The sequence below is a fragment of the Rathayibacter sp. SD072 genome, assembly GCF_017355185.1.
Classification (GTDB): Bacteria; Actinomycetota; Actinomycetes; order Actinomycetales; family Microbacteriaceae; genus Rathayibacter.
On sequence record NZ_JADILJ010000008.1, the window covers coordinates 1 to 55,820 of the forward strand.

Sequence of the window (55,820 nt, forward strand, 5' to 3'; positions counted from 1 at the left end):
GCGCCGGGGCCTCCTGCGCCTCGGAGCAGCCGCCGGCGGATCGGCCGCCCTCGCGTCCCTCCTCGCCGCCTGCTCGACCCAGGGCCCGCAGGCCGCCCTCGAGTCCGGCGCCGTCGACCTCTCGTTCTGGACGCACGACGACGGCTACGTCTCGTTCTTCACGGAGGCGCTCCCCCTCGCCGCGCAGCGCGGCGCGTTCGAGTACTCGCTCGACGTCACCAAGATCGGCGCGACCGACATCGTGACCAAGCTGATCGCTCAGGCCGTCGCCGGCACCGGCACTCCGGACGTCGTCGGCCTCGAGGTCGCGAACTTCGCCCGCACGCTGCGCGGCTCCATCGCTCCCGAGCTGCTCGTCGATCTGACCGAGGCGACCGCGCCCTACCGCGACGACCTGATCGCCGCGCGGGTCGACGCGTTCAGCAAGGACGGCAGCCTCTACGCGCTCGACTCCGACACCCCGCTGGCCGTCTACTACTACCGCGCCGACGAGTTCGAGCGCCTGGGGGTGCCCGTCGACGTCGAGACCTGGGAGGAGTTCGCCCGGGTCGGCGGCGAGATCAGCGCCCGCGAGGGCGTCTCGTTCGGTGCACTCTCGGTCGGCAGCGACCTGCCGCAGGTCGTGCAGGGCTACCAGCTGCTGCTGATGCAGCGCGGCGGGCAGCTCTTCGACCGCGACGGCCGGCTCGACCTCGAGACCCCCGAGGCGGAGGAGGCGCTGCGATTCGCGGTCGACGGCCTCGCCTCCGGGTTCCTCACGACCGTCGCCGACTACTACGGCCCGAGCATGCAGAGCGGGCTCAAGGACGGCACGATCCTCGGCGTCGACATGCCCACCTGGTACTCGAGCTACGGCATCAAGCCCAACGTGCCCGAGCAGGCGGGGCTCTGGCGCGTGAAGGCGCTGCCGCGCTTCGCGAACGGAGGCGGCCGCACGGCCGTCGGAGGCGGCACCGGCTTCGCGGCGGTCACCGGCAAGGCGAACAGCGACGCGGCGGTCGAGCTGATCCTCGCGGCGTACCTCGACCCGGCGCAGCAGGTGAAGCGCTACCGCGATCTCGGCTACCTCCCGACCCTCCGCTCGGTCTTCGACGACCCGGAGCTGGCCGTGATCACCGACGAGTACTTCGGCGGCCAGGCGCTGTTCGACGTCTACGGCGAGATCATCGACGAGGTCCCGTCGCTGTACCAGAGCCAGGACCAGCAGATCCTCACGACCGTGCTGTCGGGCTACCTCCTCCAGGCCTACAAGGGCACCCTCTCCCCGGCGCAGGCGCTCCGCGCGACAGCCGAGGACTTCCGCGGCCAGGCCCGCAGCTAAGGATCGATGATGTCGACTCTCACCACGGCCGGGGCGCCCGCCTCCGCCCAGGACGGCCGCGGCGGCTCCCCGCTCGAGGCGCGCGGATCGAAGCGCAAGCGCCTGAACACGACGGGCGGGAACGCTCCGTACGTCTTCATCGCGCCGTTCTACGTGCTCTACGCACTGTTCATGATCGTGCCGGTCGGCGCGGCGATCTGGCTCAGCCTCACCGAGTGGGTGGGCCTGGGATCGCCGGAGTTCATCGGGCTGGGCAACTACGCCGACCTGCTCGGCGACACCAGCTTCGGCGTCGCCCTCGTCAACACGCTGATCTACACGCTCATCGCGGTGTTCGTGATCGTGCCGTGCTCGCTGATGATCGCGCAGGGCCTGAACGCCCGCGGGCTCAAGGCGCGCGACCTGTTCCGGCTCACCTTCTTCATCCCGATGGTGCTCTCGCCGATCGTGATCGCGCTGATCTACAGCCTGATCTTCGACCGCAGCTACGGACTGCTGAACTCGCTCCTGCGGGCCCTCTTCGGCCTGGGCGACATCGACTGGCTCGGCGACCCCTCGCTCGCGAAGGTCGCGATCGGCTTCGTGCTGCTCTGGCGCACGGTCGGCTACCTCACGATCTTCTTCCTCGCCGCTCTGCAGGCGGTGCCGAAGGAGCTGTACGAGGCCGCCGAGCTGGACGGCGCCGGAGTCCTCGCCAAGTTCCGCACCGTCACCCTGCCCGCGATCCGACCGGTGACGGCGTTCGTCGTCGTCACCTCGTTCATCAGCGCGGCCCAGCTCTTCGACGAGCCGTACCTGCTGACCCGAGGCGGACCCGGAGAGGCGACGCTCTCGGTCTCGATGTTCATCTACCGCGCCGCATTCGAGCGCCAGCAGTTCGGCTACGCCGCCGCTGCCGGAGTCGTGCTCTTCGTGCTCGTCTTCGCCGTCAGCCAGATCCTCAATCGCGCCCTCGCCATCGGGAGAACCTCATGACCGCCACCACGGGAATCGTCACCGCCCGCTCCGGACGCACCCCCGGTCCTCGGCAGCGGAAGGCGTCCGGCGGCGAGCGCGCCCGCCGCGGGCTGCTCTACGTCACCCTCTCGGCACTGCTGCTGGTGTTCGTCCTGCCCCTGGTCTGGGCGCTCAGCGGCTCGTTCAAGGACCGCGGTGACATCTTCTCGACGCCGCCGTCGCTCCTCCCGAACCCCGCGACAACCGAGAACTACACGAATCTGCTCACCACCCAGCCGTTCTGGAACTGGTTCGGGATGAGCATCGGCACCTCGCTGATCGCGACCGCCGTCTCGGTGTTCGTCTGCGCGATGGCCGGCTACGGCTTCGCGAAGTTCGCCTTCCGCGGCAAGCGGGTGCTGTTCACGATCATGTTCTCGTCGCTGTCGGTGCCGTTCGTCGTGATCCTCGTGCCGCTGTTCATCCTGGTCGTGAAGGCGGGACTCTCGAACCCGTGGTTCGCGCTGATCGTGCCCTGGGTGGCTCCCGCGTTCGGGATCTTCATGATGCAGCAGTTCATCGTGCAGTCGATCCCGGACGAGATCATCGAGGCGGCCCGCATCGACGGCAACTCGGAGTTCGGGATCTTCTGGCGGGTGGTGCTGCCGCTGCTGCGCCCCTCGCTCGGCGCGCTGGGAGTCTGGGGGTTCCTGCAGAGCTACAACAGCTTCCTCTGGCCGCTCGTGCTGCTCTCGGACTCGTCGCAGTACACGATCCCGCTGGGGCTCAACATCCTCTTCGCCTCCGAGAACCGCTCGTACGATCTCGTCCTCGCCGGCGCGGTGCTGGCCTCGGTACCGACCATCCTGGTCTTCTTCCTCCTGCGCAGGCAGCTGCTCGACGGTCTGACCGCGGGCGCCGTCAAGGGCTGACGCCCACCACCTCCCCACCACTGAAAGGCGACCATGCAGCACCTCACCGATCGCATCCTGTTCGGCGCGGCCTACTACCACGAGTACCAGCCCACCTCGCGGCTCGGCAGCCGCGACCTGGCCGAGGACCTCCGGCTCATGAAGGCCGCCGGGTTCACCGTGATCCGCGTGGGCGAGTCCGTCTGGTCGACCTGGGAGCCCGAGAACGGCGTCTTCGACCTCGACTGGCTGCAGCCGGTGCTCGACGGGGCGCACGAGCACGGCATCTCGGTCGTGCTGGGCACGCCGACCTACGCGGTGCCGATGTGGCTCGCGCGGCTGTACCCCGAGATCAACGCGCACCGCGCGACCGGGCAGCCGATCGGCTGGGGCGCCCGCCAGGAGATCGACTACACGCACCCCGCGTTCCTCTTCCACGCCGAGCGCGTGATCCGCCGCATCGTCGAGCGCTACGCCGCGCACCCCGCGGTCATCGGTTTCCAGGTCGACAACGAGCCGGGCAACGAGATCTTCCACAACCGGCAGGTCTTCGAGCGCTTCGTCGACCACCTGCGCGCCACGTACGGCACGGTCGAGGCGCTCAACGACGAATGGGGGCTGACCTACTGGTCGCACCGGCTCTCGACCTGGTCCGACCTGTGGACCCCGGATGCGAACGCGCAGCCGCAGTACGACCTCGCGTGGCGCCGCTTCCAGGCCGCGCTGACGACGGACTTCATCGGCTGGCAGGCCGACCTGGTGCGCGGCATCACCGAGCGGATCGGGCGCGACGACCAGTTCGTCACCACCTGCATCTCGTACGAGCGGACGACCGTGCAGGACGAGGAGCTGGTGCGCCGCCTCGACGTGACCGCCGGCAACCCGTACTACCGGATGCAGGACGGCCTCGAACTGCCTGACGCGCGTCCGTTCGACCAGCACTGGACCACCTCCGGCACCTGGGCGCTCTACGCGACCGCCGACCGGATGTACGGCTCGAAGCAGGCGCCGTTCCTCGTCACCGAGACCGACGCGCAGGCGATCGGCATGTCGTGGTCGAACGAGCCCGCCTACGACGGCCAGTGGCGCCAGGCGGCCTGGGCGCTGGTCTCGCGCGGCGCGACGATGATCGAGTACTGGCACTGGCACACGCTCCACCACGGCGCGGAGACGTACTGGGGCGGGGTGCTGCCGCACTCGCAGGAGCCCGGCCGCGCCTACGAGCAGATCGCCGCGCTGGGCGCCGACTTCGCCGCGGCGGGCGACCGGGTGACCGAGCTGGTGCCCGACTCCGACGTCGCGATCCTGTTCTCGAACGAGAGCAAGTGGGCGCTGGAGGAGCACCCCGCCTTCAGCGACTCCGCCCTCGGTGCCGACGCGGCGAGCGGCATGCCGGTGCCGGACCGCCGAAGCTTCCAGACGGCCCGCGACGCCTTCGCGCGCGGTGCCTTCGACGCGGGGCTGCAGGCCTCGACCGTGCACCCGTCGCAGCTGACCGCCGTGTCGGCCGCAGAGTACGCGGCCGCGCATCCGGTCCTCGTCGCCGCGGCGTTCACGATCGCGGACGACGCGCAGCTGCAGTGGCTCGAGGCCTACGCGGCAGCGGGCGGCCACCTCGTCGTGGGCGTCCGCACCGGCTACGAGGACGAGGAGGGCCGGGCCCGCCTGCAGCGCAAGCCCGCGTTCCTCGACGCGGCCGCCGGCGTGCACTACGACGAGTTCGCGAACCTCGCGGTGCCCCTGCCGGTGGAGGCGGAGTCGGGCTTCCCGCTGCCCGACGGCGCCCGCGCGACGGTCTGGGCCGACGGGGTGCAGGTCGACGACGCGACCGTGCTCGTGCGCTACCGGCACCCGCACTACGGGCGCTTCGCGGCGGTCACGACCCGCTCGCACGGAGCCGGACGCGTGACCTACGTGGGCACGGTGCCCGACCTCGCGCTCGCGAAGGCGCTGATGGAGTGGGCGGTGTCGGAGTCGTCCGCGGCGACGACCCCGTGGCGTGCGGCCTCGCCGACGCAGACCGTGACGAGCGCGACCAACCGGCACGGCGAGCGCGTGCGCTTCGTGCACAACTGGTCGTGGGAGCCGTCGACGTTCGCGCTGCCCGAGGCGGTCGAGGACGTGCTCTCGGGTGAGGCGTCTGCGGCCGGGGACGTGCTGGAGCTCGGACCCTGGGACGTGCGGGTGCTGGTCTCGCGCGACTGACGGTCTCTGCGAGGTCCGCTCGCGGTCGTCTCGAGCGGTGGAACCCCCTCGCGTCTCGGTGGTGAGGGAGGAGTCGGCTGCCCGCAGCCGATCCGATCACCGCACACACGACGTGACTTCTCCTGAGAGACCCCCGCGCCCTCGCTGGTCGAGTAGCGGCCGCAGGCCGCGTATCGAGACCCCGTGCCCGGGTGGTGCAGATCTCGATACGGCCGCTGCGCGGCCTACTCGATCAGCGGGGCCGGGGGAGTCGCTCGTCCCGCGAGTCGACGCGAGCCGGGCCTGGCGCATGCGTCGGACCCCGCTTCGCGGCGACCGGGGGTCCCGGCATGCCGCGACTGGACCCGCGTCGGGGCCTGCACCCACGGCGGACCCCGCTTCGCGGCCACTCGATGCACCCTGGCGCCCTCGCGGGTCGAGTATCAACGGCGAAGCCACTCCGCGTCTCGGTGGCGGAACGCCCACTGGTCGACTAGTCCCGCGGGGGGGCGTATCGAGACCGGCCGCAGCCAGCAGATCGCGCCTCCGACCGGGCCTTCTGGTAGTGGTGGATCTCGATGCGCCCGCAAGGCGGGCTACTCGATCAGCACGGTGGAGGGGGCCGTACGAGGGAGGCGGCTTCTCCAGGAGAGCGCATCTCGCAGGGCGCGTCAGCAGTCGGGATGGAGCTCGGGCGCGTCAGAGCAGGCGCCGCGCCGACGCCCAGGCCGTGAGCTCGTACCGCGACGAGAGCTGGAGCTTCCGCAGTACCGCGGACACGTGGGACTCGACGGTCTTGACCGAGATGAAGAGCTCGGCGGCCGCCTCCTTGTAGGCGTAGCCGCGGGCGATCAGGCGCATCACCTCGCGCTCGCGGGCCGAGAGCCGGTCGAGCTCGTCGACCGACTCGGCCTGCTCGCCCGCGAGAGCGCCGAACGCATCGAGGACGAACCCGGCGAGACGCGGGGAGAACACGGCGTCGCCGCCCGCGACCGCCTCGACCGCGCGGCTCACCTCGGCGCCGGAGCTCGTCTTGGTGATGTAGCCGCGGGCCCCCGCGCGGATCACGCCCACCACGTCCTCGGCCGCGTCCGAGACGCTGAGCGCGAGGAACCGCACCGAGTCGAGGAGCGCGGCGCTGCGCCGGAGGACCTCGGCGCCGCCCCCGCCCGCACCGCCCGGCAGGTGCACGTCGAGCAGCACCACCTCGGGCCGCGTCTCGGCGACCAGGCGCACGGCCGAGTCGACGTCGGCCGCCTCGCCGACGACCTCGAGATCCGGCGCCAGATCGGCGCGCAGCCCCGACCGGAAGATGGAGTGGTCGTCGACCAGCACGACGCGCGTCACGACGCGGCCCCCAGCCGCAGGTGCACCTCGGTGCCCGAGCCGCCGACCCCCGGGCGCACGACGGCGCTGCCGCCGGCGCGGGTCATCCGGCCGATGATCGACTCGCGGATGCCGAGCCGGTCGCCGGGCAGCGCGCCCAGATCGACGCCCGGGCCCCGGTCGCGCACGAAGACGTCGACGCCGTCGACGGCCGACTCGACGTAGACCGAGATCTCGCCGCCCGCGTGGCGTGCCGCGTTGAGCACGGCCTCGCGGGTCGCGGCGAGCAGCGGAGCGGCGCCCGGCACCGAGACCCCGACCGCCACGACCTCGATGGTGGCGGGGTAGTCGAGCTCGACGGCGGACGCGATGGCGCGGATCTCGGCGGCGAGATCGTTGGCGACCGGCACGTCGCGCTCGAACAGCCAGTCGCGCAGCTCGCGCTCCTGGGCGCGGGCGATGCGGGCGACCTCGCTCGAGGCTCCGGCGCGGTTCTGGATGAGGGCGAGGGTCTGCAGCACGGAGTCGTGCAGGTGCGCGGCGATCTCGGCGCGCTGCTCCTCGCGCACCCGGGCCGCCCGCTCGCCCATCAGCTCGGTCCAGAGCCGGACGACGCCCGGTGCGGCGAGGACGCCCGCGACGGCGATCAGCAGGCCCACCGCGAGGACCGCGTTGACGGCGCTCGGCCGGGCGACGAGCACCGCGACTCCGGCGACGAGCAGGGCGGCGCAGGAGGCGAGGCGCACCTGCAGCGAGGCGCGGGCCGTCGCGGACGGATCGTCGCGGCCCGGCCCGAGCGCCCAGGCGACCGCCGATCCGGCGAGCGCCGCGACCGCCGCCAGCGCGCGCGTCACCGCGACGTCGTCGCGCGCCTCGAGCGCGAGGAGCACGGCTCCGGCCGCCACGACGGCGGCGACCGACAGCAGCCCGGCGACGGGGACGACGCGGCGGACGGCCCGGTCGGACTCGCCCTCGGACGGGGCGAGCGGCACGAGGGCCCACAGCCACAGGTAGAGGAGCACGCCGCCCCCGCCCAGCAGAGCGGCGACGATCGTGAAGAACCGGGTGGAGGAGAGGGTCCAGCCGAGGTGCTCGGCGAGCGCGGCGCAGACACCGCCGAGGACGACCCTCCTGGGGCGTCGCAACGGCGGTCTGACCGCGGTGCTCGAGATGCTCACACGTGCATCCAAACAGGTCGTCGGGGTCGCCGGGGAGGAAACGAGGGTCGAGTCAGGGGTTCCCCCGATGGTCGCCGCCTGGGGAGGAGCGGGACACTCTCACCATGACAGCAGCGAGCACTCCCCCGCCGATCGGCGGCGCGGACGGACCGGGCGGCGACGACTCCGCCCGCACCACGACGGCTCCCGACTCCGAGGAGCAGGAGCGCTCCGGAGCGGCGCCCGACCCCGCGGCCGGCGACGGCACCGAGCCCTGCACGGACAACCGCTTCCTCCTCTGGCTGCGCGGCCTCGGCCTCACCCGCCGCCCCGGCTGGATCGGCGGCGTCTGCGCCGGCATCTCGGAGCGCCTCGGCATCGACCCCCTGATCGTCCGCGGGATCTTCGCCGTCGTGGCGGTCCTCGGCGGCCCCGCGCTCCTCTTCTACGCCGCCGCCTGGCTCCTGCTCCCCGACGAGGACGACGTGCTGCCGATCGAGCGGCTGCTCCGCGGCCGGATCGACCGCGTCCACGCGGGCATCGGAGCGATGGTCCTCGCGTCGATGCTCCCCCTCGCGCAGGGGTTCTGGTCGCTCGGCGGCGCCTACACCGGCGCCTCCCCCTGGTCCCCCGCCGCCGGCCGCACGATCTGGACGCTCGTGGTCATCGGGCTCGTCATCGCCCTCGTCGTCTGGGTGGCGCGCAACTCCGGCCGCTCCGCCCGCGGCGCCGGCCCGGAGGAGGCGCCCGCGACCACCGACGACCGTCCCGGCTCCGTCCCCCTCTTCCCGCCGCCTCGTCCCACCGATGTGCGCCCCGAGTCGCCCGAGGACGTCGCCGCCTGGCGCGCCCGGCAGGACGCCTGGAAGACCGAGCGCGAGGCGTTCCGCGCCCAGCAGTCGGCGTCGGCGCGCGAGACGGCCCGTCAGCGCGCGGAGGAGGCGCGGGCTCGGTCCCGCGCGGTCGCCGCGGTGCGCGACGAGCGCCGCCGGGTGCGCCGGGCGCAGAACCCGCGCCTGCGGGCGAGCGTCACCCTCGTCGTGCTGGGCGCCGCGGCGGTGGTCGGAGCGATCGTCTCGCTCACCGCGACGGGCACCACCGCGGTGGCGTCCGGCTTCGCCGCCGCCGCGCTCGTGCTCGCCGCGGCGATCGTGCTGGCTGGCCTCGTGCGCAGGAGGGCGGTCCTCCTGGTCGCCGCATCGGTGCTCGCGCTGGCGACGGCCCTGATCGCGGCGATGCTGCCTCCGGATCGCGAGATCCTGCCCCTGAGCGGGACGTACGGCCTCTCGAACCAGCGCTCCGGGGACTACGCGATGCTCTCCGGTCTCCTCGACGTGACGGTCGTCCCCGGTGCGGGCGAGGACGGTGCGGTCATCGACGTCTGGCAGGGCGCCGGCGAGGTCTCGGTCTGGCCGCTGGCCGGGACGACCGTCCGGGTCGAGGCCGTCTCCGCGAGCGGGCAGCTCCAGATCGTCTCGGCGGACGGCCGTAACGTGACGGCGCCCGAGGACGTCCCGATCGTCGACGGCCGCTCCCGCTGGACGCAGACCTTCGGTGATCCGACCGCCGAGCCGACCGTCGTCCGGATCGAGCAGGGCGCCGGGACGATCACCGTGCACGACCAGACCACCGACGCCGAGCCCGCCGACGAGAGCACTGCCGACGACAGCACCACCGACGACAGCACCACCGGCACCGGCGAGGCCGGCATCCCGCAGACCACGACGGAGGACCCGCGATGAGCAGCACCGAGACCACTCCCCTTCCCGGCGCGCTGACGCCGAAGCGCCCGCGGATCCGCCTCGGCGCGATCGTCTGGGGTCTGTTCGCCGGCGCGGTCGCCGTCGGGCTCCTGATGACCACGGGCGACGAGCGGCTGCGATCCGAGCTGGTCGACGCCGCCCTGACTCTCTCGCCGGGGGCCGTCACCGCCGTCGTCGTCGCCGCCCTCGGCGGGCTGGCGCTGCTGATCGGCCTCGAGCGGGTGCTCGACCGGCGGTAGCCCGCAACCCCCTGGTCGGCGGCGGGTGCCGGGCGCAGACTCGACGACGGTCCCCGACGCCCGCCCCTCCCGGGCACGGCGCGGGACGACCGGAGACGAGACCGATGCCCGACCACCGCCCGCCCCGCGCCCGCCGGAGCGATCCCCGATGATGCTCGGGATCGCGGGGATCGTGGCCGTGGCGGTCCTGGTCTCGGTCGCCGTGTTCGCGCGGCGGCTGGGCGTCGCCGCTCCGATCGTCCTCGTGCTCGCCGGAGTCGCCCTCTCGTACCTCCCCGGCGTGCCGGAGGTCGTGGTCCCGCACGAGTGGGTGCTCGACGGAGTGCTGCCGCCGCTGCTCTACGCCGCCGCGATCAGCGTCCCGTTCATCGACTTCCGCCGGAACCTGACCACCATCACCGGCCTCTCGGTCGTGCTGGTCGTCATCTCGGCCGCCGGCGTCGGCGCTCTGCTGTACGTCCTCCTGCCCGAGCTGGGCCTCCCGCTCGCGATCGCCGTCGGAGCCGTCATCAGCCCGCCCGACGCCGTGGCCGCCACCTCGGTCGGCCGGCGCCTGGGCCTCCCGCCGCGACTGCTCACCCTGCTCGAGGGCGAGGGCCTGATCAACGACGCGACCGCGCTGGTGCTGCTGCGCTCGGCCCTCGCCGCGGCCGCCGGCACGCTCGCCACCCCCTGGGCCGCGATCGGCGACTTCCTCTACGCGGTCGTCGTCGCGGTCGTCGTCGGCCTCGTGGCGAGCATCCTCACCGTCTTCGTGCGCTCGCGCCTCGAGGACCCGGTGCTCAACACCGTCGTCTCCTTCACCGTGCCGTTCGTGGCGTTCATCCCGGCCGAAGGCCTGGGCGCCTCGGGCGTGCTGGCGGTGGTCGTCGCGGGGCTGCACACGGGCCACGCGTCCTCCCGCTCCTTCACGGCCCAGTCGCGGGTGAACGACCGCGTCAACTGGCGCACCGTGCAGTTCCTCCTCGAGAACGGCGTGTTCCTCCTGATCGGGCTCGAGATCCGCGGTCTGATCCAGGATGCGGACGACGCCGCACTCACGGTCCCCGCCGCGGTCGGCATCGGCCTCATCGCCACGGTCGGGCTCATCGTGGTCCGTTTCCTCTGGGTCGGGCCGGTGCTGGTCGGCGAGCGCTGGCAGACCCGTCGAGCGGAGCGTCGGGCCCGTGAGCAGAAGGAGGTGCTCGACTCGTCCGCCGAGCTCCCCCGGGAGGAGCGGACGAAAGCGCGCCGCCGCTACCAGCTGCGCCGCGCCGACTACCGCCACTTCAGCACCAGCGGCCTCGGCTGGCGCGGCGGGCTCGTGCTGGGCTGGTCGGGGATGCGCGGAGTGGTGACCCTCGCGGCCGCGCAGTCCCTGCCCGAGGACATCCCGTACCGCAATCAGCTCGTGCTGATCGCCTTCACGGTCGCGGTCGCGACGCTCCTGATCCAGGGCAGCACCCTGCCGCTGCTCATCAAGGCGACGGGGATCCGCGGCGTCGACGAGCCGGAGGACCAGCGCTACCTGGCGGGGCTGCTCGACGAGATCACCGAGAAGGGGCTCTCGATCCTCGAGCACCCGGCCGACGTCGTGGAGGGCGCGACGGACGTCGATCCGGACGTCCTCGAGCGGGTGCGGCAGACCTCGTTCCTCCGCTCCGAGGCCGCCTGGGAGCGGGCGCGCGGAGCGGAGCGCGACGTCGTCGACACTCCGCACCGCCTCTACCGAGCTCTGCGGCTCGCCGTCGTCACCGCCGAGCGGGAGGCCCTGCTCGACGCGCGCTCGCGCCGCGCCTACCCGCAGCGGATCCTGACCCAGGCGCAGTCGCTGCTCGACCTCGAGGAGACGCGGCTGCGGCTGCGCAGGGGCACCACGTCCTAGCGGCCGCGCCACCAGCGTCGGCGCGGCCGCTCGGGCTCCGGTGCCGGAGTCGCACGGGCGGTGCGCCGCTCGGCCCAGCGGGCGATCTCGACGTCGATGTCGCGCAGCGGCGTCACGACCGGGGGCCCGCCCAGCAGCTGCCGACGCGCCTCGACGACGCGCGTGTTGAACTCCTCGAGGTGCGCTCGCACCTCCGACTCGCGGTGCAGTCGGTCGAGGCGCTCGTCGAGCTGACGGTCCTCGGCACGGAGGAGGAACGCGGCCGGTCCGATGCCGGTGAGGTTCTCGCGCTCGATCTTGCGGCGGATCCACCAGTCGGGGTCGTGGCCGCCGTTCAGCCCCTCCAGCGGCTTGCCCGCGCCGGGCAGGTCGTCGAAGTCCCCGCGACGGATGGCCTGCTGGATCGTCGTCTCGATGAAGGCGGCGCGCTCGGCGGGATCCTCCGGGATCGTCGCCTCGTTCTCCTCGGAGGTGTCGGGCGACGACTCGCCCTCCGCCCGCTTCGCGAGGTAGCGGGCGGCGTGGTTCCTGGCCTCGGACATCGGTCACCTCCGTCCCTCCAGGCTAGATCGGGCTCGCGCAGCGGGTCGATCCCACTCGGCAGCGCTCAGCGATCACTCGGGGACAGTTCGGGAGGAAGTCCCACTCGGATCACTCCCGGACGGGGGACCGACAAGGGGTCCGGCGGGGAGGCACCCGGATCTACTCTCGGCGCATGCACCTCCGCAGCGTCGCGATCGTCCACTCCGCAGCTCCGCGCTCCTCCGCCGTCCGCGCCCGCCAGCGCGCCGCAGCGGAGGTCCTGGCGCACCTCGTGGTGGCCCTGGTCATGGGATCGCTGCTGCTGCTCGCGGTGTCCGCGAGCCTCGCCGGCCTGCTGCCCGTCCCCGCGCCGGTGCCCGCGTTCGAGGCGTGGTCGCTGATGCGCACGTCGTCGACCCTGCAGATCGGAGTCGCGGTGCTCGCCACCGGCCTCGCCGCCCTCGCGCGGGCCGGCGGTTGCGGCACGCGCGCCGACCGCTGGTGCGTCCTCGCGGCGATCAGCGCGGCCGCCGGTGCGCTGCTCCTGGTGGCCCCTCCGGTCTGATCCGGCAGGCCCGTTCGCGCGGCGGGTCCCGACGTCCGACCGGATCGGCCTCTGCAGAACCTCTGCCGAGAGCGAGCGCCGGCCACGATCGCGGCTGAGGGAGGGTCTCAGCCGAGGTTCTGCATCACCGCCAGGCGAGAGCCGACCGCTCGGCCCAGTACTGCTCGGGATCCTGCGGCTCCAGACCCTCCGGCAGCGCCGCCGGACGTGCGCGCAGGTTCTCGAGGAGCTGCGCCGGGGTCGCCGCACCGCTGAGCACCCGGTCGGCCCACGGCTGGGCGAGTGCGGCGCCGAGCGCCCGGTCCTCGGGCGCGTCGACCAGTCGGCGCACCGACTCGGGAGCGCGCTCGCCCACCAGCCGACCGTTGGCGAGCGCCTCCTTCACCACCACGAGCCACCCGGCGTCGTGCGCGTCGGCGAGCGCCGCCTCCGCCGACCGCTCGAGCAGGTTCCAGGTGGTCTGCACAGCGCTGAAGGGCGTCTCCGGGATCGCGAGCGCGAGCGCGATCGTCCTGCCCTGCCCGGGTCCGCTGGTCGAGAGGCCCACCCGGACCCCTGACGCCGCGAGGACCCGCAGCCGGTCGAGGAGCGCCCGGTCGGTCAGCGCCGGGCTCTCGGGCGTGATCGAGTGCACGAGGTAGCAGTCGGGGGCCGAGCCCAGCGCCTCGAGCGTCGACGACCACTGCCGCTCGAACATCGCCACCGAGTGCTCCTTGCGCTCGTGCACCGGCGCGTCCATCGCCCAGTCGCCGACGTACTCGTAGCCCCACTTCGACTCGACGGTCAGCCCGGCTCGACGCTCGGGATGCGCGGCGAGCCAGCTCCCGAGGAACTCCTCCGCACGGCCGTACGAGCGGGCGACGTCGACGAACCGCACGCCCTCGCTCCAGGCCGTGTCGAGCAGCTCGTGCGTGCGGGCGCGGAGGGCGTCGACGCTGCGCAGGCCGGGCGGGCCCAGGTCGCCGTCGCGACCCGCGGTGATGTAGGCCGGCCGGCCGACGGCCGCCAGGCCGAGTCCGATGCTCGCGGTGCTGGGTGCCATGGTGCTCGTTCCGTCCGGGAGGGGTGCCCCCACCGTAGACGCGGCGGGACGCGGCGCGCGCTGCAGTCCGGCCCGCCAGGCCTCCACCGTCACCGCGTACTCGACCGAGGCGTCGCCCTCCGCCTGCTCGCGACGCCGCAGCCCCAGCAGCTCCATCGCTCTCACCGAGCCGCGATTGCGCGGGTCGGCCCGTCCGACGACCCGCCGGGAGCCGAGGGTCTCGAAGACCAGGCGGAGCAGCGCGCGTCCGGCCTCGAGCGAGTAGCCCAGACCCGCGGTGTCCGGATGCAGGAACATCCCGAGCTCGCACTCGTCCGTCCGCCGCACGACGACCGCGTCTCCGACGAGCCGTCCGGTCGCGAGCTCCTCGATGCCGAGGACGCGCCGGTGCCCCGGCTGCGCGAGCTCCCACTCCGCCGAGCGCTCGGCGAACCACGCGGGGTAGCCGCCGGGTGCCAGCGGCGGGTGGCGGAGGAACCGCGCGGCGCGCGCATCCCCCCGGTAGGCCGTCACGGCCGACTCGTCGTCGAGGCGGAGGGGACGCAGCAGCAGGCGCACCGTCCGGTGCTCGTGCTCGGGGCCGCTCATCCGCTCACAGTACGAGGCGCCGGTGCTCGCACGGGAGAATCGACCCGTGAGCGGTGGCGGACAGACCCTGGTCGCCGCCCTCGAGCGGCACCAGATCGCGCTGTACCTGCTGGCCCTCGCGGTCGCCCTCGGCGTGGGAGCGCTGGTGCCGGCGGCCGAGGAGCTCGACGCGGCCGTGACTCCGGTGCTCGCCCTGCTGCTGTTCGCGACGTTCCTCGGCGTGCCGTTCGGCTCGGTGCTGCGGGCGTTGCGCGACCGCCGCTTCCTCGCCTCGGTGCTCGTGCTGAACTTCGGCGTCGTGCCCGCGGTCGTCTTCGTGCTCACCCGGCCGATCGCGGGCGAGCCCGCCCTGCTGATCGGGGTGCTGCTCGTGCTGCTGACGCCCTGCATCGACTACGTGATCGTGTTCAGCGCTCTGGCGGGAGGGGCGTCGGCCCGGCTGCTCGCCGCCGCGCCGCTCCTGATGCTCGTGCAGATCCTCCTGCTGCCCCTGCTCCTGCTGCTCTTCCTCGGGCCGACCGGAGCGGCCGCGGTCGAGATCAGGCCGTTCGCCGAGGCCTTCGTGCTGCTGATCGTGCTGCCGCTGGCCGCGGCGGCGGGGCTGCAGCTGCTCGCCACCCGGTCGGCGCTCGGGCGGCGCCTCCGGGACGCGGTGCTGGGCTCGATGGTGCCGCTGATGGTCGCGACCCTGTTCACGGTGGTCGCGTCCCAGGCCGGAGCCGTCGCCGACGCCCTGCCGCGGCTCGGGCTGCTCGCGCTGCTGTACGCGGCCTTCGTCGTGATCATGACCGCGCTCGGTGCGGGGGCGGGTCGGGTCGCCCGTCTGGACGTGCCCGCGCGTCGCGCCCTGCTGTTCAGCGGAGTCACCCGCAACTCGCTGGTGGTGCTGCCGCTCGCGCTGGCGCTGCCTCCTGCGCTGTCGGTGGCGCCGGTCGTCGTGGTCACGCAGACGCTCGTGGAGCTGATCGCGATGGTGCTGCTGGTGCGGATCGTGCCGCGTGTGATCCCGGAGCGCTGACTGCGGAGCGCCGACCCCGCGCGGACCCGCGCGCCGGCCGCGGAGGCCCGCGCGCCCGCGGAGGATCCCGCGCCGTGCGGCGGCCTGTCAACCTCCGTCCCTTCCGCGACGTCCCGCCCTACCGTCGAAGGCGAGGACGCCCCTACGTCCTCGCGCCGGTTCCCGCATGCTCCGGCGCGAGCAGCCAGCATCGGAGGATCCCCGTGGCCCAGACCAGCACCGAGCGCGAGCGCACCGCGCCCGACCCCGACGACACCCGCAAGCCCGACGACCCCACCGACGTCACCAAGCGCTCCTGGGGCTACGTCCTCAAGAAGACGCTGCGCGAGTTCGGGGCCGATCAGTGCACCGACCTCGCCGCGGCACTCACCTACTACGCGGTCCTCGCGCTGTTCCCGGGCCTGCTGGCCGTGGTGTCGATCCTGGGCCTCTTCGGCCAGGCCGAGACGACCACCGACACGGTCCTCGACATCCTCGGCGGATTCGCGTCGCCCGAGGTGCTCGACACGATCCGCGGCCCGGTGCAGGAGCTGACCTCCTCCCCGGCCGCCGGTGTCGCGTTCGTGACCGGTCTGCTGGGCGCCCTGTGGTCCGCCTCCGGCTACGTCGGCGCGTTCGGCCGCGCCATGAACCGCGTCTACGAGATCGACGAGGGCCGGCCGGTCTGGAAGCTGCGCCCGACGATGCTCGGCATCACCCTCTTCACCGTCGCGCTGCTCGTGATCGCGGGGCTGCTCCTGGTGCTCAGCGGCCCGGTCGCGGAGACGATCGGCGAGGCGATCGGCCTCGGCGAGGTCGCGCTCACCGTGTGGAGCATCGTGAAATGGCCCGTGCTCATCGCGCTGATGATCGTCATCATCGCGGTGCTCTACCACTGGTCGCCCAACGTGAAGCAGCCGAAGTTCCGCTGGACCAGCCTGGGTTCGATCCTCGCGCTCGTGGTGTGGGCGCTCGCGTCCGCCGGCTTCGCGTTCTACGTCGCCAACTTCGGCAACTACAACAAGACCTACGGCGCCCTCGGTGGCGTGATCGTCTTCCTCCTGTGGATCTGGATCACGAACCTCGCACTGCTCTTCGGGGCCGAGTTCGACGCCGAGCTCGAGCGCGGCCGCCAGCTGCAGGCGGGCATCGAGGCGGAGGAGCACATCCAGCTCCCGCCGCGCGACACCCGCTCCAGCGACAAGAAGGCCGAGAAGCACGCCGAGGACGTCGCCGACGGCCGCAAGCTCCGCGAGACCGCGGGGCGCGAGGGCGGCTGACTCCGGATCGGGCGGGAGCGCCGCCGACGCCGCTCGCGTAGCGTCGGACGGTGACCTCGCCCGATCGCCGCACCCTGGACCGCAGGATCCTGCGGCTCGCCGTGCCCGCGCTCGGCTCCCTCGTCGCCGAGCCGCTGTTCCTCCTCACCGACTCGGCGCTGGTCGGGCACCTCGGCGCGGTGCCGCTGGCGGGCCTCGCACTCGGCGCGGCGGTGCTGCAGACGGTCGTCGGGCTGATGGTGTTCCTCGCCTACAGCACGACTCCCCGGGTCGGCCGAGCCCTCGGCGAGGGCGACGAGCGCCGAGCGGTCGCGGCCGGGATCGACGGCGGCTGGCTCGCGCTGGCGCTCGGAGCCGTGCTCGCGGTGGCCGGCGCGGTGAGCGCCCCGGCCGTCATCGGCCTCTTCGGAGGCGAGCCCGCCGTCACGGAGGCGGGCGTGCGCTACCTCGCCGTCAGCATGGCCGGGATCCCCGCGATGCTCGGCGTCTTCGCGCTCACGGGCCTGCTCCGGGGCTTCCAGGACACCCGCACTCCGCTCGTCATCGCGGTGGCCGGATTCGCGCTCAACGCGGGCCTGAACGCCGTGCTGATCTACCCGGCGGGCCTGGGGATAACCGGGTCCGCTCTGGGGACGGTCATCGCCCAGTGGGCCATGTTCGCCGCCTACGCGCTGATCGCGGCGCGGCTCGCGCGGCGGGTCGGCGCACCGCTGCGTCCCCACCTCGGGGGCGTTCTCGGCTCCGCGGGGTCGGGCGGGTGGATGCTGCTGCGCACCGCGAGCCTCCGGGCCGCGATCCTGCTCGCCGTGGCCGTCGCCGGCTCCCTCGGGGCGGAGGAGCTCGGCGCGTTCCAGGTGGCGATGACGCTCTTCAGCGCGGTCGCGTTCGCCCTCGACGCCGTCGCGATCGCCGCGCAGGCGCTGCTCGGACGGCTGCTCGGAGCGGGCGATCGCGCACAGGCCCGCGCGGTCACGAAACGCTGTGTGACCTGGGGAATCGGCGCCGGTCTCGTGCTGGGCGCGGTGGTCGCGGGACTGAGCGGAGTGCTGCCGTTCGCCTTCTCGAGCGACCCGGAGGTGCTGCGGCTGCTGCCCGCGCTGATCGCGGTGGTCGGCGTCACCGCTCCGCTGGGGGGCTACGTGTTCGTACTCGACGGGGTCCTGATCGGCGCCGGGGACGGCCGCTACCTCGCCCTCAGCGGGCTCGTGAACCTGGCCGTGTTCGTGCCGCTGGCCGCCCTGGCGTCCTCGGCGCCGGCGGACGGGCGCCTGCTGGCGCTCTGGATCGCCTTCGCCGTGGGCTACCTGGGGGCCCGTGCGCTGACCCTCGGACTGCGCGTCCGGGGCGAGGCGTGGCTCCGCTGAGCGCTCGAACGAAGTTTCGAACAGGCTGTGGAGAACCCTGTGGACAACTCCGGCGGGGAGGCCCGGATCAGCGCGGCGCCGCGCTCGTGTTCCCGCGGTGGAAGACCGCGTGGAAGCACACCGGAGCCGCCTCGTCGCCCGCGAGCAGCGCCAGCGCCGCTCGTCCCGCCGCCCGTCCCTTCTCGACCGCCGGCTGCACCATGGTCGTGAGGTCGTAGCCCGCCGCGAGCCCCGGCACCTGCACTCCGTCGAAGCCGACGACCGACACGTCCTCCGGCACCCGCAGCCCCAGCTGCTCGGCGGCCAGGATCACGCCCGCCGCCAGCAGATCGCTCTGGGCGAGGACCGCGGTCGGCGGCTCCGGCACATCGAGCAGCACCCGCCCGGCGGCCACCCCCTCGTCGACCGTGCTGGCCGACGCCGCCACGGCCTCGAGCCCGTCGAACACGTCGCGCGCCCCGAGCAGCCGCTCGACGGCCGTGATGCTCGAGCTCGAGCGCCAGTCGTCCGGCACGGGCCCGCGGCGGCGGTCCTTCGAGAACGGGAGCGTCACCGTCGCCGGGCGCTCGTGCCCGAGGTCGCGGAGGTGCTCGGCCAGGGCACGCGTGGCGTCGCGGTTGTCGAGGGTGACGATCGCCGAGCCGAACTCGGACACCCCCTCCACCACCACGACCGGGACACGACGGCGCTGCAGCAGCGCCACCGACTCGTCGACGGTCGGGCTGCAGCCGATCAGGATCATGGCGTCGACGGGCGCCGTCGCCATCAGCCCCGACCCGTCGCCGGTCTCGGTGAGCAGCAGGATCCCGGCGTCCGCGCCGCCCAGCACGTCGGCGATGCCGTCGAGCATCGCGATCTTGATCGGATCGCGGAACGCGTGCAGCACGCGCTCGTCGACGACGACGCCGACGATGCCCGAGCGGCCGCGGCGGAGCGACTGCGCGCGCGGATCCGGACCGGCGTAGTCGAGGTCGGCCGCCGCCTTCAGCACCCGCTCGCGGGTCGAGGCCGAGACGGGGCCGGCGCCGCTGAACACGAGCGAGGCGGTCGAGGCCGAGACTCCGGCGAGGCTCGCCACCCGGGCCAGCGTCGGACGTCCGGGGCGCTCCTCGGCGCGGGGCTTCTGCGACTCCACGATCCTCCTCGACTCCACCGCCGCGACCGTGTCCTTGACCGTCCCGCAGGTTCTGGATAGCTTAGTCCGGCCCGGCTCGAATCGATTCGACAGGGCCCACGTCCCGCTTCGCGGGCCCGAGACGCCGCAGCGGGCACTCGGGCCGCGCCCGCTCCAGGAACACGATCATGACCAGCACCTCCGACCTCACCCGCCGACAGCTCGTCGCGTGGCGCAACGCCGTCTTCACGATCTTCGTGCTGAGCGGTCTCGCCGTCGCGACCTGGGTGTCGCGCACCCCCGCGATCCGCGACGCGCTGGGCCTCAGCACCGCCGACGTCGGCGTGCTGATCCTGGCGATGTCGATCGGCGCGATCGTCGGCCTGGCGCTCTCGACGGCGATCATGTCGATGCTCGGCGCCCGACGCGGCATGGTCGCGGGCCTCACCGTGTGCGCCTCGGGAGTCGCGATCCTCGGCGTCGCCGCCGACTCGCTCGGCACCCTCCCCCTCGCCTTCGCGGGCATGGCGCTGCTCGGCTTCGGCAACGGCGCGGTCGACGTGATGATGAACGTGGAGGGAGCCGCGAACGAGAAGGCCTTCGGCACGACCCTCCTCCCGCTCTTCCACGCCTTCTTCAGCCTCGGCACCGTCGCGGGCGCGCTGATCGGCGCCGCGGCCTCCGCCCTCGGCATCCCCGTGGCCGCGCACCTCGTCGGCGTCGCCGTGGTCATCGTCGCGACCGTCCTCGTCGCGATCCGCTCCGTGCCCGTGCGCACCGATCTCGACACGCAGGGCGTCGCCACCGCGAAGGCGCCGGTGCGCGAGCGCGTGGCCGCCTCGCTCGGCGTCTGGCGCGATCCGCGCCTGGTCTTCATCGGCCTGATCATGCTCGGCATGGCCTTCGCCGAGGGGTCGGCGAACGACTGGATGACGCTGGCGATGGTCGACGGCCACGGCACCGACCAGACCACGGCCGCCGTCGTCTTCGGGGTCTTCGTGGCCGCGATGACGGTCGGCCGCGTGATCGGCGGGCCCGTGCTCGACCGCTTCGGCCGCGTGCCGGTGCTGCGCGCCTCCGCGCTGCTGGCCGTGGTGGGCATCCTGCTCTTCATCCTCGCTCCCGTCGACGCGCTGGTGATCGCCGGAGCCGTCGCCTGGGGCCTGGGCTGCTCGCTCGGCTTCCCCGTGGGCATGTCGGCCGCCGCGGAGGGCGCCCACTCGGCCGCCCGGGTCAGCGCGGTCGCGATGCTCGGCTACGTCGCCTTCCTCGTGGGACCGCCCGCGATCGGCTTCCTCGGCGAGCACTTCGGCCTCCTGAACGCCCTCTTCCTGGTGCTGACGCTCGTGGTCGTCGCCGGCCTCGCCTCCCCCGCGGCTCGTCCCGCGCGCGTGACGGAGTCCGCATGACCACCCCGAGCCCCGAGCCCTGCCGGGTCGCCCTGGTCACCGGGGCGAACCACGGCATCGGAGCCGCGATCGCCGAGCGCCTCGCGGCCGACGGCCTCGCCGTGCTGGTCGCGTTCCTCGCCGAGGACCTGCCCGAGTACGAGCCCGAGCGCCAGCGCCGCGCCCACGCGAGCGACGGCGAGAGGGTAGCCGAGCGGATCCGCGCCGCGGGCGGGCGGGCGATCGCCGTCTCGGCCGACCTGCGCGACGCCGCCTCGGCCGCCGCGCTGTTCGACGCCGCGGAGCAGGCGCTCGGCCCGGTCGACGTGCTCGTCAACAACGCGACCGGATCGGTCATCGACACCTTCCGCGCCCGCGAGAGCGACTGGATGGGGCGCCCGCAGCGCCGGGTCGACGCCGCGAGCATCGACGCCGTCCTCTCGGTCGACGCCCGCGCCGCCGCCCTGCTGATCTCGGAGCTCGCCGCGCGGCTCGAGGCCCGCGGCGGCCACGGCGGCCGCATCGTCTCGCTCACCTCCGGCGGCGAGCGGGGCTTCCCCGGCGAGGTCTCCTACGGAGCCGCCAAGGCCGCCCTCGTGAACTACACGATCTCGGCGTCGCTCGAGCTGAGCCCCCTGGGCATCACGGCCAACGCCGTCCACCCGCCCGTCACCGACACGGGCTGGGTGACCGACGACGTCCGCGAGGCCGTCGCCGCGAACGACTCGTTCTTCGACGTCGCCGAGCCGGAGGAGGTCGGCGACCTCGTCTCGTACCTCGTGTCCCCGGCCGGCCGGCGCGTCACCGGCAACGTCGTCCGCATGGCCTGAACCCCGAGCGGCCGCCCGCGCCCGCGTCTATCCTCGACGGGTGCGTCTCGTCATCGCGCGCTGCTCCGTCGACTACACCGGCCGTCTCAGCGCCCACCTCCCCCTCGCCACCCGACTGCTGCTGGTCAAGGCCGACGGCAGCGTGCTCGTCCACTCCGACGGCGGCTCCTACAAGCCGCTGAACTGGATGAGCCCGCCGTGCACGCTGATCTCCACGGAGCCGGACGAGACCGCCCGGGAGTCGGGCGTCGTCGAGCAGTGGACGGTCGCGCACAAGAAGACAGGAGACGCCCTCGTCGTCTCGATCCACGAGGTGCTGCACGACTCCGCCCACGAACTGGGCGTGGATCCGGGTCTGGTGAAGGACGGAGTGGAGGCGCACCTGCAGCGCCTGCTCGCCGAGCAGATCGATCTCCTCGGCGACGGTCACACCCTCGTCCGCCGCGAGTACATGACCGCTATCGGCCCCGTCGACATCCTCGCGAGGGATTCCCGCGGAGCGAGTGTGGCGGTCGAGATCAAGCGCCGCGGAGACATCGACGGAGTCGAGCAGCTCACCCGCTATCTCGAGCTGATGAATCGCGATCCCCATCTCGCGCCCGTCACCGGAGTGTTCGCCGCGCAGGAGATCAAGCCGCAGGCGCGGACTCTGGCGCAGGACCGCGGTATCCGCTGCGTCGTCCTCGATTACGAGTCCATGCGCGGCGTGGACGATTCGCACACCCGATTGTTCTAGCGTTCACGGGAAAGGCCCCCGCGGGATTCCGCGGGGGCCTTCACCGTTCGAGCGGGACGCTCTACTTGTTGGCGGCGGCGTACGCCGCCTGGACCTCGGCCGGGATGCGGCCACGGTCGGACACCTGGTGCCCGTTGGCGTTCGCCCACTCGCGGATCGCCTTGAGCTGCTTGGGGTCGCTCTTGGACGCCGAGGCGACGGAGGAGGCGGCCGCGGGGCGGGAGCCGACCCGACGGGCGCTGGAGACGAACTTCTCGAGAGCGGAGTGCAGAGCCTCGATGTTGTCGGGGCCGAGATCGATCTCGTAGTTGGCACCGTCGATGCTGAAGCGGACGGTTCCGCCTTCTCCGGAATCGATGGGCGTTCCGTCGATGTCGTCGACGAGAGTGATCTTCTGAGCCACTTTTCCTCCTGTTAAGTACTGGACGAGAGAAGACATTACCCCCTTTCTCCCGAGCAGAGATCATTCTCGGTGATGATTCGAGCCCGTCGCGCTCTTTATCCGGTCCCTTGTCGCGAAGAATCGCCGCAATAGCGTACTCCCACGACTTGCACAGCAATCGTCGGACACTGCATTCGTCGGTGACGGCATTCCTCTCAGAGGACGACTTCACGACGGGGGATTCATGCGGGAAAGGCGCCGATCAGAACCGATCCGCCGATTCGGAGTGCGAAGCGATCCCGGATAGCGTGAGAGGCATGGCACGGAGAGTCGGACCCCCCGCCCGCCCGGCACGGCCCGGGCCCTACCGCAACGCCCCGGCGCGCGAGGCTCTGGAGGCACTGGTCGCCGCTCCGTCCACGGAGGCCGTCGATCGCCTCCTCACCGCCTGCCTCGAGGGCTCGCTCGTGGTCGACGTCACGGGCTCGCAGCCCGGAGGCGTGCCGCACGTGCGGACGGTCGCGACGACGACCGGCGAGCAGGTGCTCCCGCTCTTCACCTCGACCGACGAGGTCCGCACCGCGATCCCGCGCCAGCAGCACCCCCGCGTGCAGATGCTGGTGCTGCCCGGGCGCGAGGCGTTCGCGCTCATCCGCACCGCCGACTTCGTCGCCGTGCAGCTCGACGCCGGCTCGATCGCCCAGGTCGTGACCCGCTCGTTCATCGAGAACGCACTCGAGAGCACCGAGCGCCCGTAGAGTGTTCTCCCCCGACGGGGCAGCGTCGGCGTCCCCCGCGTCACCCGAGGTCAGGAGCCCCGCCATGTCCGACACGACACTCGCCCCGACCGGCCTCGGCGAACGCGCCGGAACCTGGACCTGCATCCTCTTCGACCTCGACGGCACGATCACCGACTCGGCGCCCGGCATCACCGGGACGCTCGTCGACACCTTCGTCGAGCTGGGCCGCCCCGTCCCCACCCCCGTCGAGCTCCTGGCCTACGTCGGCCCGCCCCTGCTCGACGCGTTCCGCGCGCTCGGCGGGATGAGCGCCGAGGAGGCGCAGGCCGCCCTCGCCGTGTACCGCCGCCGCTACAACGCCGGCGGTCTCTTCGACTCCTCCGTCTACCCCGGCGTCCCCGACGTCCTCGCCCGCATCGCCGAGGCGGGCGTGCCCCTGTCGCTGGCGACGTCGAAGCCGGAGTCGGCCGCGCGCCGGGTCCTCGAGCACTACGGTCTCGCGCAGTACTTCACGGTCATCTGCGGCGCCTCGGAGGACGAGGTTCGCAGCGCCAAGGCCGACGTCGTCGAGGAGGCGCTCCGCCGCCTCCGCGAGCTCGACGTCGACCTCTCGGCGCCGGTCATGGTCGGCGACCGCGAGCACGACGTGCACGGCGCCGCGGCGCACGGGATCCCGACGATCATGGTCGAGTGGGGCTACGGGTCCCCCGCCGAGGCGGCCGGCACGGTGGCCGTGGTGTCCGAGGCGGAGGAGCTCGCGACCCTCCTGCTCCCGTGAGCCCGGTACGATGAGGGAATGACTGGTCTGGGCGTCGTCCTCGCGTTCGCGCTGTTCCTCGGCGGGATCCTCGCCCTCGGGAACGCCTTCCTGTTCCCCGAGCTGGCCGGGTTCATCTTCTTCGGCGGCATCGCGGCGATCTCGCTGTCGCTGGCCGTCGCGTTCCACATCCTGCCGAAATCGCAGTAGCGGACCGGTCGGCTCAGCCGGTCCGTCCGTACCGGTCGCCTCTGCCCCCTCGGCCGGTCAGCCGAGCGTGCTCGCGTCGAGGTTGATCACGCGCCCGATGTAGACGGCCTCGCCGGCCCCCGCCACCTCCGTGTTCATCCGGAGCAGCTGCTGCACGGGGATCCCGAAGCGCTGCGCGATGTCGAAGAACGTGTCGCCCGCCACGACCGTGTAGCCGACGATCGCGCCCGCGCCGTTCGTGGTCGGCGTGCCGGTCGCTCCCGGAGCCGAGCCGAAGTCGGTCGCGAAGGCGGTCTCGGGGATCTCGGGAACGGGATTCGGAGTGATGGTCACGGTGACCTCCGGCTGCGGCACGAACACGGTGGCCGTGGCCTGTGGCAGCGCGGCGGTCACGGTGGGGTCGGGAGTCGGAGTCGCCTCCGCGAAGACCGTGACGGTGACCGTCGGGGTCGGGCTCGGCGCCGAGCAGCCGGTGAGCGCGAGGGCCGCGGCGAGCGCCAGCAGCGCGCCCCCGCTCCGTACCGCGTGGCTCCGTACCGCGTGGCTCCGTGCCGCGTGGCTCCGTGCCGATCCCGCCCGTGCTGCCCGCATGTGTCCCCGCCCCTCGTCGAGCCCCCGCCCCGGGCACTCGGGTCCACCCTAGGAGACGGGCGCCGGCGTCGGACGCGCCGCGTCCGGCTCAGGCGTGCGGCTCGGGCAGCATGCGCAGGCCGCCTCCGCCGTTCGCCGCGTCCATGAGCAGCTCGACCCAGGCCGGGTTGATCGTCGGCTGGCGGCTGCCCGCGAAGTGGAACTGCAGAGCGATGTTGGGGTTCATCCAGAAGGAGTGGCGGCCGCGGGCACCCTCGGGCATGGCGTCGAGGGTGAGCGGGAAGCGCTCGTCGCGGCGGAACTTGGCGTAGATCACGATCTGGAGATGAGCCAGGGTCCGGTCCTCGATCTCGATGACGGCCGGCGGCGTGCCGTAGAGGAATTGACCCATGGCCTCAGCCTATCTCTAGACAGACTTTCTACTAGAGAATCTAGCTAACTCTCGGAATGCGGCTGATCGGCGTCCTCATCCTCGATCTCGGCGTCGATCTCGTCGACCGCGGAGCTCATCCGGCGGAGGAAGTTGACGACGACCTCGGCCTCGCCGGCCTCGAGGCCCTCGGCGATCTCGAGCATGCGCCGGTGCATGTGCTCGAGCGTCTCGCGCACCTCGCGGTCGCTGTCCACGGTGGCCTCGACGACGATGCCGCGCCGGTCGGTGGGGTGCGGCTTCCGCACGAGGTGGCCGCTGCGGACGAGCCGGTCGATCAGCACGGTGGTCGAGGCGGAGGAGATGGAGAGGTGCGCAGCGAGGTCCTTCGCGCTCACGATCTCGTCGCTCCGCTGGCGCCGCAGGAGGTACTGGATGGCGATCAGATCGGTCTCGCCCATCGCCATCTTCTCGCGGGTGCGGCGGCGCATCGCCACCTCCGAGACGCGGTAGGTGCGCATCGCGCTGAGCACCTCGACGGCGCGCCGGGTGGAGGACTCGTCGGGATACCAGTACCCGGCGCCGCTCCTCTGGGTCGTCTCGCTCATCCGGCCATCCTAGACGCGCGTGCTATCAGAGCCTCTAGCGATCCGGACCGACCTCCCGGCGCCGCCTACGCTGGACCGGTGACCGCCACCCTCGTCGCCAAGGGCCTCTCCGGAGGCTATGCGCACCGCACCCTGTTCGACGGACTCGACCTCACGGTCGCCCCCGGGGACGTGGTCGGCGTCGTGGGAGCGAACGGAGCCGGCAAGTCCACCCTGCTGCGCATCCTCGCGGGCGAGACCGCTCCGCTGGACGGCCGGGTCGTGCTGGCCCCGGGCGACGCGTTCGTCGGCTGGCTGCCCCAGGAGCACGAGCGGCGCGAGGGCGAGACCGTCTCGGCGTACCTGGCCCGCCGCACGGGCTGCGCCGAGGCGTCGGCCGAGCTGGACGCGGCCGCCTCCGCTCTCGCCGACCCCGATCCGGACGGCAGCATCGCCGACCGCTACGCCCTCGCGCTCGACCGCTGGCTCGCGAGCGGCGCGGCCGACCTCGACGAGCGGACCCCCGTGGTCCTCGCCGACCTCGGCCTCGCACTGGGGCAGGGCGGAGTGGCGGCCTCCTCCCTCATGACCTCCCTGTCGGGCGGGCAGGCGGCGCGCGTGGGACTCGCAGCGCTCCTCCTGTCGCGGTTCGACGTCGTGCTGCTGGACGAGCCGACGAACGACCTCGACCTCGACGGGCTCGAGCGCCTCGAGGCGTTCGTCCGCGGCCTGCGCGGAGGGGTCGTGCTGGTCAGCCACGACCGGGAGTTCCTGCGCCGCAGCGTCACGCGCGTGCTCGAGCTCGATCTCGCGCAGGGCACCACGACCGTGTTCGGCGGCGGCTACGAGTCGTACCTCGAGGAGCGCGAGACCGCGCGCCGCCAGCGCCGCGAGAAGTACGAGGACTTCGCGGAGCAGAAGTCCGACCTGGTCTCGCGGGCCCGCACGCAGCGCGAGTGGTCGAGTCAGGGCGTCCGGAACGCGATGAAGAAGGCGCCCGACAACGACAAGATCCGGCGCAAGGCGTCGTCGGAGTCGAGCGAGAAGCAGGCGCAGAAGGTGCGCCAGATGGAGAGCCGCATCGCGCGCCTCGAGGAGGTCGAGGAGCCGCGCAAGGAGTGGCAGCTGGCCTTCACGATCGGCACGGCGCCGCGCTCGAGCTCGGTCGTGTCGACGCTGAGCGGAGCGGTCGCGCGCCGCGGCTCCTTCACGCTCGGCCCCGTCTCGCTGCAGGTCGACGCGGGGGACCGGATCGGGATCACCGGACCCAACGGCGCCGGCAAGTCGACCCTCCTGTCGCTGCTGCTCGGCCGCGCCGCGCCCGAGGACGGGTCGGCCTCGCTCGGCACCAGCGTCGCGATCGGCGAGATCGACCAGGCGAGGGCGATGCTCGCCTCCGACGCACCGCTCGCCGACGCCTTCGAGGCGCTCGTTCCGGAGTACCCGACCGCCGAGGTGCGCACACTGCTGGCGAAGTTCGGGCTGAAGGCGGACCACGTGGGACGGCCGGTGGGCGAGCTGTCGCCCGGCGAGCGCACCCGCGCGGCGCTGGCGCTGCTCCAGGCGCGCGGCACGAACCTGCTGGTGCTCGACGAGCCGACGAACCACCTCGACCTGCCGGCGATCGAGCAGCTCGAGCAGGCCCTGGAGTCGTACGAGGGCACGCTGCTGCTGGTCACCCACGACCGGCGCATGCTCGAGACGGTGCAGCTGAACCGGCAGTGGCGGGTCGAGGGCGGCGTGGTGACGGAGGCGTAGCCCCGCCCCGCCCCGCTCCACACCACTCCTCGAAAGTCGTCGTACTCGAGCTCGAGTACGACGACTCTTGGACACTGGTTTCCGGCCGAAGAAGCGAGTCCTCAAAAGTTGTCGTACTCGGCACTCGAGTACGACAACTTTTGAGGAGTGGAACTGGACCCGGTTCGCGGGGCGGGCAGGTGCGGCATCACAGCGACGCCGCTCGCGCCTCCAGCAGCGCGCGCGTACGGTCGTTGCCGGCCAGGGCGGCGGCCGTCGCGAACTCCGAGCGCGCCTCCTCCCTCCGGTCCAGGCGCGCGAGCAGCTCCCCCCGCACGCTCGGCAGCAGGTGCGATCCCCGCAGCGCCCCCTCCGACGCCAGACGGTCGACGATCAGCAGGGCCGACGCGGGACCCGTCGCCATCGACACCGCCACCGCGCGGTTGAGCTCCACGACGGGGCTCGGAGCGATGCGCCCCAGCACCTCGTAGAGCAGCGCGATCCGCTCCCATTCGGTCGCGGCGACGCTCGGGGCGACGGCGTGGCACTCGGCGATCGCCGCCTGCAGCGCGTAGGAGCCGCGGCCGCGGCCCAGCCGATCCGAGCGGAGCAGCGCCTCGCGGCCCCGAGTGATCTGCGCGCGGTCCCAGCGCGTGCGGTCCTGGTCCTCGAGCAGCACCGGAGTGCCGTCGGCCGCGGTGCGCGCGGCGAGGCGCGACGCCTGCAGCTCCATCAGGGCGAGCAGCCCCAGCACCTCCGGCTCGCGCGGCAGCAGGCCGGCGAGGACGCGGCCCAGCCGCAGCGCCTCCTGCGCCACCTCGCTCCGCACCCAGCGGTCGCCGGAGGTGGCGGCGTACCCCTCGGTGAAGATCAGGTAGACCACGCCGAGCACGGCGGAGAGCCGCCCCTTCCACTCCGCCGGCTCGGGAGTCTCGAACGGCACGTCGGCCGCGGCCAGCGACTTCTTCGCCCGGACGATGCGCTGCTGCACCGTCGCGACGGGTACGAGGAACAGCCGCGCGATCGCCTCGGCACTGAGGCCCCCGACCAGTCGCAGGGTCAGCGCGATGCTCGCCTCGCGCGAGAGCACCGGGTGGCACGCGACGAAGACGAGGCGGAGGACGTCGTCGCCGATCGGCTCCCACTCGTCCTCCGCGCCCTCCTGCAGGTCGTGGGCCAGCGCGCGGTACCGCTCGTCGAGCCGCTCGCGCCGCCGCCAGCCGTCGACCGCCCGGCGCTTCGCGACCGCGGTCAGCCACGCGCCCGGGTTCCGCGGCACCCCCGACTCCGGCCACTGCTTCAGCGCTTCGACGAGGGCCTCCTGGGCGAGGTCCTCGGCGAGGCCGACGTCGCCGGTCGTCCGCACGAGCGTCGCGACGATCCTGGCGCTCTCGATGCGCCAGACCGCGTCGACGGCCGCCCTGCTCGCGTCCATCGTCAGCGGGCCTGCCCGAGCTCGTCGCGCCAGCCCTCCTCCTTCTGGAGGAATTCGTTGTCGGCGAAGTCCGCGAAGTCGCTCTCGTCGGTGACGCGGCGCACCTCGAGCTTGTTGCCGGGGACGAGCGGGCAGCGCAGCGCCCACTCCTTCGCCTCCTCCTTGGACGAGACCTGGATCATCCAGAAGCCGTTGAACAGCTCGTGGGTCTCGCCGTACGGGCCGTCGGTGACGGCGGGCGGCTCGGACGAGAAGTCGACGACGAAGCCCGTCGTGTCGACGTCGTCCGCGAGGCCCTCTCCGGCGAGCAGGACGCCAGCGGTCATCAGGGCCTCGTTGTACTGGCCCATCCGGGTGATGATCTCGTCGAACGGGATCGACTCGTAGGCCTTCTTGGCCTCGTCGGTCGCGCGCATGATGAGCATGTACTTCACGGTTCTCTCCTTCGTGTCCGGGGCGCCGGATGCGTCCTCCTACTGTGGCGTCGAACGGCGAGGACGGATATCGACATCTCCGGAGGAATTCCCGTCACGGGATCGCCGGAGTGCTCCGCAGGTGCTCGTAGACCACCGAGGTGCGCACGTCCGCGACCTCGCGCCGCTGGGTCAGCCGATCGATGACGAACGCGTACAGAGCCTCGTTGTCGGGCACGGCGACGTGGATCACGAAGTCGTCGGTGCCCGCGGTGACGAACAGGCCGATCGTCTCGGGCAGCGCCGACACCCAGTCGCGGAACGCCTCGATCGCGACGCGCGACGGCGGGCGGATGCGGACCGCGATCAGGGCCTGGACGGGACGGCCGATCGCTCCGAGATCGACGTCGAGCACCGCCCCGCGGATCACCCCGCGGGCCCGGAGCGCCCGCGTGCGATCCAGCGCCGTGGTGGGCGAGACCCCGACGGCGGCCGCGACGTCGCGGTTCGACTTCCGTGCATCCGACTGCAGTTCGCGGAGGATCGCCGCATCGAGTTCGTCCATGGGGGCGATTCTAGGGTCGCCTCCGTACTTCGTACGGTCATCGCGCAGCTGCTCCGCACATCCCCCTAGCATCGACCCCGCACACCGCTCAGGAGGAGACCACCATGCCCATCGGATTCGCGCCCGACGAGATCGACACCGCCGCATCCACCCGCTCCGCCCGACTGAAGTGGGTGATCGTCGTCGACGGGTCGCTGCCCGCGGGCCGCGCGGTCAACGCGGCCGTCTGCGCGGCGGCGGCCACGTCGTCCGGAGTCGCGGGCCTGCTCGGTCCGGATGCTCCCGACGCCGACGGCTCGGTGCACGTCGGACTGCCCTGGGCGGGCTGCTCGATCCTGGTCGCCGACGCGGCGGCGCTCGCCTCCCTCCGCACGAAGGCCGAGGCGCACCCCGACGTGTTCGTCGCGGACGTGCCGGTCGCCGCGCAGGCGACGCGGGTGTACGACGAGTTCCTCGCCTCGGTCGCGGGCAGCGGGTCGGACGTGGTCGAGTACCTGGCCGTGAGCCTGGTCGGCCCGCGGAACCGCGTCGACAAGATCGTGGGGCGGCTGCCGCTGATGCCGTAGGCGCGCCCGATCCGCGTCGAGTCGCAACCCGCGCCGGCAGCAGGACGTCGGCGCCGAGGGTGCACCCGGCGGCGGGCCCGCGGCAACCCCTGGGGGACGCCCCCTCAGCGCGCGCAGACTGGCCTGGACCCGCCGACCGGCGGGCGCTCTCCGATGGAAGGAACGACCATGGACCTCGGCGGACTCGGCGACAAGGCCAAGGACTTCGCGAACAGCGACAAGGGCGAGAAGATGACCGATCAGGGTCTGGACAAGGCGGGCGACGCCGCGGGCAAGGCCTCCGGCGGGAAGTTCGACGGCCAGATCGACGGTGCCGAGAAGGCCGCCGACCAGCGCATCGGCGACGAGTAGCGCCTCCGTCGACTCGACGCGAACGGGGCCCTGCGCACGGCGCGGGCCCCGTTCCGAGTCCACCCGGTCCTGACCGCTCGACCGAGTCGGCGCGGAACGGGGCCTGCAGTTCACGCAGACCCCGGAGGGGGTCGACTCGCGAGCGGTGGCCGTCTCAGGCCGCGCGCAGCGCCCGCAGCAGTGCCAGCACGACGACCGCCGAGCGGTCCGCCGCGTCGTCGACGTGCGCCTCGAACTGCCCCGGAGCGCAGAGGTCCGAGATCCCGCGCACCGACACGAACGGCACGCCGTGCACGTGCGCCGTCTGCGCGAGCGACACCGACTCCATGTCGGTCGCGAGCGCCGCGGGGAACGCGCCGCGCACCCGCTCGACGTGGTCGCCCGAGACGAAGACGTCCCCCGACACGATCAACCCGCGACGCACCGGGACGGCACCGTTCGGCACCTCCGCGACCAGCTCGGCCGCGAGGGCGGGGGCGTGCCCGGAGTAGCGCGCCGGCATGCCGGGGACCTGCCCCAGCTCGTAGCCGAAGGCCCGGGCGTCGGCGTCCGTCTGCACGTACTCGTCGCCGACGACCACATCGCCGACCCGCACCTCCGCGCCCAGCCCGCCGGCCGAGCCGGCGCTGATCACCAGCGGCGACGGATCCTGGAGGACCGCGGCCGTCAGTCCGCCCGCCGCGTTCACGAGGCCCACGCCCGTGCGCACGAGCAGCACGGTGCCGCCGTCGATCTCGAGGTCGTACTGCAGAGCGTTGCCGACGGTCCGCGGCTCGGAGGCGCGCTCGGCCTTCTCGAGGAACGGCTGCGCCTCCTCGTCCATCGCCACCAGGACGATCGCGTCGCTCACGCGGTCACCGTCTCCCACTCGGAGCGCTGCGCGAGGAACGCGCGCGCCGCCTCCTGAGCGCCCTCGAGCGAGTGGTTGGCCCCCCAGCCGCACTGCGTCTCGTTGGCGGCGGGGACCTCGTCGGCCTCGGTGATGTCGCGGAGGGTGTCCTCGACGAGCGAGAGCACCTCGGGCAGCTCGGGCTCGCCCGAGAGGATCAGGTAGAAGCCGGTCTGGCAGCCCATCGGCGAGAAGTCGACGACGCGGTCGGAGTGGTTGCGCGACTTCTCGGCGAACAGGTGCTCGAGGGAGTGCACGGTCGGCATCTCGAGGTGGGCGCGGTTGGGCTGGGTGAAGCGCACGTCGTACTTCACGAGGTGGTCGCCGCCCGGCAGCGTCTTGGCGTCGGCGAGGCGCACGTACGGCGCGGCGACGGTGCGGTGATCGAGGTTGAACGACTCGACGTTCATGCGCGGCTGATCCACGGGTTCTCCTTCGCTGGGGGTCCTCCCATTCTCCTCCGCCCGCACCGGGGGAACCCCGAACCGTCGAGACATCCCGCAACAGCCGGTTCCCTCGACGGTCCGGGGTTCCCTCACGGCGCACACCGCAACCCCTGTTGTCGCGGGCCCCGGCGGAGTGCGCTGGGGGCATGCGCGAAATGAAGTTCGTCAAGCTCGTCAGCCGCCTCGAGAACGCCGCCGCCCTCGACCCGCTCGTCGGGCGCGTGAAGAACGTCGTGAACGCGGTCGTCCGCCCTCAGCCGGTACGCGACGTTCTGCACGGCGTCCCGGTCGGGCACCCCGTGCATCCGCTGCTCGTCCTCGTCCCTACCGGCGCCTGGGTGTCGGCCGCGGTCCTCGACCTCCTGCCCGGCAACGACCGCGCCGCCCGCGCCCTGGTCGGGCTGGGAGTGGTCAGCGTCCTGCCGACCGCCGCGACGGGCTGGACGGACTGGTCGGAGCTGCACGAGCAGCAGACCCGCGTCGGACTCGTCCACGCCACCGCCAACATCGTCGCGACGGCCCTCTACGCGGCCTCCTTCGTCGAGCGCGGGCGCGGCCACCGCACGAGCGGGAAGGTCCTGGGCATGCTGGGCCTGGCCGTCGTCTCGGGCGGCGGGTACCTCGGCGGGCACCTCAGCTACCGGCAGGCGTCCGGAGCGAACCACACCGAGGACGTGCCGCACCGCTTCCCCGCCGGCTGGCAGGAGCTCGGCCCGCTGAGCGAGCTGCCCGAGAAGGAGCTCGTGAAGAAGGTCGTCGCCGGCACTCCGCTGCTCGCCTTCCGCCACGGCGGGAAGGTGAACGTGCTGTCGAACGTCTGCAGCCACCTCTCCGGCCCTCTCGACGAGGGCGAGCTGCAGGAGGCGAAGGACGGCGAGGCCTGCGTCTCGTGCCCCTGGCACGGCAGCTCCTTCTCCCTGGAGTCGGGCGAGGTGCTCCGCGGCCCCGCCACGTCGCCCCAGCCGAGGTTCGAGACCCGCGTCACCGACGGCGTCGTGGAAGTGCTGCTCCCGCACGCCGGCTGACGCCTGTACCGGGGCGGGTGGATCTCGATGCGCGGGCTACTCGATCACCGGAGAACCGCATGTCGAGCACCGTCGGCGCTGGTCGATCAGGCCGAAGGGGCGTATCGAGACCCCCCTCAGACCCCCGGAACGAACCGGTACCCCATCCCCGCCTCCGTCAGCAGGTACCGCGGATGCGACGGATCCGGCTCGAGCTTCTTCCTCAGCTGCGCGAGGTACAGCCGCAGGTAGCCCGTGTCGGTGACGTGCGCGGGCCCCCAGATCTCGTCCAGGAGCGAGCGTCGCGTCACCAGCTTCCCCGCGTTCCTCACCAGGATCTCGAGCACCTGCCACTCCGTCGGAGTGAGCCGCACCCCCGCGCCCGCCCGCGTCGCGCTCTTGGCGACAAGGTCGATCGTCACGTCGCCGATCACCACGAGCGGCTCGCCGTCGGCCGGCTGCACACGCCGCGACAGGGCCCGGATGCGCGCGAGCACCTCGTCCATCGAGAACGGCTTGGTCACGTAGTCGTCCGCTCCGGCGTCGAGCGCGTCGACCTTGTCGGCCGCCCCCGTCCGCCCCGACACCACGAGGATCGGCGCACTCGTCCAGCCGCGCAGCGCGTGGATCACCTCCACGCCGTCGAGCCGCGGCATGCCCAGATCGATCATGTAGAGGTCCGGATGCTCGTCCACCGCCCGGTTGACCGCCTCCGTGCCGTCGCCCGCGGTGACGACCTCGTAGCCGCGCGCCATGAGGGTGATGCGCAGCGCCCGCAGGATCTGCGGGTCGTCGTCGGCGATCAGGATCTTCACGCGTCCTCCTCAGGAGCGATGGGAGCAGGAGCGGCCGGAGCCAGCGGCAGCGTCACCACCATCGTCAGCCCGCCCCCCGGAGTGTCCTCGGTCTCGAGCGTGCCGCCCATCCCCTCCGTGAACCCCTTCGACAGCGCGAGCCCCAGCCCCAGCCCGGTCAGGTTGTCGTCGTCGCCCAGGCGCTGGAACGGCACGAAGATCTCCTCCCGGCGCTCCGGAGCCACACCAGGACCGTGGTCGACGATGCGGATCTGCCCCGAGCGGCCGAAGGCGCTGGTCGCGATGCGCACGCGGGTCCCGGGAGGCGCGTAGCGCGAGGCGTTCGCCAGCAGGTTCACGATCACGCGCTGCAGCAGCCCCGCGTCGGCGAGCAGCTCCGGCGCGTCGAAGTCCAGGTCGAGATCGACCTCGCCGGGTCCGAGCCCCAGCTCGTCCAGCGCCGGCAGCACCACGTCGGCCGCGTCCAGCGGAGCGAGCGCCACGGCGAGCGCCCCCGCCTCGAGACGCGTGACGTCGAGCAGATCGGTGACGAGGGCCGCCAGCACGGTCAGGCTCTCGTCGGCGGTGGCGAGCAGCTCCTGCCGGTCGCGGTCGCTCCACGCGATATCGGGCGAGCGCAGCCCGCTGACCGCGGCGGTCGCGGCGGCGAGCGGACGGCGCAGGTCGTGGCTGACCGCCGACAGCAGGGCGCTGCGCACCCGGTCGGTCTCGGCCAGCGGAGCGAGCTCGCTCGCCGTCTCGGTCAGGGCCGCGTTCTCGAGGACGGAGTCGAGCTGCGCCGCGATCACCTGCAGCAGCCTCCGCTCGCTCGCCTCGAGCTCGCGGCCGTGCAGCTCGAGCACGGCGCTGCGTCCGACCGGCACCGACACCGGCTCCTCCTGCGGCTCCCCGTCCACGGCCACGGTCGCTCCGTCGCGCACGAGCCGCACGCCCGTCAGCCCGAAGGCCTCGCGCGCGCGCTCGAGGATCGCCTGCACCGCTCCCTGGCCGCGGATGACCCCGCCGGCGATCGTCGCGAGCAGCTCCGACTCCGCCCCCGAGCGCTTCGCCGCCCGCGAGCGCCGTGCCGCCACGTCGACCACCGAGCTCACCAGCACCGCGTTGACCACGTAGAGGACCAGCGCGAGCGCGTGCAGCGGCTCGTCGACGGTGATCGTGTAGAGCGGATCGACGAAGAAGAAGTCGAGCGTCAATCCCGAGAGCACGGCCGCGAACAGCGCGGGCCAGATGCCGCCGACGAGCGCGACGAGCACCACGAGCAGCTGGTACGAGAGCACGTCGCTCGTGATCGACTCGTCGTTCCTCAGCATCGACAGGAGCCACGTGAGCAGCGGTCCGCCGACGAGGGCGAGGCCCGCCCCGGCCAGCCGGCGCCGCAGCGTCAGCGCGCCCGCGCGCCGGGGGAGCAGTGCGCTGCGCCCCGCGGCCGAGTGGCTGACGATGTGCACGTCGATGTTGCCGGACTCCCGGATGACCGTCGCGCCGATGCCCGGAGTGAGGGCCGCCGCGAGTCGGCTGCGGCGGCTGACTCCCAGCACCAGCTGGGTCGCGTTGACCGAGCGGGCGAACTCGACGAGCGCGCGCGGCACGTCCTCGCCGACGACCTGGTGGTAGCTGCCACCGAGCGACTCGACCAGCGCGCGCTGCGCCTCGAGCAGGTCCGGCCGAGGGGTGCGCAGTCCGTCCGGCGTCACCACGTGCACGGCCAGCAGGTCGCCCCCGGAGGAGCGCGCCGCGATCCGCGCCCCGCGCCGCAGCAGCGTCTCGCCCTCCGGCCCTCCGGTGAGCGTCACGACCACGCGCTCGCGCGCCTCCCAGGTGCTGTCGATGCCGTTCTCGACGCGGTAGTCGCGCAGCGCGCTGTCGACCTCGTCCGCGAGCCAGAGCAGGGCGAGCTCGCGCAGCGCGGTGAGGTTGCCGAGGCGGAAGTAGTTCGAGAGCGCCGCGTCGATGCGCTCCGGCGGGTAGACGCGGCCGTCGGCGAGCCGATCGCGCAGGGCCTGCGGCGCCAAGTCGACGACCTCGATCTGGTCGGCGGAGCGGAGCACCGCATCCGGGATCGTCTCTCGCTGCGGTGCCCCGGTGATCGCGTGGACCACGTCGTTGAGCGACTCGATGTGCTGGATGTTGACCGTCGAGAACACGGTGATGCCGGCCTCGAGCAGGGTGCGGACGTCCTCCCAGCGCTTGGTGTTCCGCGAACCGGGGGCGTTGGTGTGCGCGAGCTCGTCGACCAGCGCGATGTCCGGGCGGCGCTCGAGCACCGCCTCCAGATCCATCTCCTCGAGCGCGACTCCGCGGTGCTCGAGGCGGCGGCGCGGCACCACCTCGAGGCCCTCGAGCACGGCGGCGGTGGCCGAGCGGCCGTGCGTCTCGACCACGGCGACCACGACGTCGCGGCCCTCGTCGGCGAGCCGGCGGCCCTCCTCGAGCATCGTGTAGGTCTTGCCGACGCCGGGCGCCGCCCCGAGCAGCACGCGCAGGCGGCCCTTCGTCATGCTCCAGGCCTCACCTTCGGCTCGCCGGACCGGCCCCGGCTCGCGGGAACCAGCGGGCCGGTCGCGAGTCTACGAGCCGTGGCGCGGCGCGTCACAGCCGGGCCAGCGCGAGGTTCAGCTCGAGCACGTTCACGGTGGGCTCGCCCAGGTAGCCGAGCGCACGCGGCTGCACCGAGCTCTCGACGAGCTCGCGGACGTCGTCGACGGCGAGTCCGCGCGCCTGGGCGACCCGCGGTGCCTGCAGCAGGGCGTACTCGGGGCTGATGTCGGGGTCGAGGCCCGAGGCGGAGGCGGTCAGCGCGGAGGCGGGCACCTCGGCCGGGTCGACACCCTCGACCGCGGCGATCGAGGCGCGGCGCTCCTGGATCGCGGCGACCAGGTCGGCGTTCTCGGGGCCGAGGTTGCTGCCGCTGGAGGCGCCCGCGTCGTAGCCGTCGCCGGCGGCGGACGGCCGCGACTGGAACCACTCCGGCAGCGGAGCGCCGTCGGCGTCCATGAACGACTGGCCGATCAGCGACGAGCCGACGACCCGCCCGTCGGCGGACACGAGCGAGCCGTTCGCCTGAGCGGGCAGGGCGAGCTGACCGACGCCGAGGACGACCAGGGGGTACCCGAGCCCGAGGACCGCGGTCATCACGATCATCGCGCGCAGGGCGACGGAGTAGGGGCGGAGTGTCATGGTCTCTCTTCTTCCGGAAGCAGTGGGTGGGCCCCGCGAGATGCCACTCCAGTGAGCGACACCCCGGTGAGGGCGGACGCGAGTGGCATCTCGCGGGAAGGAACGGGTGTCAGAACCCGGGGATCGTCGCGACCACGAGGTCGATGAGCTTGATCCCGACGAACGGGGCGACGACGCCGCCGAGCCCGTAGACGAGCAGGTTGCGGCCGAGCACCTTCGAGGCCGACAGCGGCCGGTAGGCGACACCCCGCAGCGCCAGAGGGATGAGGGCCACGATCACGAGGGCGTTGAACACGATCGCCGAGAGGATCGCCGAGGCGGGCGAGTGCAGCTGCATCACGTTGAGCACCGCGAGACCCGGGAACACCCCCGCGAACATCGCCGGGATGATCGCGAAGTACTTCGCCACGTCGTTCGCGATGGAGAACGTGGTGAGCGCCCCGCGCGTGATCAGCAGCTGCTTGCCGATCCGCACGATGTCGATGAGCTTGGTCGGGTCGGAGTCGAGGTCGACCATGTTGCCGGCCTCCTTCGCCGCCGAGGTGCCCGTGTTCATCGCCACGCCCACGTCGGCCTGCGCGAGCGCGGGCGCGTCGTTCGTGCCGTCGCCGGTCATCGCGACGAGGCTCCCGCCCTCCTGCTCGCGCCTGATCAGGGCGAGCTTGTCCTCGGGAGTCGCCTCGGCGAGGAAATCGTCGACCCCCGCCTCGGCCGCGATCGCCCGCGCGGTCAGCGGGTTGTCGCCCGTGATCATCACGGTGCGGATGCCCATCTCGCGCAGCTCCGCGAAACGCTCCGCGAGACCGTCCTTGACGACGTCCTTGAGGTGCACGACGCCCAGCACCCGGGCGCCCGAGGCGTCCTTCACGGCGACGACGAGCGGAGTGCCTCCGCTGCCCGAGACCGCGTCGACCGTCTGCGCGAGCTGCTCGGCCAGGGGCGCGGCGAGCGGCCCCTCCTGCTCCACCCAGGCGCGGACCGCCGAGGCGGCGCCCTTGCGGATCGCGGTCCCGTCGAGCAGGTCGAGCCCGCTCATCCGGGTCTGCGCCGTGAACGGCACGACGACCGCGCGCTCGGGCTCGAGGACGACACGACCGGAGGCGATCGCCAGGTCCACGATCGACCGGCCCTCCGGAGTCGGATCGCTGAGCGAGGACGACGCCGCGGCGTCCGCGAGCGCGGCCTGCGCCACTCCCGCCACCGGGAGGAACTCGGTGGCCCGACGGTTGCCGTACGTGATGGTGCCGGTCTTGTCGAGCAGCAGCGTCGTCACGTCGCCCGCCGCCTCGACCGCGCGGCCCGACATCGCGAGCACGTTGCGCTGCACGAGGCGGTCCATCCCGGCGATGCCGATCGCCGAGAGCAGCGCTCCGATGGTGGTCGGGATGAGGCAGACGAGCAGCGCCACGAGCACGGGAACACTGACCGGCGCCGCCGCGTACGACGCGATCGGATTCAGGGTCAGCACGACGATCAGGAACACGATCGACAGGCTCGCCAGCAGGATGTCGAGCGCGATCTCGTTCGGCGTCTTCTGCCGGGAGGCGCCTTCGACGAGTCCGATCATGCGGTCGACGAAGGTCTCGCCAGGCTTCGAGGTGATGCGCACGACGATGCGGTCCGAGAGCACCCGGGTACCGCCGGTGACCGCGCTGCGGTCCCCACCGCTCTCGCGGACGACCGTAGCCGACTCTCCCGTGATCGCGGATTCGTCCAGGGAGGCGATGCCCCAGACGATGTCGCCGTCGCCGGGCACGAGGTCGCCGGCCTCCGCCACGACCACGTCGCCGAGCTGCAGCGACGAGGACGGCACCTCGCGCAGCTCCGCCGACGCCGCCGACGGATCGGCCGGGTCGTAGTCCAGGACGCGGCGAGCCGGAGTGCTGGTGCGCGTCCTCCGCAGGCTCTCGGCCTGCGCCTTGCCGCGGCCCTCGGTCACCGACTCCGCGAGGTTCGCGAAGACCACGGTGAGCCAGAGCCACAGGGCGATGCCCGCGGTGAAGGTGACGGGCACGGCCGAGCCGCCGGACGGCTCCGGCCCGCCGAGGAACGGCTCGGCGATCGCGAGCAGGGTGAGCAGCACCGCGCCGACCTCGACGAGGAGCATCACCGGGTTGTGCCGCATCAGGCGCGGATCGAGCTTGCGGACGGCACCGGGGAGTGCCGCGGCGAGCTGGCGCGGGCCGAACGCGGCACGCGCCGATCGGGGAGCCGGGGCCGGCTCGACAGGCGGTGCGGTGAGAGTGGACGACATGATCAGAGCCCTTCCGCCAGGGGTCCCAGCGCGAGTACGGGGAAGTAGGTGAGAGCGGTGACGACGACCGTCACGCCTACGAGGAGGCCGACGAACTGCGGCCGTGCGGTCGGCAGGGTGCCCGCACTCGCGGGCACCGCCTTCTGCGCGGCGAGCGATCCGGCGAGCGCGAGGACCAGCACCATCGGCAGGAACCGGCCGAGCAGCATCGCGACTCCGAGCGCCGTGTTCAGCCACGGGGTGTTCGCGGTGAGCCCCGCGAACGCCGAGCCGTTGTTGTTCGCGGCCGACGTGAACGCGTAGAGCACCTCCGACAGCCCGTGCAGTCCGGGGTTCCAGATCGACGTGCTCTCGACGTCCTCGCGCACTCCGGGGATCGCGAAGCTCAGCGCCGTTCCGGCGAGCACGAGGGTCGGAGTGACGAGGATGTACAGGCTCGCGAGGGTGATCTCGCGCGGACCGAGCTTCTTGCCGAGGTACTCGGGCGTGCGGCCGACGAGCAGCCCGCCGACGAACACGGCGAGGATCGCGAGCACGAGCATCCCGTAGAGCCCCGAGCCGACCCCGCCCGGCGCGACCTCTCCGAGCATCATGTTCAGCATCGGCATCATGCCGCCCAGCGGAGTCGCGGAGTCGTGCATCGCGTTCACCGCACCGGTCGAGGTGAGCGTGCTCGCGCTGCCGAACAGCGTCGAGCCGACGATGCCGAAGCGCGTCTCCTTGCCCTCCATCGCGGCTCCTGCGGCCTGCGCCGCGGATCCGCCGCCGGCCAGCTCGAGCGCGGTGAAGGCGCCGAGCGACACGGTGAAGACCACGGCCATCGCGGCGAGGATCGCGCGCCCCTGCCGCACGTCGCCGACCATGCGGCCGAAGGTGCGGGGCAGGCTGAACGGGATCGCCAGCATGAGCACGATCTGCAGGAGATTCGTCCAGGCGGAGGGGTTCTCGAACGGATGCGCGGAGTTGGCGTTGAAGTACCCGCCGCCGTTCGTCCCCAGCATCTTGATCGCCTCCTGCGACGCGACCATCCCGCCCGGGATGCTCTGCGCTCCGCCGGTGAGCGTCTCGACCTCGAGGGGCGACGAGAGGTTCTGCACCACTCCGCCCGCGACGAGGACGATCGCGCCGACGACCGACAGCGGCAGCAGCAGGCGCAGGACGCCGCGGGTCAGGTCGACCCAGAAGTTGCCGAGCGTGCCGGAGGAGCGCCGCGCGAAGCCGCGGATCAGCGCCACCGCGACGGCCAGGCCCACCGCGGCCGAGACGAAGTTCTGCACCGCGAGCCCGCCGAGCTGCACGGCGTAGCCGAGGGTGAGCTCGGGGGAGTACGACTGCCAGTTCGTGTTGGTGACGAACGAGACCGCCGTGTTGAACGCGAGCCCCTCGGGCACGGCGGGCAGACCGAGCGAGCCGGGCAGCACGGCCTGCAGCCGCTGCATCCCGTACAGGAGGAGGATCCCGACCAGCGAGAACGCGAGCACGGCGCGCAGGTACGCGCGCCAGCTCTGCTCGGACGAGGAGTCGACTCCGATCACCCGGTAGAGGCCGCGCTCGAGGGCGAGGTCGCGGCTCGACGTGTAGAGGCGGGCCATGCCGTCGCCCAGCGGGCGGTGCAGCAGGGCCAGGGCGAGGCCGACGGTCGCGACCTGGAGGACGGCGAGGAGTGTGTCCATCAGAAGCGCTCCGGTCGGACGAGGGCGACGAGCAGGAGCACCACGGCGCCGATCGCGAGGACCACGGCGAGGACATCGAAGACGATCACCGGGACTCCTCCGGCACGCGGGCCGCACGGGGGTCGGCGGAGCGGACAGGAGGGCCGATCTTCTCGACCCCCTTCGCCGCGAGGCCGATGACGAGGAACAGGGCGAGCACGCCGAGGAGGTAGGCGAGGTCGAGCACGGAGGACTCCATCCGGAGGCGGACGGCGCTCGATCGAGCGCACGAGTCCCGATGCAACACCCGCCCGAGGCCCCCGGATCCGCTCCTCACGGTTTCCCTACGGCCCGCCGCCGAATGCTCACGGTTCCCCTACGGCAACGACCGTGAGAGCGGTCTCCCCCTGCAGCAGCGGGGGTGCTGCCGCGAAGGTCACGGTTTCGCATCGGTCCCCTGCGCGCTTTACAGAGGACACACTGCGCAATATGTTGTCTCCGTGGACAAAGCCCCTCGGGGCTCCCCGCCCCTCCCGGGCGACGACACGACGGCGTGCATCCATCCGTGCACGCTCTCGCGCCGTCCTTCTCACTCGGACACTGCTTTCAGAGAGGAATGCACTCCATGAAGTTCTCGCGTGGACTCACGACGCTGGCCACCGCCGGCATCATCTCCCTCGGCCTCGCCGCCTGCTCGGCCAGCCCCGCCAACTCCGGCGGCGCCGCGAGCGGCGAGAGCGCCGAAGGCGACTGCACCGTCGGCATCTCGATGCCCACCCGCAGCCTCGAGCGCTGGATCAACGACGGCGAGGGGCTCCAGTCCCAGCTCGAGGACGAGGGCTGCACCGTCGACCTCCAGTACGCCGACAACAAGACCGACCAGCAGATCTCGCAGATCCAGAACCAGATCGCCGGCGGCTCCAAGATCCTCGTGATCGCGGCCATCGACGGAGAGGCGCTCGCGCCGGTCCTGTCCGAGGCGAAGAAGCAGAACGCGACCGTCATCGCGTACGACCGCCTCATCAACGGCACCGCCGACGTCGACTACTACGCGACGTTCGACAACTACAAGGTCGGCCAGCTCCAGGGCCAGTACATCGAGGAGACCCTCGACCTCGCGAACGCCGCGGGTCCCTTCACCCTCGAGCCCTTCGCCGGCAGCCCCGACGACAACAACGCCAAGTTCTTCTTCTCGGGTGCGTGGGACGTCCTGCAGCCCTACGTCGAGAGCGGCAAGCTCGTCGTCCCCTCGGGCAAGTCGCCCGCCTCGAACGACGACTGGGCCTCCATCGGCATCCAGGGCTGGGCCTCCGACAAGGCGCAGTCCGAGATGGACAACCGCCTCTCCTCCTTCTACACGGGAGACCAGAAGGTCGACGTCGTGCTCTCGCCCAACGACAGCCTCGCGATCGGCATCGAGGCCTCGCTGAAGTCGGCCGGCTACGCGCCGGGCGCCGACTACCCGGTGATCACCGGTCAGGACGCCGACAAGGCCAACGTCAAGGCGATCCTCGCCGACGAGCAGTCGATGACCGTGTGGAAGGACACCCGCACCCTGGGCGACCGCGTCTTCCAGATGGTGCAGTCGATCGTCGCGGGCGAGGAGCCCGAGGTGAACGACACCGAGACGTACGACAACGGCGAGAAGGTCGTCCCCTCCTACCTCCTCGAGCCGCAGGTCGTCGTGAAGGACGACGTGCAGTCGACCCTCGTCGACTCCGGCTTCCTGAAGGCCGGTGACGTCGGGCTCTGATCCCGAGGCGGGGGCGGGGGAGCGACGTCCTCCCCGCTCCCGCCCACCCCGCCCTCACCCACCACGACCACGAAGCGAGGCCCCGTTGGCCAGTCCCATCCTCATCATGCGCGACATCGTCAAGGAGTTCGGCGGCGGCGTCCGCGCCCTCGACGGCGTCTCGCTCTCGGTGCAGCCCGGCGAGGTGCACGCGATCTGCGGCGAGAACGGCGCCGGCAAGTCGACGCTGATGAAAGTCCTCTCCGGCGTCTACCCCACCGGCAGCTTCGAGGGCACGATCGAGTTCGAGGGCCGGGCGGCGCAGTACCGCTCGATCAACGACAGCGAGGCCGACGGCATCGTGATCATCCACCAGGAGCTCGCCCTCAGCCCCTACCTCTCCATCGCCGAGAACATCTTCCTCGGCAACGAGAAGTCCAAGCGCGGAGTCATCGACTGGAACGCGACCAACGCCGAGGCGGCGGCGCTGCTCGCGCGCGTCGGCCTCGCCGAGAACCCCGCCACCAAGATCCTCGAGCTCGGAGTCGGCAAGCAGCAGCTCGTCGAGATCGCCAAGGCCCTCGCCAAGCGCGTGAAGCTCCTCATCCTCGACGAGCCCACGGCGGCCCTGAACGAGGGCGACAGCGACCACCTGCTCGGGCTGATCGACCAGCTGCGCCGCCAGGGCATCACCTGCATCATCATCAGCCACAAGCTGAAGGAGATCCGAGCGATCGCGGACACCGTCACGATCATCCGCGACGGCCGCACGATCGAGAGCTTCGCGATGACGGCGGAGCAGGCGAGCGAGAGCCGCATCATCCGCGCGATGGTCGGCCGCGACCTCAACAGCATGTTCCCGCCGCGCGATCCGCAGATCGGCGAGGAGAAGCTCCGCGTCGAGAACTGGACCGTGCACCACCCCGTCGACGTCGACCGCGTGGTCGTCGAGAACGCCTCCTTCACCGTGCGCGCCGGCGAGATCGTCGGATTCGCGGGGCTGATGGGCGCCGGCCGCACCGAGCTAGCGATGAGCATCTTCGGCCGCAGCTACGGCACCGGCATCTCGGGCCGCGTCTTCAAGGACGGGAAGGAGATCCAGACCCGCACCGTCGACGAGGCGATCCGCAACGGCCTCGCCTACGCGACCGAGGACCGCAAGCGCTACGGCCTGAACCTCATCGGCGACATCACCGTCAACGTCTCGGCCGCCGCGCTCTCGCGCCTGGCCCGTCTCGGAGTGATCGACAAGCACCGCGAGTACAAGGTCGCGGATTCGTACCGCTCGAAGATGAACATCAAGGCCCCGAGCGTCTCGGCCGTCACCGGCAAGCTCTCGGGCGGCAACCAGCAGAAGGTCGTCCTCTCGAAGTGGATCTTCTCGGGTCCCGACGTGCTGATCCTCGACGAGCCCACCCGCGGCATCGACGTGGGTGCCAAGTACGAGATCTACGGCATCATCAACGAGCTCGCGGCCCAGGGCAAGGCCGTCGTCGTGATCTCGTCCGAGCTGCCCGAGCTGATCGGGCTCTCCGACCGCATCTACACCATCTCCGAAGGCCGCATCTCGGGCGAGGTCGCCCGCGCCGATGCGACCCAGGAGCACCTCATGCACTTCATGACCGCAGGGAAGGACCAGGCCCGATGAGCGCCACGACCACCACAGCGCCGAGCGGCACGCCCGCGAACACGCCGTCCACGCCGCCGCGGCGCGGGCTCCGGATGAACGTCAACCTGCGGCAGTACGGCATCCTCGCCGCGCTCGGCGTCATCATCCTGCTCTTCCAGCTCCTGACCGGCGGGCGCCTGCTGCTGCCCGGCAACGTCAACAACCTGATCCAGCAGAACGCCTACGTGCTGATCCTCGCGATCGGCATGGTGATGGTGATCATCGCCGGCCACATCGACCTCTCCGTCGGCTCGGTCGTGGCGATGGTCGGAGCGATCTCGGCGATCGCGATGAACAACTGGGGCCTGCCCTGGGGAGTCGCCGTCGTGGTGGCGCTGCTCACCGGAGCGCTGGTCGGTGCCTGGCAGGGATTCTGGGTGGCCTTCGTGGGCATACCCGCATTCATCGTGACCCTCGCGGGCATGCTGATCTTCCGCGGATTCACGCTGGTGCTGCTCACCGGCGGCACGATCAACGGCCTCCCGACCGCCTTCACCGCCATCGGGGCCGGCTGGCTCCCGGGCGTGCTCGGCGGCATCCTCGGCCGCGATGCGCTCACCCTGCTGCTCGGAGTGGTCGTCTCGGCGGTCCTCGTCGTGCAGCAGCTGCGCACCCGCGCGACGCTCCGCCGCCTCGAGCTCCCGCGCGAGCCGGTCGCGTCCTTCTGGATCAAGGCCGGCATCGCGGTCGTCGCGATCATGGCCCTCGCCTGGCTGCTCGCGGGCTACAGCGGCACCCCGATCATCCTGATCGTGCTCGCCGTGCTGATCCTCGCCTACAGCTTCGTCCTGGGCCGCACCGTGTTCGGCCGCCACATCTACGCGATGGGCGGCAACCTCTTCGCCGCGATGATGTCCGGCGTGAAGACGAAGTGGGTCAACTTCTTCATCTTCGTGAACATGGGCGTGCTGGCCGGAGTCGCGGGCGTCGTGAGCACGGCCCGCGCGGGCGGCGCCGTCGCCTCCGCCGGTCAGAACTACGAGCTCGACGCGATCGCGGCCGTCTTCATCGGAGGCGCGGCGGTGCAGGGCGGAGTCGGCACCGTGGTCGGCGCGGTCATCGGCGGACTCGTGATGGGCGTGCTCAACATGGGACTGTCGATCCTGTCGGTCGACGCCGCCTGGCAGATGGCCATCAAGGGCTTCGTGCTGCTCCTCGCCGTCGCGTTCGACATCTTCAACAAGCGGCGGGCGGGCGGCCGCTAGCCGCTCCCGGACCGCCTCGGGCGGGGCCCTCTACTATGACGGGGCCCGCCCGAGTCGTCCGACCGCGCCGCGGGCCGCACCGACGAGAGACGGATCAGCATGGCAGGAGCAGTCGGCGCGTCGAGCAACGCTCTGCTCCGCCGCCACAACCTCGCCGCGATCGCGACGCTCGTCCACCGCTCAGGGCCCCTCAGCCGCGCCGAGCTCGGTCAGCGGACCGGCCTCAACCGATCCGCCGTCGCGAACCTGGTCGGCGAGCTGACCGGCCTGGGCTGGGTGGAGGAGGAGACGACCGCCCCCACCGGACGCATCGGCCGCCCGAGCGCCACCGTCGTCCCCGGCCGGGCCTTCGCCGTCGTCGGAGTGCACCTCGACACCGACGCGATCGTCGTCGGCCTCGTCGGGATGAACGGCGACCTCCTGCGCCGCGTGCGCTTCGACACTCCCACTCCGGCCACCCCCGACACCGTCGCGCGCGTCGTCTCGGGCATCGTCGACGGCTTCCGCTCCGAGAAGGAGGGGCACCGCATCCTGGTCGGCGCGGGAGTCGCGGTACCCGGCCTGGTGCACGCCGACTCCGGATTCGTGCAGATCGCGCCCCACCTGGGCTGGAGGGACGTCGATCTCGCGAAGCGCCTGGGCCGCGCACTCGCTCTGCCCGTCTCGGTCGGCAACGACGCGAGCCTGGGCGCGATCGGCGAGTCGCTCTTCGGAGCCGCACGCGGCGTCGCCGACGTCGTCTACGTCACCGGGGGCGCGAGCGGCATCGGCGGCGGAGTGATCATCGACGGCCTCCCGCTGCGCGGCTCCTCCGGTTTCGCGGCCGAGCTCGGCCACACCCTCGTCGCGGCCGGGGGGACCCGCTGCGGCTGCGGCCGCCACGGCTGCCTCGAGGCCGAGGTGCGGATGCGCTCCCTCCTCGACGTCCTCGGCGCGCGGGTCCTCGACCAGGACGAGCTCGACATCGCGCTGGGCACCTCCCGCGACCCCGCCGTCCTCGCCGAGGTCGCCCGCCAGGTCGACCTGCTGGCCGAGGGCCTGTCCACCTTCGTCAACCTCTTCAACCCCACCTCCGTCGTCCTCGGCGGCTTCCTCGGCTCCCTCCTCACCGTCGACCGCGAGCGCCTCGCCGCCCGAGTGTCGGCGCGCGCCCTCAGCGACCTGGCCCGCGGGGTCCGGATCGAGCGCGCGGCGCTCCGATCGCGCCTGGAGCTCGTGGGCGCGGCGGAGCTGCCCTGGCGGCGGGCACTCGCGGATCCCGCCGCCGTCGGCGCCGGATCCCCCGAGTCGGATGCGGTCGACGCGACCGCTTCCGTCGACGCCCGCTGGTGAGCGCCGCCCGGCGCCCGGGACCGGTGAGCGCCGCTCGCCGCAGAAGAAGGGGAACGCCGTGGCCGACGTCGACGAGATGATCATCGAGGAGTTCCGCGCGAACGGCGGAACGGTGACGACCGCCGGCTTCGGCCGCTCGCTCGCGCTCCTGCACCACGTCGGCGCGCGCTCCGGAGAGGAGCGCGTCGCCCCCCTCATGGCGCTGCACCCCTCCGCCGACGTCCGGTTTCTGGCCGCCTCCGCCGCGGGCGCGCCGAAGCACCCCGCCTGGTTCCACGACCTCGTCGCCGAGCCCGACACCGCGATCGAGACCCCCGACGACGGAACGGTCCCCGTCCGCGCCCGCGTCCTCGAGGGCGCCGAGCGCGACGCGGGCTGGACGCTCGTCACCGACGCCTCCGAGGGCTTCGCCGGCTACGAGCGCACGACGACCCGCGTCATCCCCGTCGTGGAGCTCACCCGCCGCTGACCCCCGCCGCGAGATGCCTCTCCGGTGCGCGACGCGCCGGAGAAGGCGCACCGGAGTGGCATCTCGTCCGGAGGAGACGAGGTCGCGATCAGCGGAAGGGCACCGGCACGATGTCCGGCGTGCTCCAGCGCAGCGCGATCCGCTCGCGGAACCCGTCGCGCCGCAGCTCCGTCTCGAGCGCGTCGATCACGAGCGGGGCCAGCCCGCGGTGCTCGACCATCACGTCGATCGCGAGCACTCCCGCGTCGGTGACGAGCGTCGATCCCACTCCCGGGATCAGGGCGAGGAACCGCTGCGCATCGACCTGCACGTGCCGGTGGTCGCGCAGCCGGCGCAGCAGCACGGGCAGAGCGAGGGCATCGAGCGGAGTCACATCGGCACGCAGCGGGATCACCCGCGAAGCGTCGCGCCCGCCGACGTCCACCGGGTGAACGCCGGCCCCTCCCCCGGTGTCCCTCCGGCGTCCCCTCACCCCTGCTCCGCTCCACGAGTCACCGGCTCAGCACAGGACGCGCCGCACTGAGCGGCCCGCGGCGGCGCACCACGGCAGGATGACCGCCATGACCCGTTTCACCGACGGCTTCGACGAGGGCCGCCTCGACCCCGAGCGCTGGATCGACCACTACCTCCCCCAGTGGACCGAGCCCGAGCGCTCCCGTGCCCGCTGGTCCCTCGACGACGACGGGCTGCTGCTCCGCATCGACGCCGATCAGCCGCCGTGGCACGAGGACGACGGAGCGATGCGCGTCTCGAACCTGCAGACCGCGGCGTTCGCGGGTCCGCTCGGCAGCACCCGCGGCACCCACCGCCACCGCCCCGACCTGCGCGTGCGCACCGAGGTGCCGACCCGCCGCCTCTGGACCCCCACCGGCGGACACGTCGAGGCGCTCCTCTCGGCGAGCCCCGACCCCTCGTGCATGCTCGCGATCTGGCTGGTCGGCACCGAGGAGGCAGGCCCCGACGACTCCGGCGAGATCACCGTCGCCGAGCTCCTCGGCTCCCTCCGCGGCGAGCGCCGCTCGATCGTCCGCACCGGAGTGAAAGCCGTGAACGACCCGCGCCTGCGCGCCGACGTCGTCGACGTCGAGCTCCCGATCGACACTGCCGAGCCGCACCTCTACTCCGCCGACTGGTCCGAGGACGGAGTGGCCCTCTCGGTCGACGGCACCGTCGTGCACCGCGTCGCCCAGTCGCTCCCCTACCCCCTGCAGCTCATGATCGACCTCTTCGAGTTCCCGGAGGAGGGCACGCGCGACCCCGCCGCCTACCCCCGCACCGCCCGGGTCCACCGCGTCCGCGGCGACTCCTGACCGGCAGGAGTCGGCGAACGACGAAGCCCCCGACCGGACATCCGATCGGGGGCTTCATCTTCTGCTGGTGCGCGAGGGGGGAGTTGAACCCCCACGCCCTTTCGGGCACACGGACCTGAACCGTGCGCGTCTGCCTATTCCGCCACTCGCGCTCACCACGATGCCTGAGCACCGACGAGAAAGACTACCACCCTCCGAGCCCGCCCGTGAACTCGACCTCGTCGACCCGCCTCGCGCCCCCTGATCCGTCGGAGAACGCTCCCCACCGGCGCAGACGACGACCGTCCCCGACGGATCAGCGGCAGCGGTCATCCGTTCGCGACGGATCGAGGCGTCGATCGGAGGCGCGCGCCTCGGCCGGGCGACCCCCGCACCCTCCGACAACCCCGCGAAAACGCCCCGAGGCGCCCGTATCCAGAGCATCCCAGTAACATGCCCGTAGCCGTGCGCGGCGCAGACGACATCGGAAGCCACGTGAGCGCGCAGACAGCTCGATCCGTGCGCGACCGCCGAGAAGGCGACGAAACGGGAGATCGGAAGACTGTGGGCATACTGGACAACTTCGAGAAGGGACTCGAGCGCGTCGTCAACGGCGCGTTCGCGAGGACCTTCAAATCGGGGCTGCAGCCGGTCGAGCTCGCGTCCGCTCTCCGCAGGGAGCTCGACACCACGGCCGCCGTCGTCACCCGCGACCGCATCCTCGTGCCGAACAGCCTGACCCTGCGCATGTCCGCCGCAGATCTCGCCCGCATGGAGCGGATGGGGGCCACGCTGATCGACGAGCTCACGACCGTCGCCACCGAGCACGCGAAGAAGCAGGGCTTCCGCTTCCCCGGTCCCATCGACGTCCGCCTCGCCGAGGACGCCTCGCTCAGCGACGGCATGGTCGAGGTCGATTCCCGCAGCGTCAAGGGCACCGTCGCCTACACGCCGGTCCTCGACATCGCCGGCCGTCGCCACCCGATCACCAAGTCCCGCACCGTCATCGGCCGGGGAGCGGACGCCGACATCACCGTCGACGACTCCGGCACCTCCCGCAAGCACGTCGAGATCCTCTGGGACGGCTCCCGCGCCCAGGTGCACGACCTCGGATCGACGAACGGCTCCAAGCTCGACGGCAAGCCCGTGACGCAGGCCGTCCTCTCCCCCGAGCAGACCATCACGATCGGGCGCACGTCGATCGTGTTCCGCATCGTTCAGGGCGCCGCACCCGCGCGCGCCGACCGCTCGCCGTCCGGTCGCTCCGGACGCGCCTCCGACGGATTCTGGGACGACCGGCTATGAGCGAGCTCACCCTCTTCCTCCTGCGCATCGCGTTCCTCGCGCTGCTGTGGTTCTTCGTGTTCGGCATCGTCTACGCGCTGCGCTCCGACCTGTTCGGGCAGCGGGTGCGCAAGCTCCCGACCGCCGCGCAGGCGGGCACCGACGACGCTCCGTTCGTCACCGCGGCCCAGCCGGTCGTGGCGGCCTCGGCTCCCCCGCAGCAGCCGGCGCCCGTGCAGCAGCAGGCGCCCTCGGCCCGCCGCTCCCGCGAGGCCGCGGCCGAGCGCACCGATTCCGGAGGCGTCGCCACGGTCCACACGGCGCAGCGCCTCGTCATCACCTCGGGCCCCAAGCGCGGCACCGAGCTCGAGTTGAACGGCGAGCCGCTCACCATCGGCCGCTCCTCCGAGTCGGCCCTCGTGATCCGCGACGACTACACCTCCACGCACCACGCGCGCCTCCTGATCTGGAACGACGAGTGGATGATCCAGGATCTCGACTCCACCAACGGCACGTTCCTCGACGGCCGCCGCGTGGGCGCGCCGACCAAGGTGCCGCTGAACACCCCCGTCAAGGTCGGCACGACCACCTTCGAACTGCGACGGTCGTAGGCGACCTGTGACCCCCACTCCTGACAGCGCCGTCGGCGCGGCGCGCGAGAGCGCCGCCGTGTCGCACGTCGGCCGCATCCGCTCCAACAACCAGGACTCCGGCTACGCGGGCCGGCAGCTCTTCGTCGTCGCCGACGGCATGGGCGGGCACGCGGGAGGCGACGTCGCCTCCTCCATCGCGATCAAGCGCATCGCCCAGGCCGACCGCACCTACGCGTCGACCTACGAGGCCGAGGACGAGCTCAAGCGCACCCTCCTCGCCGCGAACACCCTCCTCGCCGAGGCCGTGATCGACCGTCCCGAGCTCACCGGCATGGGCACCACGGTCAGCGCGATCGTGCGCGTCGGCGCCTCCGTCGCGATCGCCCACATCGGCGACTCCCGCATCTACGTGCTGCGCGACGGCAAGCTCGAGCAGGTCACCACCGACCACACCTTCGTGCAGCGCCTCGTCGACTCCGGTCGCATCACCGAGGAGGAGGCGATGACGCACCCGCGCCGCTCCGTCCTCATGCGGGTGCTCGGCGACGTCCACACGAACCCCGAGATCGACACGCTCACGCTCGAGACCGAGCCCGGCGACCGCTGGCTGATCTGCTCCGACGGCCTCTCGGGAGTGGTGCCGCACGACGAGATCCTCAAGGAGCTGTCGCGCAGCGAGACCGCCCAGCAGGTCGCCGACCGCCTGATCCGCGACAGCCTCTCCCACGGAGCTCCCGACAACGTGACCGTCGTGATCCTCGACGTCCCCGGCGAGAACGACACCGCGCAGGCGCTCGCGCCGACCCCGGAGCCGGTCGTCGTCGGGTCGGCCGCGGCACCGACGCCGATCAGCACGGACGACTCGCAGAACCGCCTCCGCATCCCCGGCCTGCGCCTGCACACGCGCGCCCCGGCCGCGCAGGGTCCGACCCACTTCGAGCCGGAATCCGAGGACTACCTCGACGAGCTGATCGAGGAGGACCGCCGACGCCACCTGCGCCGCCGGATCACCTGGCTCGTCGGCCTCTCGCTCGTCCTGATCGCCGGCTTCCTCGGCGTCCTGCTCGCCTACGACTGGACGCAGTCGCGCTTCTACGTCGGCACCGACGGCGACACCGTGATCATCTACCAGGGCATCCAGCAGTCCGTGGGCCCGCTCTCGCTCTCCAGCGTGAAGGAGGACACGGGCATCCCCCTCGACTCCCTCCGCGAGTACGACGTGGAGCAGCTGGAGCAGACCATCAGCGCCGAGTCCTACGCCGGAGCGGTCGACATCGTCGAGCGCCTGACCGACGCGAACGGAGCACCGTGACCGCGCCCCCCGCCCCCGCGGCCGTCGAGCGCCGACGCCCCCGCCTCCACAAGCAGAAGATGCGCAACCTCGAGCTCCTGCTCCTGATCGGCGCCTGCCTGATCGACGCCTCCGCGATCCTGCTGGTCCAGCTCGGCGCCCTCGGCGCCGTCGACACCACGCTCGTCTCGCTCGGCGCCGGCCTCTCGGCGCTCGTGCTGGTGGTGCACGTGGTGCTGCGCTTCGCGGCTCCGGAGGCGGACCCGTTCCTCCTCCCCATCGCGACGGTCCTCAACGGCCTCGGCGTCGCCGAGATCTACCGGATCGACATCGCCGACGGCGCCACCGGCTGGGAGTCGGTCGCGGTGCGCCAGATCATCTGGAGCGGCCTCGCGATCGTCGCGGCCGTCGTGGTGCTCGTCGTCATCCGCAACCACCGCATCCTCTTCCGGTACACCTACGTGGCCGGCTTCGCCGCGATCGTGCTGCTCCTGCTGCCTCTGCTGCCGTTCATCGGCCGCGAGGTCAGCGGCGCGCGCGTCTGGATCGGCATCGGCGACTTCTTCAGCTTCCAGCCCGGTGAGATCGCGAAGATCGCGCTCGCGGTCTTCTTCGCGGGCTACCTGGTGCGCAACCGCGACTCCCTCTCGATGGTCGGCAGGACGTTCCTCCGGATGCGGTTCCCGCGTCTGCGCGATCTCGGCCCGATCCTCGTGGTCTGGGCCGTCTCGATGTCGGTCATCGTCTTCCAGCGCGATCTCGGTACCGCGCTGCTCTACTTCGGCCTGTTCCTCGTGATGCTCTACGTCGCCACGGGCCGCACCAGCTGGGTGATCATCGGCGTCGGCCTCTTCCTCGGCGGCGCGATCCTCGCGAGCCAGACGCTGGGCTACGTCGGCAACCGCTTCGCGAACTGGCTCGACCCCTTCAACCCCGACCGCTACGGCGCCGACCCGGGCGGCAGCTTCCAGCTCGTGCAGGGCCTGTTCGGACTCGCGCACGGCGGCCTGCTGGGCACCGGACTCGGTCAGGGCATGCCCGACATCACGCCGGTCCCCCAGTCGGACTACATCATCGCGAGCCTCGGCGAGGAGCTCGGCCTCGCCGGTCTCTTCGCGATCTTCGGCCTCTACCTGCTGCTCGTCTCGCGCGGCTTCCGCATCGGCTTCGCCGGGCAGGACGACTTCGGCCGCCTGCTGGGCGTCGGCCTCTCGTTCGTCATCGCCCTGCAGTGCTTCATCGTGATCGGAGGCGTCACCCGGGTGATCCCGCTGACCGGCCTCACGACGCCGTTCCTCGCCGCGGGAGGCTCCTCCCTCGTCGCCAACTGGATGATCGTCGCGGTCCTCCTCCGCCTCTCGGACACAGTCCGCAGCCAGCCCCGTCTGGTGGTGTGATCCGTCGATGAACCGTGAACTCAAGCGCGTGAGCATCGTCGTCCTGACGATGTTCGTCGCCCTCTTCCTCTCCACGACCACGATCCAGGTGATCCAGGCGGACGCGCTGTCCGAGGACTCGCGCAACACCCGCACGCTCTACGAGAGCTTCTCGACCGAGCGCGGAGCGATCCTGGTCGACGGCCAGCCGATCGCCTCCTCCGTGCCGAGCGACGACCTGTACAAGTTCCAGCGCCAGTACGCGAACGGGCCCCTCTACTCGGGCGTCACGGGCTACTTCACCCTGAACCAGGGGACGACCGGCATCGAGCGCTCGCTCAACGACTACCTCTCCGGCACCTCGAACTCGCAGTTCTTCGACGAGATCGACAATCTCGTCTCGGGCCAGGACCCCACCGGCGCGTCCGTCGAGCTCTCGATCGACCCGGTCGCGCAGCAGGCGGCCTTCGACGCGCTCGGCGACTACACCGGCGCGGTCGTCGTGACGGAGCCGGCCACCGGCCGCATCCTCGCGATGGTCTCCAAGCCCACCTTCGACCCCACCTCCCTCGCGTCGCACGACACGAACGACGTGCTGGCCGCGTACCAGGCGCTGAACGACGACCCGGGCGATCCGTTGATCAACCGCGCCATCGGCGGCTCGCTGAACCCGCCCGGCTCCGTCTTCAAGCTCGTCGTCGCCTCGGCGGCGCTCGAGTCCGGTCGCTTCACGCCCGACTCGAGCTTCCCGAACCAGCAGGCGTTCACCCTGCCCGGCACCAGCACCCAGGTCACGAACTCCGGAGGGGGCCTCTGCGGCCCCGGGGACACGGTCACGCTCGCCACCGCGGTGAAGCTCTCCTGCAACGTGCCGATGGCCGAGATGGGCGTGCAGCTGGGCGCCTCCGCGATCCGCGAGACGGCCGAGAAGTTCGGCTTCGACACCGAGCTCGAGATCCCGATGTCGGTCGAGGCCAGCACCTACCCCGCGACGACGGACGACGCGCAGACCGCGCTCACCGCGTTCGGCCAGTACGAGGTGCGCGCCACTCCGCTGCAGATCGCGATGGTCTCGGCGGCGATCGCGAACGGCGGCGAGGTGATGGAGCCGAGTCTCGTCGACGTCATCCGCTCGCAGGATCTGAGCGTGCTGGAGCAGTTCGAGGAGAACCCGCTGGGCCGCGCCGTGAGCGAGGAGACGGCGGACGCCGTGAAGGCGATGATGGTCGCCAGCGTCGAGGACGGCGCCGCGACCAATGCGACAATAGGTGGCGTCACCGTGGCCGGCAAGACCGGCACAGCCGAGAACGGCGGGGACGACCCCTACACCCTCTGGTTCACCGGATTCGCTCCTGCGGACGATCCGCAGTACGCCATCACCGTCCTCGTCGAGAACGGCGGAGGACTCGGACAGAACGGGTACGGCAATCTTCTCGCCGCACCCATCGCACAACAGGTACTAGAGGCGGTGCTGAACAAATGAGACCCACCACAGGCCTCACCTTCGGGGGACGCTACGAACTGCAGTCCAGGATCGCCATCGGCGGCATGGGCGAGGTGTGGCAGGCGACGGACCTGGTGATCGGCCGGACCATCGCGATCAAGATCCTGAAGGACGAGTACCTCGGCGATCCGGGCTTCCTCGAGCGCTTCCGCGCCGAGGCCCGCCACGCCGCGCTCGTCAACCACGAGGGCATCGCCAACGTCTACGACTACGGCGAGGAGGACGGCTCCGCGTACCTCGTCATGGAGCTCGTGCCCGGCGAGGCCCTCTCGACCGTGCTCGAGCGCGAGCGCGTGCTCTCGACCGACAAGGTCCTCGACATCGTCGCGCAGACCGCGCTCGCGCTGCACGCGGCCCACGCCGCCGGCCTGGTCCACCGCGACGTGAAGCCGGGCAACCTGCTCATCACGCCCGACGGCCGCGTCAAGATCACCGACTTCGGCATCGCCCGCATCGCCGACCAGGTCCCCCTCACCGCGACCGGCCAGGTCATGGGCACGGTCCAGTACCTGTCGCCGGAGCAGGCGAGCGGCCAGCCCGCGTCGCCCGCCACCGACATCTACTCGCTGGGGATCGTCGCCTACGAGTGCCTCGCCGGGCGCCGTCCGTTCACGGGCGAGTCGCAGGTCGCCATCGCGATGGCGCAGATCAACGACACTCCCCCGGAGCTGCCCGTCACGGTGGCCGAGCCGGTGCGCAACCTCGTCTACTCGTGCATCGCCAAGAAGCCCGCCGATCGTCCGGCCACCGCCGCGCACCTGGCGCGGGCCGCGCAGGCGCTGCGCACCGGAGACGTCCGCGGTGCGGCCCTCGCGGTCCCCGCCGTCGCGGGCGACCTGCCGACCACGCAGGCGACCACGGTCCTGCCCTCGGCCGCGGGCGCCACCCAGGCCACCACCGTGCTGCCCTCCAACACGGCGGCCGTCGCCGCCGGCTCGCTCGTCGGCGCCCCCGAGCTCCTCCAGGACGAGGTCGAGGAGCCGCGCAAGCGCAGCCCGTGGACCTGGC

Annotated in this window: 55 protein-coding genes and 1 tRNA gene (1 of these 56 running past the window's edge); 33 read left to right on the forward strand and 23 right to left on the reverse strand. The window is 72.2% G+C overall.

Annotated elements, in window-relative coordinates; genetic code table 11:
• From IOC53_RS04880 to IOC53_RS04895, 4 genes are all read left to right on the forward strand, one after another.
• A partial coding sequence (locus IOC53_RS04880; RefSeq protein ID WP_207403249.1) for an ABC transporter substrate-binding protein occupies positions 1-1,321 on the forward strand: 1,321 nt, incomplete at its 5' end.
• 9 nt (positions 1,322-1,330) lie between these two features.
• Positions 1,331-2,296: a carbohydrate ABC transporter permease gene (locus IOC53_RS04885; protein ID WP_207403250.1), complete on the forward strand. Its 966-nt coding sequence runs from the start codon at positions 1,331-1,333 to the stop codon at positions 2,294-2,296.
• Complete coding sequence (locus IOC53_RS04890) at positions 2,293-3,189, forward strand: carbohydrate ABC transporter permease (protein ID WP_207403251.1); 897 nt, start codon at positions 2,293-2,295, stop codon at positions 3,187-3,189. The genes IOC53_RS04885 and IOC53_RS04890 overlap by 4 nt, the downstream gene beginning before the upstream one ends.
• A 33-nt stretch (positions 3,190-3,222) precedes the next feature.
• Positions 3,223-5,373 carry a beta-galactosidase gene (locus tag IOC53_RS04895; RefSeq protein ID WP_207403252.1) on the forward strand — a complete coding sequence of 717 codons (2,151 nt, stop codon included), beginning with the start codon at positions 3,223-3,225 and terminating at the stop codon, positions 5,371-5,373.
• A 678-nt stretch (positions 5,374-6,051) separates the two neighbouring features.
• Here the strand turns inward: IOC53_RS04895 and IOC53_RS04900 are convergent.
• Together IOC53_RS04900 and IOC53_RS04905 are read right to left on the reverse strand one after the other, a co-directional pair.
• Positions 6,052-6,699, reverse strand: coding sequence for a response regulator transcription factor (locus IOC53_RS04900; protein ID WP_207403253.1), 648 nt, complete (start codon positions 6,697-6,699; stop codon positions 6,052-6,054).
• Positions 6,696-7,856, reverse strand: a complete 1,161-nt coding sequence (locus IOC53_RS04905) for a sensor histidine kinase (RefSeq protein ID WP_207403254.1) — start codon at positions 7,854-7,856, stop codon at positions 6,696-6,698. Before IOC53_RS04905 ends, IOC53_RS04900 begins: the two co-directional genes overlap by 4 nt.
• A gap of 104 nt (positions 7,857-7,960) precedes the next feature.
• Here IOC53_RS04905 and IOC53_RS04910 point away from each other — a divergent pair, with 104 nt between their 5' ends.
• The 3 genes from IOC53_RS04910 (at position 7,961) to IOC53_RS04920 (ending at position 11,701) form a co-directional block, all read left to right on the forward strand.
• Positions 7,961-9,577 carry a PspC domain-containing protein gene (locus IOC53_RS04910; protein WP_207403255.1) on the forward strand — a complete coding sequence of 539 codons (1,617 nt, stop codon included), beginning with the start codon at positions 7,961-7,963 and terminating at the stop codon, positions 9,575-9,577.
• Positions 9,574-9,837: a hypothetical protein gene (locus IOC53_RS04915; RefSeq protein WP_207403256.1), complete on the forward strand. Its 264-nt coding sequence runs from the start codon at positions 9,574-9,576 to the stop codon at positions 9,835-9,837. Before IOC53_RS04910 ends, IOC53_RS04915 begins: the two co-directional genes overlap by 4 nt.
• A gap of 148 nt (positions 9,838-9,985) precedes the next feature.
• On the forward strand, positions 9,986-11,701 hold the full coding sequence (locus IOC53_RS04920) for a sodium:proton antiporter (RefSeq protein WP_207403257.1): 1,716 nt from the start codon (positions 9,986-9,988) through the stop codon (positions 11,699-11,701).
• Here the strand turns inward: IOC53_RS04920 and IOC53_RS04925 are convergent.
• A complete protein-coding gene (locus tag IOC53_RS04925) occupies positions 11,698-12,243 on the reverse strand; it encodes a DUF1992 domain-containing protein (RefSeq protein ID WP_207403258.1) in 546 nt (181 codons plus the stop codon). The genes IOC53_RS04920 and IOC53_RS04925 overlap by 4 nt on opposite strands.
• Before the next feature lie 173 nt (positions 12,244-12,416).
• Between IOC53_RS04925 and IOC53_RS04930 the strand changes: the two genes are divergently transcribed.
• Positions 12,417-12,788, forward strand: coding sequence for a hypothetical protein (locus IOC53_RS04930; RefSeq protein WP_207403259.1), 372 nt, complete (start codon positions 12,417-12,419; stop codon positions 12,786-12,788).
• A gap of 124 nt (positions 12,789-12,912) precedes the next feature.
• Here the strand turns inward: IOC53_RS04930 and IOC53_RS04935 are convergent, their stop codons facing one another.
• On the reverse strand, positions 12,913-14,418 hold the full coding sequence (locus tag IOC53_RS04935; RefSeq protein WP_207403260.1) for a GNAT family N-acetyltransferase: 1,506 nt from the start codon (positions 14,416-14,418) through the stop codon (positions 12,913-12,915).
• Positions 14,419-14,464: 46 nt separating this feature from the next.
• On the opposite strand from IOC53_RS04935, the gene IOC53_RS04940 reads away from it, so the two are divergent.
• From IOC53_RS04940 to IOC53_RS04950, 3 genes are all read left to right on the forward strand, one after another.
• Entirely contained in the window at positions 14,465-15,436 is a 972-nt protein-coding gene (locus IOC53_RS04940) for a bile acid:sodium symporter (protein WP_207403261.1), read from the forward strand.
• Between the two features lie 203 nt (positions 15,437-15,639).
• Positions 15,640-16,695, forward strand: a complete 1,056-nt coding sequence (locus IOC53_RS04945; RefSeq protein WP_207403262.1) for a YihY/virulence factor BrkB family protein — start codon at positions 15,640-15,642, stop codon at positions 16,693-16,695.
• A gap of 50 nt (positions 16,696-16,745) precedes the next feature.
• Entirely contained in the window at positions 16,746-18,059 is a 1,314-nt protein-coding gene (locus IOC53_RS04950; protein ID WP_307786070.1) for an MATE family efflux transporter, read from the forward strand.
• A 67-nt stretch (positions 18,060-18,126) separates the two neighbouring features.
• On the opposite strand, the gene IOC53_RS04955 is transcribed toward IOC53_RS04950, so the two are convergent.
• Positions 18,127-19,194 carry a LacI family DNA-binding transcriptional regulator gene (locus IOC53_RS04955; protein WP_207403263.1) on the reverse strand — a complete coding sequence of 356 codons (1,068 nt, stop codon included), beginning with the start codon at positions 19,192-19,194 and terminating at the stop codon, positions 18,127-18,129.
• Positions 19,195-19,361: 167 nt separating this feature from the next.
• On the opposite strand from IOC53_RS04955, the gene IOC53_RS04960 reads away from it, so the two are divergent.
• The 3 genes from IOC53_RS04960 to nucS are packed head-to-tail and all read left to right on the forward strand — an operon-like array spanning position 19,362 to position 22,127.
• Positions 19,362-20,582 carry an MFS transporter gene (locus tag IOC53_RS04960; RefSeq protein ID WP_207403264.1) on the forward strand — a complete coding sequence of 407 codons (1,221 nt, stop codon included), beginning with the start codon at positions 19,362-19,364 and terminating at the stop codon, positions 20,580-20,582.
• Entirely contained in the window at positions 20,579-21,391 is an 813-nt protein-coding gene (locus IOC53_RS04965) for an SDR family NAD(P)-dependent oxidoreductase (protein ID WP_207403265.1), read from the forward strand. The genes IOC53_RS04960 and IOC53_RS04965 overlap by 4 nt, the downstream gene beginning before the upstream one ends.
• A gap of 40 nt (positions 21,392-21,431) precedes the next feature.
• On the forward strand, positions 21,432-22,127 hold the full coding sequence (gene nucS, locus IOC53_RS04970; protein ID WP_207403266.1) for an endonuclease NucS: 696 nt from the start codon (positions 21,432-21,434) through the stop codon (positions 22,125-22,127).
• Between the two features lie 61 nt (positions 22,128-22,188).
• On the opposite strand, the gene IOC53_RS04975 is transcribed toward nucS, so the two are convergent.
• A complete protein-coding gene (locus tag IOC53_RS04975) occupies positions 22,189-22,566 on the reverse strand; it encodes an Lsr2 family protein (RefSeq protein WP_242682941.1) in 378 nt (125 codons plus the stop codon).
• A 260-nt stretch (positions 22,567-22,826) separates the two neighbouring features.
• Between IOC53_RS04975 and IOC53_RS04980 the strand changes: the two genes are divergently transcribed.
• The 3 genes from IOC53_RS04980 (at position 22,827) to IOC53_RS04990 (ending at position 24,216) form a co-directional block, all read left to right on the forward strand.
• A complete protein-coding gene (locus IOC53_RS04980; protein WP_207403267.1) occupies positions 22,827-23,267 on the forward strand; it encodes an SseB family protein in 441 nt (146 codons plus the stop codon).
• 64 nt (positions 23,268-23,331) lie between these two features.
• A complete protein-coding gene (locus IOC53_RS04985; protein ID WP_207403268.1) occupies positions 23,332-24,027 on the forward strand; it encodes an HAD hydrolase-like protein in 696 nt (231 codons plus the stop codon).
• Positions 24,028-24,045: 18 nt separating this feature from the next.
• Positions 24,046-24,216: a hypothetical protein gene (locus tag IOC53_RS04990; RefSeq protein WP_207403269.1), complete on the forward strand. Its 171-nt coding sequence runs from the start codon at positions 24,046-24,048 to the stop codon at positions 24,214-24,216.
• Positions 24,217-24,273: 57 nt separating this feature from the next.
• Here the strand turns inward: IOC53_RS04990 and IOC53_RS04995 are convergent, their stop codons facing one another.
• The 3 genes from IOC53_RS04995 to IOC53_RS05005 form a co-directional block, all read right to left on the reverse strand.
• Complete coding sequence (locus IOC53_RS04995; protein WP_207403270.1) at positions 24,274-24,807, reverse strand: LysM domain-containing protein; 534 nt, start codon at positions 24,805-24,807, stop codon at positions 24,274-24,276.
• An 88-nt stretch (positions 24,808-24,895) separates the two neighbouring features.
• Positions 24,896-25,198 carry an ATP-dependent DNA ligase gene (locus IOC53_RS05000; RefSeq protein ID WP_207403271.1) on the reverse strand — a complete coding sequence of 101 codons (303 nt, stop codon included), beginning with the start codon at positions 25,196-25,198 and terminating at the stop codon, positions 24,896-24,898.
• 44 nt (positions 25,199-25,242) lie between these two features.
• Positions 25,243-25,785 carry a MarR family winged helix-turn-helix transcriptional regulator gene (locus IOC53_RS05005; protein ID WP_207403272.1) on the reverse strand — a complete coding sequence of 181 codons (543 nt, stop codon included), beginning with the start codon at positions 25,783-25,785 and terminating at the stop codon, positions 25,243-25,245.
• Between the two features lie 78 nt (positions 25,786-25,863).
• On the opposite strand from IOC53_RS05005, the gene IOC53_RS05010 reads away from it, so the two are divergent.
• Positions 25,864-27,522: an ABC-F family ATP-binding cassette domain-containing protein gene (locus tag IOC53_RS05010; RefSeq protein ID WP_207403273.1), complete on the forward strand. Its 1,659-nt coding sequence runs from the start codon at positions 25,864-25,866 to the stop codon at positions 27,520-27,522.
• Positions 27,523-27,709: 187 nt separating this feature from the next.
• On the opposite strand, the gene IOC53_RS05015 is transcribed toward IOC53_RS05010, so the two are convergent.
• The 3 genes from IOC53_RS05015 to IOC53_RS05025 all read right to left on the reverse strand — a co-directional run bounded on the left by IOC53_RS05015 (position 27,710) and on the right by IOC53_RS05025 (position 29,914).
• A complete protein-coding gene (locus IOC53_RS05015) occupies positions 27,710-28,936 on the reverse strand; it encodes an RNA polymerase sigma factor (protein ID WP_207403274.1) in 1,227 nt (408 codons plus the stop codon).
• A gap of 2 nt (positions 28,937-28,938) precedes the next feature.
• Complete coding sequence (locus IOC53_RS05020; protein WP_207403275.1) at positions 28,939-29,370, reverse strand: YciI family protein; 432 nt, start codon at positions 29,368-29,370, stop codon at positions 28,939-28,941.
• 94 nt (positions 29,371-29,464) lie between these two features.
• Entirely contained in the window at positions 29,465-29,914 is a 450-nt protein-coding gene (locus tag IOC53_RS05025; protein WP_207403276.1) for an Lrp/AsnC family transcriptional regulator, read from the reverse strand.
• Positions 29,915-30,018: 104 nt separating this feature from the next.
• Between IOC53_RS05025 and IOC53_RS05030 the strand changes: the two genes are divergently transcribed.
• Together IOC53_RS05030 and IOC53_RS05035 are read left to right on the forward strand one after the other, a co-directional pair.
• A complete protein-coding gene (locus tag IOC53_RS05030; protein ID WP_207403277.1) occupies positions 30,019-30,480 on the forward strand; it encodes a DUF2000 domain-containing protein in 462 nt (153 codons plus the stop codon).
• Between the two features lie 168 nt (positions 30,481-30,648).
• The gene (locus IOC53_RS05035) at positions 30,649-30,831 is read left to right on the forward strand and encodes an antitoxin (protein WP_207403278.1); all 183 of its coding nucleotides are present in this window, start codon (positions 30,649-30,651) and stop codon (positions 30,829-30,831) included.
• 154 nt (positions 30,832-30,985) lie between these two features.
• Here IOC53_RS05035 and mtnN read toward each other — a convergent pair whose 3' ends face one another.
• Together mtnN and IOC53_RS05045 are read right to left on the reverse strand one after the other, a co-directional pair.
• On the reverse strand, positions 30,986-31,681 hold the full coding sequence (gene mtnN / locus IOC53_RS05040) for a 5'-methylthioadenosine/S-adenosylhomocysteine nucleosidase (protein ID WP_307786071.1): 696 nt from the start codon (positions 31,679-31,681) through the stop codon (positions 30,986-30,988).
• Entirely contained in the window at positions 31,678-32,130 is a 453-nt protein-coding gene (locus tag IOC53_RS05045) for an S-ribosylhomocysteine lyase (protein WP_207403344.1), read from the reverse strand. Before IOC53_RS05045 ends, mtnN begins: the two co-directional genes overlap by 4 nt.
• Positions 32,131-32,312: 182 nt before the next feature.
• Here IOC53_RS05045 and IOC53_RS05050 point away from each other — a divergent pair, with 182 nt between their 5' ends.
• Positions 32,313-33,191, forward strand: a complete 879-nt coding sequence (locus tag IOC53_RS05050) for a Rieske 2Fe-2S domain-containing protein (RefSeq protein ID WP_207403279.1) — start codon at positions 32,313-32,315, stop codon at positions 33,189-33,191.
• A 116-nt stretch (positions 33,192-33,307) separates the two neighbouring features.
• On the opposite strand, the gene IOC53_RS05055 is transcribed toward IOC53_RS05050, so the two are convergent.
• From IOC53_RS05055 to IOC53_RS05085, 7 genes are all read right to left on the reverse strand, one after another.
• Positions 33,308-33,985, reverse strand: a complete 678-nt coding sequence (locus IOC53_RS05055) for a response regulator (protein WP_207403280.1) — start codon at positions 33,983-33,985, stop codon at positions 33,308-33,310.
• Positions 33,982-36,483, reverse strand: coding sequence for a DUF4118 domain-containing protein (locus IOC53_RS05060; RefSeq protein WP_207403281.1), 2,502 nt, complete (start codon positions 36,481-36,483; stop codon positions 33,982-33,984). Before IOC53_RS05060 ends, IOC53_RS05055 begins: the two co-directional genes overlap by 4 nt.
• Positions 36,484-36,574: 91 nt before the next feature.
• Positions 36,575-37,162, reverse strand: a complete 588-nt coding sequence (gene kdpC / locus IOC53_RS05065; protein WP_207403282.1) for a potassium-transporting ATPase subunit KdpC — start codon at positions 37,160-37,162, stop codon at positions 36,575-36,577.
• Between the two features lie 109 nt (positions 37,163-37,271).
• Positions 37,272-39,416 carry a potassium-transporting ATPase subunit KdpB gene (gene kdpB, locus IOC53_RS05070; RefSeq protein ID WP_207403283.1) on the reverse strand — a complete coding sequence of 715 codons (2,145 nt, stop codon included), beginning with the start codon at positions 39,414-39,416 and terminating at the stop codon, positions 37,272-37,274.
• 2 nt (positions 39,417-39,418) lie between these two features.
• Positions 39,419-41,089, reverse strand: coding sequence for a potassium-transporting ATPase subunit KdpA (gene kdpA / locus IOC53_RS05075; RefSeq protein WP_207403284.1), 1,671 nt, complete (start codon positions 41,087-41,089; stop codon positions 39,419-39,421).
• Positions 41,089-41,178, reverse strand: coding sequence for a potassium-transporting ATPase subunit F (locus tag IOC53_RS05080; protein ID WP_207403285.1), 90 nt, complete (start codon positions 41,176-41,178; stop codon positions 41,089-41,091). The genes kdpA and IOC53_RS05080 overlap by 1 nt, the downstream gene beginning before the upstream one ends.
• Positions 41,175-41,315 carry a hypothetical protein gene (locus IOC53_RS05085; protein WP_207403352.1) on the reverse strand — a complete coding sequence of 47 codons (141 nt, stop codon included), beginning with the start codon at positions 41,313-41,315 and terminating at the stop codon, positions 41,175-41,177. Before IOC53_RS05085 ends, IOC53_RS05080 begins: the two co-directional genes overlap by 4 nt.
• A 378-nt stretch (positions 41,316-41,693) precedes the next feature.
• Here IOC53_RS05085 and chvE point away from each other — a divergent pair, with 378 nt between their 5' ends.
• The 5 genes from chvE to IOC53_RS05110 all read left to right on the forward strand — a co-directional run bounded on the left by chvE (position 41,694) and on the right by IOC53_RS05110 (position 47,475).
• Complete coding sequence (gene chvE / locus IOC53_RS05090) at positions 41,694-42,821, forward strand: multiple monosaccharide ABC transporter substrate-binding protein (RefSeq protein ID WP_372490677.1); 1,128 nt, start codon at positions 41,694-41,696, stop codon at positions 42,819-42,821.
• A gap of 106 nt (positions 42,822-42,927) precedes the next feature.
• A complete protein-coding gene (mmsA, locus tag IOC53_RS05095) occupies positions 42,928-44,448 on the forward strand; it encodes a multiple monosaccharide ABC transporter ATP-binding protein (protein WP_278250019.1) in 1,521 nt (506 codons plus the stop codon).
• On the forward strand, positions 44,445-45,674 hold the full coding sequence (gene mmsB, locus IOC53_RS05100) for a multiple monosaccharide ABC transporter permease (protein ID WP_056868820.1): 1,230 nt from the start codon (positions 44,445-44,447) through the stop codon (positions 45,672-45,674). The genes mmsA and mmsB overlap by 4 nt, the downstream gene beginning before the upstream one ends.
• A 99-nt stretch (positions 45,675-45,773) precedes the next feature.
• Positions 45,774-47,006, forward strand: coding sequence for an ROK family transcriptional regulator (locus IOC53_RS05105; RefSeq protein ID WP_207403288.1), 1,233 nt, complete (start codon positions 45,774-45,776; stop codon positions 47,004-47,006).
• A gap of 58 nt (positions 47,007-47,064) precedes the next feature.
• Positions 47,065-47,475 (forward strand): nitroreductase/quinone reductase family protein, encoded by a 411-nt coding sequence (locus tag IOC53_RS05110; protein ID WP_207403289.1) that lies wholly within the window; start codon positions 47,065-47,067, stop codon positions 47,473-47,475.
• Between the two features lie 88 nt (positions 47,476-47,563).
• Here IOC53_RS05110 and IOC53_RS05115 read toward each other — a convergent pair whose 3' ends face one another.
• Positions 47,564-47,869: a hypothetical protein gene (locus IOC53_RS05115; protein WP_207403290.1), complete on the reverse strand. Its 306-nt coding sequence runs from the start codon at positions 47,867-47,869 to the stop codon at positions 47,564-47,566.
• 166 nt (positions 47,870-48,035) lie between these two features.
• Between IOC53_RS05115 and IOC53_RS05120 the strand changes: the two genes are divergently transcribed.
• Positions 48,036-48,785 carry a glycoside hydrolase family 16 protein gene (locus IOC53_RS05120; RefSeq protein ID WP_207403291.1) on the forward strand — a complete coding sequence of 250 codons (750 nt, stop codon included), beginning with the start codon at positions 48,036-48,038 and terminating at the stop codon, positions 48,783-48,785.
• Positions 48,786-48,850: 65 nt separating this feature from the next.
• On the opposite strand, the gene IOC53_RS05125 is transcribed toward IOC53_RS05120, so the two are convergent.
• A tRNA-Leu gene (locus IOC53_RS05125) sits at positions 48,851-48,937 on the reverse strand.
• 391 nt (positions 48,938-49,328) lie between these two features.
• On the opposite strand from IOC53_RS05125, the gene IOC53_RS05130 reads away from it, so the two are divergent.
• The 6 genes in view from IOC53_RS05130 to IOC53_RS05155 are tightly spaced (at most 59 nt apart) and all read left to right on the forward strand, a layout consistent with a single transcriptional unit that may run on beyond the window.
• The gene (locus IOC53_RS05130; protein WP_207403292.1) at positions 49,329-50,069 is read left to right on the forward strand and encodes a DUF3662 and FHA domain-containing protein; all 741 of its coding nucleotides are present in this window, start codon (positions 49,329-49,331) and stop codon (positions 50,067-50,069) included.
• A complete protein-coding gene (locus tag IOC53_RS05135) occupies positions 50,066-50,659 on the forward strand; it encodes an FHA domain-containing protein (protein WP_207403293.1) in 594 nt (197 codons plus the stop codon). The genes IOC53_RS05130 and IOC53_RS05135 overlap by 4 nt, the downstream gene beginning before the upstream one ends.
• Positions 50,660-50,666: 7 nt before the next feature.
• Positions 50,667-51,953 (forward strand): Stp1/IreP family PP2C-type Ser/Thr phosphatase, encoded by a 1,287-nt coding sequence (locus IOC53_RS05140; RefSeq protein ID WP_207403294.1) that lies wholly within the window; start codon positions 50,667-50,669, stop codon positions 51,951-51,953.
• 59 nt (positions 51,954-52,012) lie between these two features.
• Positions 52,013-53,329 (forward strand): FtsW/RodA/SpoVE family cell cycle protein, encoded by a 1,317-nt coding sequence (locus tag IOC53_RS05145; protein ID WP_207403346.1) that lies wholly within the window; start codon positions 52,013-52,015, stop codon positions 53,327-53,329.
• 7 nt (positions 53,330-53,336) lie between these two features.
• The gene (locus IOC53_RS05150) at positions 53,337-54,791 is read left to right on the forward strand and encodes a penicillin-binding protein 2 (RefSeq protein WP_207403295.1); all 1,455 of its coding nucleotides are present in this window, start codon (positions 53,337-53,339) and stop codon (positions 54,789-54,791) included.
• Positions 54,788-55,820: the 5' portion of a protein kinase gene (locus IOC53_RS05155; protein ID WP_207403296.1), read on the forward strand. The gene runs 758 nt beyond the window's last position; only the first 1,033 of its 1,791 coding nucleotides appear in the window; its start codon is at positions 54,788-54,790; its stop codon lies beyond the right edge, outside the window. Before IOC53_RS05150 ends, IOC53_RS05155 begins: the two co-directional genes overlap by 4 nt.

Excerpts from the sequence above, each read along its gene's own strand:
- kdpB (WP_207403283.1), bottom strand. The coding sequence starts at position 39,416 with ATGTCGTCCACTCTCACCGCACCGCCTGTCGAGCCGGCCCCGGCTCCC.
- mmsB (WP_056868820.1), top strand. The coding sequence starts at position 44,445 with ATGAGCGCCACGACCACCACAGCGCCGAGCGGCACGCCCGCGAACACG.
- IOC53_RS04995 (WP_207403270.1), bottom strand. The coding sequence starts at position 24,807 with ATGCGGGCAGCACGGGCGGGATCGGCACGGAGCCACGCGGCACGGAGC.
- IOC53_RS05005 (WP_207403272.1), bottom strand. The coding sequence starts at position 25,785 with ATGAGCGAGACGACCCAGAGGAGCGGCGCCGGGTACTGGTATCCCGAC.
- IOC53_RS04980 (WP_207403267.1), top strand. The coding sequence starts at position 22,827 with ATGGCACGGAGAGTCGGACCCCCCGCCCGCCCGGCACGGCCCGGGCCC.
- kdpC (WP_207403282.1), bottom strand. The coding sequence starts at position 37,162 with ATGACACTCCGCCCCTACTCCGTCGCCCTGCGCGCGATGATCGTGATG.
- IOC53_RS05000 (WP_207403271.1), bottom strand. The coding sequence starts at position 25,198 with ATGGGTCAATTCCTCTACGGCACGCCGCCGGCCGTCATCGAGATCGAG.
- IOC53_RS05035 (WP_207403278.1), top strand. The coding sequence starts at position 30,649 with ATGGACCTCGGCGGACTCGGCGACAAGGCCAAGGACTTCGCGAACAGC.
- IOC53_RS05150 (WP_207403295.1), top strand. The coding sequence starts at position 53,337 with ATGAACCGTGAACTCAAGCGCGTGAGCATCGTCGTCCTGACGATGTTC.
- kdpA (WP_207403284.1), bottom strand. The coding sequence starts at position 41,089 with ATGGACACACTCCTCGCCGTCCTCCAGGTCGCGACCGTCGGCCTCGCC.
- IOC53_RS04885 (WP_207403250.1), top strand. The coding sequence starts at position 1,331 with ATGTCGACTCTCACCACGGCCGGGGCGCCCGCCTCCGCCCAGGACGGC.
- IOC53_RS05030 (WP_207403277.1), top strand. The coding sequence starts at position 30,019 with ATGCCCATCGGATTCGCGCCCGACGAGATCGACACCGCCGCATCCACC.
- IOC53_RS04965 (WP_207403265.1), top strand. The coding sequence starts at position 20,579 with ATGACCACCCCGAGCCCCGAGCCCTGCCGGGTCGCCCTGGTCACCGGG.
- IOC53_RS05045 (WP_207403344.1), bottom strand. The coding sequence starts at position 32,130 with ATGAACGTCGAGTCGTTCAACCTCGATCACCGCACCGTCGCCGCGCCG.
- IOC53_RS04920 (WP_207403257.1), top strand. The coding sequence starts at position 9,986 with ATGATGCTCGGGATCGCGGGGATCGTGGCCGTGGCGGTCCTGGTCTCG.
- IOC53_RS05060 (WP_207403281.1), bottom strand. The coding sequence starts at position 36,483 with ATGACGAAGGGCCGCCTGCGCGTGCTGCTCGGGGCGGCGCCCGGCGTC.
- IOC53_RS04990 (WP_207403269.1), top strand. The coding sequence starts at position 24,046 with ATGACTGGTCTGGGCGTCGTCCTCGCGTTCGCGCTGTTCCTCGGCGGG.
- IOC53_RS04935 (WP_207403260.1), bottom strand. The coding sequence starts at position 14,418 with ATGAGCGGCCCCGAGCACGAGCACCGGACGGTGCGCCTGCTGCTGCGT.
- IOC53_RS05050 (WP_207403279.1), top strand. The coding sequence starts at position 32,313 with ATGCGCGAAATGAAGTTCGTCAAGCTCGTCAGCCGCCTCGAGAACGCC.
- chvE (WP_372490677.1), top strand. The coding sequence starts at position 41,694 with ATGAAGTTCTCGCGTGGACTCACGACGCTGGCCACCGCCGGCATCATC.
- IOC53_RS04930 (WP_207403259.1), top strand. The coding sequence starts at position 12,417 with ATGCACCTCCGCAGCGTCGCGATCGTCCACTCCGCAGCTCCGCGCTCC.
- IOC53_RS04915 (WP_207403256.1), top strand. The coding sequence starts at position 9,574 with ATGAGCAGCACCGAGACCACTCCCCTTCCCGGCGCGCTGACGCCGAAG.
- IOC53_RS04895 (WP_207403252.1), top strand. The coding sequence starts at position 3,223 with ATGCAGCACCTCACCGATCGCATCCTGTTCGGCGCGGCCTACTACCAC.
- IOC53_RS05025 (WP_207403276.1), bottom strand. The coding sequence starts at position 29,914 with ATGGACGAACTCGATGCGGCGATCCTCCGCGAACTGCAGTCGGATGCA.
- IOC53_RS04975 (WP_242682941.1), bottom strand. The coding sequence starts at position 22,566 with ATGTCTTCTCTCGTCCAGTACTTAACAGGAGGAAAAGTGGCTCAGAAG.
- IOC53_RS04925 (WP_207403258.1), bottom strand. The coding sequence starts at position 12,243 with ATGTCCGAGGCCAGGAACCACGCCGCCCGCTACCTCGCGAAGCGGGCG.
- IOC53_RS05135 (WP_207403293.1), top strand. The coding sequence starts at position 50,066 with ATGAGCGAGCTCACCCTCTTCCTCCTGCGCATCGCGTTCCTCGCGCTG.
- IOC53_RS05015 (WP_207403274.1), bottom strand. The coding sequence starts at position 28,936 with ATGGACGCGAGCAGGGCGGCCGTCGACGCGGTCTGGCGCATCGAGAGC.
- mmsA (WP_278250019.1), top strand. The coding sequence starts at position 42,928 with ATGCGCGACATCGTCAAGGAGTTCGGCGGCGGCGTCCGCGCCCTCGAC.
- IOC53_RS04910 (WP_207403255.1), top strand. The coding sequence starts at position 7,961 with ATGACAGCAGCGAGCACTCCCCCGCCGATCGGCGGCGCGGACGGACCG.
- IOC53_RS05120 (WP_207403291.1), top strand. The coding sequence starts at position 48,036 with ATGACCCGTTTCACCGACGGCTTCGACGAGGGCCGCCTCGACCCCGAG.
- IOC53_RS04890 (WP_207403251.1), top strand. The coding sequence starts at position 2,293 with ATGACCGCCACCACGGGAATCGTCACCGCCCGCTCCGGACGCACCCCC.
- IOC53_RS05105 (WP_207403288.1), top strand. The coding sequence starts at position 45,774 with ATGGCAGGAGCAGTCGGCGCGTCGAGCAACGCTCTGCTCCGCCGCCAC.
- IOC53_RS05145 (WP_207403346.1), top strand. The coding sequence starts at position 52,013 with ATGCGCAACCTCGAGCTCCTGCTCCTGATCGGCGCCTGCCTGATCGAC.
- IOC53_RS04985 (WP_207403268.1), top strand. The coding sequence starts at position 23,332 with ATGTCCGACACGACACTCGCCCCGACCGGCCTCGGCGAACGCGCCGGA.
- IOC53_RS04960 (WP_207403264.1), top strand. The coding sequence starts at position 19,362 with ATGACCAGCACCTCCGACCTCACCCGCCGACAGCTCGTCGCGTGGCGC.